Source organism: Pseudomonas sp. GV085 (genome assembly GCF_003050925.1).
GTDB lineage: Bacteria > Pseudomonadota > Gammaproteobacteria > Pseudomonadales > Pseudomonadaceae > Aquipseudomonas.
Genome location: NZ_QAOV01000005.1, coordinates 394,965 through 450,443, shown reverse-complemented (window position 1 = coordinate 450,443; position 55,479 = coordinate 394,965). Strand labels below are relative to the sequence as shown.

Genomic DNA, 55,479 nt, shown 5'->3' with positions numbered 1-55,479 from the left:
CTTGATTTTCGGTGCTAAACCTTGCAGATGACAATTTGAATTTTGTGGCGAGGGAGTCTGTTCCCCCACCACAAAAGAGCGTGTCCGGATCAGCGGGTACCGGTATGGCCGAAACCGCCAGTGCCGCGCTCGGTTTCAACAAACTCTTCAACCATTTCGAAGTGAGCCTGCACCACTGGCACCAGCACCAACTGTGCCAGGCGCTCGCCAACCGGCATGGTGAATTCGGTCTGGCCACGGTTCCAGCAGGAAACCATCAATGGGCCTTGGTAGTCGGAGTCGATCAGGCCGACCAGATTGCCCAGCACGATGCCGTGCTTATGGCCCATCCCCGAGCGCGGCAGAATCAGCGCCGCCAGGTTCGGGTCGCCGATATAGACCGACAGGCCCGTGGGGATCAGCACGGTTTCACCCGGCTTGATCACGGTGTCCTGTTCCAGCATGGCGCGCAGGTCGAGGCCGGCGGAGCCCGGTGTAGCGTATTGCGGCAGCGGGAATTCGGTACCGATGCGGGGGTCGAGGATCTTGGCTTGCAAAGCGTGCATGTAAATTAAACCTGGTTCAGACGTTCGGCTATAAAAGTGATCAGCTGGCGAGCAATCTTGCTCTTGCTGGTCTGGGCGAAGAGTGTGGCGTGTAGCTCGCGGTCGATGACGCTGCAGGCGTTTTCTTCGCTGTTGAAGCCAATGCTCGGGTTGGCGACGTCGTTGGCGACGATCAAATCGAGGTTCTTGTCTTTCAACTTGCGTGCAGCGTAATCGAGCAGGTGTTCGGTCTCGGCGGCGAAACCGACACTGAACGGGCGGTCGGGGCGGGTGGCGATGGTGGCCAGGATGTCCGGGTTGCGCACCATCTGTAGCAACAAGCCGTCGCCGTTCGTAGGATCTTTCTTGAGTTTCTGTGGGGCGACGACTTCCGGGCGGTAGTCCGCAACGGCTGCCGAGGCGATGAACAGGTCGCAAGGGATCGCGGCTTCGCAGGCAGCGAGCATGTCGCGGGCGCTGACCACGTCGATGCGGGTGACGCGATCCGGTGTCGGCAGGTGCACCGGGCCGGTAATCAGGGTTACGCGGGCGCCGGCCTCCACGGCAGCTTCGGCCAGGGCAAAGCCCATTTTCCCGGAGCTGTGGTTGGTGATGTAGCGCACCGGGTCGATGTTTTCCTGGGTCGGGCCGGCGGTGATCAATACGTGTTTACCGGTCAGGGCCTGACGCTGGAAGCAGTCGGCGGCGCACTGGGCCAGTTCAAGGGCTTCGAGCATGCGCCCCAGGCCCACGTCGCCGCAGGCCTGGCTGCCGGAGGCCGGACCAAAGACCTTGATGTCGCGACTTTCGAGGGTTTGCAGGTTGGCCTGGGTCGCCGGATCGCGCCACATCGCCTGGTTCATTGCTGGCGCAACGGCGACCACCGCGTCGGTGGCCAGCACCAGCGTGGTCAGCAGGTCGTCGGCAATGCCTTGGGCCAGACGGGCAATCAGGTCTGCCGTGGCGGGGGCGATCAGTACCAGGTCGGCCCATTTGGCCAGTTCGATGTGGCCCATGGCCGCTTCGGCCGCCGGGTCCAGCAGGTCCAGGTGGACCGGGTGCCCGGACAGGGCCTGCATGGTCAGCGGGGTGATGAACTCTGCGCCGCCACGGGTCATGACCACGCGCACTTCGGCGCCCTGATCGATCAGGCGGCGAACCAGGTCGGCGCTCTTGTAGGCAGCGATGCCGCCGCCGACGCCCAGAACAATGCGTTTCCGATACAGCCGCTGCATAGGCCTGCCTTTCAATTCGTTGGTGACATACGTGGCGAAACCCCCTCCCCAGGGTGAATTCGCCCGCAAAAAAGATGGGCTACGATATCACAGCGACCGCTACGGAACAGCGGTGCCCACAGACAGGGAGGTGCTATGAGTATTCGCGATTGGCCGGCGGCGGAACGGCCGCGGGAGAGGTTGCTTGAACAGGGCGCGGGAAGCCTTTCGGATGCCGAACTGCTGGCGATCTTTTTACGCACGGGCGTGGTGGGTAAAAGTGCAGTGGATTTGGCGCGACACCTGTTGAATCAGTTTGGCAGCCTGCGATTGCTGCTTGAGGCCGATCAGGAAACGTTCAGCAAGCAGTTGGGGCTTGGGCCGGCGAAATTTGCACAGTTGCAGGCTTCGCAAGAAATGAGCAGGCGCCATCTGGCCGAGCGTGCGCGCCAAAAATCGGCACTGGAGAATCCGCATGCGGTTCGCGAGTACCTGAAATCGATGTTGCGCCACGAGCCACACGAGGTGTTCGGTTGCCTGTTTCTCGACTCCAAGCATCAGGTGCTGACGTTTGAGACGTTGTTTCGCGGCTCCATCGACAACACCAGTGTTCATCCGCGAGAGGTGGTCAAACGCGCCTTGGCCAACAACGCAGCGGCATTGATCCTCTGCCACAACCATCCTTCGGGTAACACCGACCCCAGTCAGTCCGACCGGGTGCTGACCAAGCGCCTGCAAAAGGCGCTGGAGCTGATTGACGTGCGGGTGCTTGACCATTTCATCATCGGCGACGGCGATCCGTTGTCGATGGCGGAGTATGGGTGGATGTAGTGCATGGCCCCTGTAGGAGCGAGCTTGCTCGCGATGGTCGTGAACGATAACGCGGGTAGTCAGGCACCCTGCAGCGTTCTCGGGTTTATCGCGAGCAAGCTCGCTCCTACAGGGTTTTGTGTATAGCGGATTACTTGATGTTGACCTTGGAGTAGTCCTGCCGCCCAAACGGGCTGACCGAGTACCCCTCGACATCCTTGCGCGTCAGCGCGAAAGCAGTCGGGTGGGCCAGGGGCAGCCACAACGCCTGTTGCTGGATCTGCGCCTGCGCCTGTTCGTAGAGTTTGCTACGCACACCTTGCTCGCCAGTGGTCTTGCCGGCGCTGATCAGCTTGTCCAGATCCTGGTTGCAGTAACGGGCGAAGTTGGTCCCGGATTTGACCGCAGCGCAGGAAAACTGCGGCGTGAGGAAGTTGTCCGGGTCACCGTTGTCGCCAGCCCACCCCATGAACAGCAAGTCGTGTTCACCGGCCTTGGCGCGGCGGATCAACTCGCCCCATTCGATCACGCGTATTTCTGCCTGAATGCCTATTTCGGCCAGATCGGACTGCAGCAGTTGTGCACCTAGGCTCGGGTTGGGGTTGAGCAGGCTGCCGGAAGGGCGGGTCCAGATGGTGGTCTGGAAGCCTTCCTTGAGCCCGGCCTTGGCCATCAATACTTTGGCCTTTTCGATGTCGTGAGGGTAGCCCGGCAGGTTTTTCGCGTAGCTCCAGGTGTTGGGCGGGTACGGACCGTTGGCCGCCTCGGCAGTGTCCTCGAACACGGCTTTGACATAGCTGGCCTTGTCGAAGGCAAGGTTGATAGCCTGACGCACCTCTGGCTTGTCCAGCGGCGGGTGCTGGCTGTTGATGCCGACGAATGCGGTCATGAACGCGTCAGTCTTTTCGACTTTCAGGGTCGGCTCTTTCAGCGCTTCCTGTACGTCCAGAGGCTTGGGCGACAGGGCGATCTGGCATTCGTTACGGCGCAATTTCTGCAGGCGCACGTTGGCATCCGGCGTGATGGCGAAGATAAGCGGATCTACAGAGGGCTTGCCGCCGAAGTATTCGGGGTTGGCTTTGTAGCGAACCGAGGCGTCCTTCTGGAAGCGCGTGAATACGAACGGCCCCGTGCCGATCGGTTGGCTGTTGAGCTTCTCCGGTGTACCTGCCTTCATCAGTTTGTCGGCGTATTCGGCCGAATAGATCGAGGCGAAGCCCATGCTCAGGGTCGCCAGGAAGGTCGAATCCGGGTGGTCGAGGGTGAAGCGCACGGTCTGCGGATCGAGGGCGTCGATCTTCTTGATCAGTGCAGGCAACTGCATCGATTGCGCATGCGGGAAGCCGCTCTGGGCGACTTTGTGCCACTCATTGGCCGGATCGAGCATGCGGTCGAAGCTGAAAATCACGTCTTCGGCGCTCAGGTCACGCGTTGGGGTGAAGTACTCCGTTCGATGGAATTTCACCTGCGGGTGCAACTTGAAGACGTAGGTCAGGCCGTCGGTGCTGACTTCCCAGCTGTCGGCGAGGCTGGCGACCACTTTGCCACTGGCTGTGTCGAAGTCCACCAGGCGGTTCATCAGCACATCGGCCGAGGCGTTGGTGGTGGTCAGCGAGTTGTACTGCACCACGTCGAACCCTTCAGGGCTGGCCTCGGTGCAGACGCTCAGGGCGGCGGCAAAGGCCTGTGGGCTCAGCAGAAGCGGGGCGAGCAATAGCGGTAGGGCAGCGAGGCGCATGGTCGGCTTCCTTTACAGATCGAAGGCCCATCTGCAAGTGCAGTCTGGAAAAGGCTTACCCTAGTGGGCTCTTTTGTAAATGACTATCCCCTTTTTCATTTTAAGGGGACTATAGGCACCAGATTTTGCTGTGCAGCGGTTGAGCAAAACTCCAGGTTGGCTCGATGAACGACTCTCTGCGACGAGCGGTCGCCATCGACGATAGCCTTTATCCAAGGCGCTCGGAGCCAGGAAAACGGGGTTTTTGTGAATTCTACGCACACTGAATGTTGTTGCTCTCCAGTCTTTCTGGTATAAAGCAGCGCTCTTTTCTAGGGGCCCGGTTCCTTCACTGTAGGTGTAGCCGGTAAGACCTCTAAAGAAACGCGGCGCCTGGCGCCAAATGACTGAGAGATTAAGCGGCCAACCCATGCCGGGTTGGGCATGTGGTTTTAGAGGGCTGAGGCATGTCTAGAGTATGTCAAGTTACCGGTAAGGGTCCGGTGACTGGGAATAACATTTCCCACGCAAACAACAAAACCCGTCGTCGTTTCCTGCCGAACCTGCAGCATCACCGCTTCTGGGTTGAAGAAGAGAAACGTTTTGTGCGTCTGCGCGTATCTGCCAAAGGCATGCGTATCATCGACAAGCGTGGCATCACTGTCGTGCTGGCCGAACTTCGCCGCGATGGCAAGGTTTAAGGGAGCTAATCATGCGTGAATTGATTCGTTTGATTTCGAGCGCCGGTACTGGTCACTTCTACACTACCGACAAGAACAAGCGTACTACCCCGGACAAAATCGAGATCAAGAAATATGATCCGGTTGTTCGCAAGCACGTGATCTACAAAGAAGGCAAAATCAAGTAATTGATTTTACCCTCTTACAAAAAAGGCCCGTATCGCGAGATACGGGCCTTTTTTGTTACGCGGGAATCAAGTTGTTTCGTCAGTGCCGAAACGGATCAGCCGCAGTTGATGCTGACGATGATTCTGTCGGCGTTGGTATGCAGGTTGATGCGTTGTGGGCGCAGGTCCAAGCTCGAAGGGTACTTCGGTCCAGTGGCTCGCACTGGCGCGCCATTGGCCAGGGCGCGAACTTCTTCAAGCAGTTCCGGGGTGCATTCGCGGCCGATGGTGTATTGGGCGATGGCGAGATCGCATTGATCGGGTAAGACTGGCATGTTGCCTCCTTGCATGATTGTTGGTTGGGGTGCCTGCGTTGTCGGGTGGGCGCACGTCCTGTGCGTTACCGTCCCGACGATGAAATGCGTGGCACCTGTCAGCAAGTCTTACCCGGAGTCGCTGTCCCGGGCCAGCGGTAAAATGTCAGCGACTGTTTCGATGTGGGTTCAAGCCTTCTGTTCAAACGCCACGTAGATCTTGCGGCATGGCTCCAGCACTTCCCAGGTGCCTTTGAACCCGGCCGGAATGACGAAGCGGTCACCGGCACGCAAGGTCTTGGCGTTGCCGTCGCTGTCGCGCAGCACCGAAACACCCTGAACGATTTCGCAGTATTCGTGTTCGGTGAAGTTCACCGTCCACTGGCCGACGGCACCTTCCCACACACCGGCGTTCAACTGGCCACAAGGGCTATTGTAGTGGTTGTAAACCGCTTGCTCCGGGTCGCCCTTGAGCACTTTGGTCGGGTCCGGACGGTAGCGTTCGGCGGCGGTGGTAGCCTGGCTGAAGTCGACGACGTTCTGGATGTTCATTGTTGTTATCCCTCCGTGATTACGGCGCGTGTGGTTGGTCAGCCCAAAGTCTATGTTTATTAAAATGAACATCGCAAGGCCGTTTAATAGCGTTATGTCAAATATATTGAAACTTCATGGGTGGCTGGTTTAGGGTGGTGGATGCCTTGGGCCGATAAGCATGCTGGCCGGGCAGAATTCCTGACAGCGCCCGCGAAGAACGCGGGTGTCGTATCAATAAGAGGAGGACACTCGCATGACCACCCTGACCCGTGCCGACTGGGAGCAACGTGCCCGCGACCTGAAAATCGAAGGCCGCGCTTATATCAATGGCGAATACACCGACGCCGTCTCCGGCGAGACTTTCGAGTGCATCAGCCCGGTCGATGGCCGTCTGCTGGGCAAGATTGCCAGCTGTGACGCCGCCGACGCCCAGCGCGCCGTGGAAAACGCCCGCGCCACCTTCAATTCCGGTGTCTGGTCGCGCCTGGCGCCGACCAAACGCAAATCCACCATGATCCGTTTCGCCGGCCTGCTCAAGCAGCACGCCGAAGAGCTGGCCCTGCTTGAAACTCTGGACATGGGCAAGCCAATCAGCGATTCCCTGTACATCGACGTTCCCGGCGCGGCGCAAGCCCTGAGCTGGAGCGGCGAAGCCATCGACAAGATCTACGACGAAGTCGCTGCAACCCCGCACGATCAACTGGGCCTGGTGACCCGTGAGCCGGTTGGCGTGGTCGGCGCCATCGTGCCGTGGAACTTCCCGCTGATGATGGCGTGCTGGAAGCTGGGGCCTGCGCTGTCCACCGGTAACTCGGTGATCCTCAAGCCGTCGGAAAAATCGCCGCTGACGGCGATTCGCATCGCTGAACTGGCTGTCGAAGCCGGCATCCCGAAAGGCGTGCTGAACGTATTGCCGGGTTACGGTCACACCGTCGGCAAGGCCTTGGCCCTGCACAACGACGTCGACACCCTGGTGTTCACCGGTTCGACCAAGATCGCCAAGCAGCTGTTGATCTACTCCGGCGAGTCGAACATGAAGCGCGTCTGGCTCGAAGCGGGCGGCAAGAGCCCGAACATCGTGTTCGCCGATGCTCCGAACCTGCAAGACGCTGCCGAGGCGGCTGCCGGTGCCATCGCCTTTAACCAGGGCGAGGTTTGCACCGCCGGTTCGCGCCTGCTGGTGGAGCGTTCGATCAAGGATAAATTCCTGCCGCTGGTGATCGAAGCGCTGAAAACCTGGAAGCCGGGCAACCCGCTGGACCCGGCGACCAATGTTGGCGCGCTGGTCGATACCCAGCAGATGAACACCGTGCTGTCTTACATCGAGTCCGGTCATGGCGACGGCGCCAAGCTGGTGGCCGGTGGCAAGCGTACGCTCCAGGAAACCGGCGGCACTTACGTTGAGCCGACGATTTTCGACGGTGTGAGCAACGCGATGAAAATCGCCCGGGAAGAAATCTTCGGCCCGGTACTGTCGGTCATTGCATTCGACAGCGCCGAAGAAGCCATCGCGATCGCCAACGACACGCCGTACGGCCTGGCCGCTGCGGTCTGGACGGCCGACATTTCCAAGGCCCACCTCACTGCCCGCGCACTGCGTGCCGGTAGCGTGTGGGTCAACCAGTACGATGGCGGCGACATGACCGCTCCGTTCGGTGGCTTCAAGCAGTCCGGCAACGGTCGCGACAAGTCCCTGCATGCTTTCGACAAGTACACCGAGCTGAAGGCGACCTGGATCAAGTTGTAAGCCGTTAAGGGAGGCCTGTTTTTACAGCAGGCCTCCCGAACGACGCAGATCCCTTGTGGGAGCGAGCCTGCTCGCGATAGCGGTGTAACAGTCGACTTCAATGTTGAATGTTGTACCGCTATCGCGAGCAAGCTCGCTCCCACAGTGTTTTGTGTTGTAAATAAAAATATCCACAGGAGTGTGGAACATGCGTTGGGCGACTTATTTCGCCGTTTTGGCATCTGTCTTGAGTGTCGGCCTGGCCCTGGGTGTCAGCATGCCGCTGGTGTCGTTTCGTCTGGAGAGCTGGGGCTACGGCTCGTTTGCCATTGGTGTGATGGCGGCGATGCCGGCCATCGGCGTCCTGTTGGGGGCGAAAATCTCCAGCCATCTGGCGGCGCGATTCGGTACGGCCAACCTCATGCGTCTGTGCCTGTGGGCCGGGGCGGTCTCCATCGGTTTGCTGGCGCTGTTGCCGAGCTATCCGATCTGGTTGGTGCTGCGGCTGATGATCGGGGTGATCCTGACCCTCGTATTCATCATCGGTGAAAGCTGGATCAATCAACTGGTGGTCGAGCAATGGCGGGGGCGGCTGGTGGCGCTGTATGGCAGCAGCTACGCACTGAGTCAGCTGGCCGGGCCGGTGTTGCTGGGCTTGCTTGGCACTGAGCACGATTATGGTTTTTGGGTTGGCGTCGGTTTGCTGATGGCTGCTCCGTTTCTGCTGCTGGGGCGCAGTGGTGCGCCGAGCAGCGAGGCCAGCAGCGTGACCCTGCGTGATTTGCTTGAGTTCTGCCGTGGCCTGCCGGCGATTGCCTGGGCGGTGTCGTTGTTCGCCGCGTTCGAGGCGATGATTCTGACGCTGTTGCCGGTCTATTGCCTGCGCCAGGGCTTCACCACGGAGATCGCCCTGGCGATGGTCAGTACGGTGGTGGTTGGCGATGCGGTGCTGCAATTGCCGATTGGTGCGTTGGCCGATCGCTTGTCACGCCGGGCGTTGTTTACCGGCTGCGCAGTCGTCTTGCTGCTGTCGAGTCTGGCGATCCCAATGCTGATCGACACGCTGCTGATCTGGCCGCTGTGGGTGTTGTTCGGCGCCAGCGCTGGCGGGTTATTCACCTTGTCGTTGATCCTGATCGGCGAGCGTTATCGCGACGATGCGCTGGTGCGGGCTAACGCCCATATCGCCCAGCTGTGGGGGATTGGTTGTCTGGTCGGGCCGCTGTTGGCGGGCGCCGGCAGCCAGTGGATCAGCGGTCATGCGTTGCCGTTGCTGATGGCGGTGGGGGCCTTGGGGGTATTGATCGTGGTGTCGCGGCAAGGTGCGTTTGGTACCGCGCAACCGGCATAGCTCAAAAAATCTTTTGAGGGTTCTACAACATCCGCTCCAGCCCAACCGTGTTGCTCAGCCACGCATTGAATCTCCGCCACGAACTCCCTGGCTCCTTGGTCAGGGTGTGCATTTTTCCATCGTCTTCGGTGGTCCAGACGATCTGATCGTTTTCCAGTTCCACCTGATAACTCAGGGCCGGTGCCATGCCCTGCAACGCCAGTTCACGGACCCGTACGGCCAACTCCGGACTGTCCACCAGCACGCCGACTTCGGTGTTCCACAGCACCGAGCGCGGATCGAAATTGAACGAGCCGATAAAGGATTTCTGCTGGTCGAAGATCATCGCCTTGCTGTGCAGACTGGATTCAGAGCCGTAATAGGCGTTGCTGGAAAACAGATGCGACCCGCTACTGCTGCCGCCTCCCTCGCCCGGCTGGCGACGCAATTCGTACAGCTTCACGCCGTGCTCCAGCAGCGCCCTGCGATAGGGCGCGTAACCACCGTGTACTGCGGGTACGTCCGTGGCTTGCAGTGAATTGGTCAGCAAACTTACTGAAACGCCAGCGTCGGCGCGCCCGGTCAGGTACACCAGCCCCGGTTGGCCGGGAACGAAGTAGGCCGAGATCATGATCAGCTCTTTGCTGACGTTATTGAGTTCAGGTGCGAGTTGCGTGGTCAGCAGCAGCCGCGGATCGGGCTCGCCCTTGGCCAGTACCTTGCTCGGTGCGTCCCACAATGCCTGGCTCCAGGCCCAGATCAGTTCGCGGCGCCAGATGTCCAGGCGCGGGTGCGTGGTGAAGGTCATCAAGTGTTTGTACAGCGCGTGATTCTGTTTGCGTGTTTGCGCCAGGGACTCTTCCAGTCGGGCGCGAGTGTTTTCCAGGTCCTGGGGAGTAGGTTTGCTCGACAGGAATTCGTCGATCGGTTTACTCAGGGCGCTGTTCCAGTACTGGTCGAAACTGTGCCCGAGTTGCTCGGCGACCGGGCCGACACCGAGCATGTCGATGTCAGTGAAATTCATGTTGGGCTTGGCATCGTAATACTCGTCCCCCAGATTGCGTCCGCCGACGATGGCCATGCTGTTGTCCGCCAGCAACAGCTTGTTGTGCATGCGTCGATGTTGTTGCGACAGATTGAACAGCCGGCCCACGGTGCGCGTCACGTCGGTGCTGCGACCAAGATTCAGCGGATTGAACACGCGGATCTGGATTTTCGGGTGCGCGGCGAGAGTGGCGATGACGCGGTCCAGGCCGTCGCTGGCGGTGTCGTCGAGCAGTACCCGCACCCGCACGCCCCGGTCGGCGGCCTTTAGCAATTCTTCGATCAACATGCGCGTGCTGATGCCGTCGTGCACGATGTAGTACTGCAAGTCGAGGCTGCTTTGGGCGTTGCGGATCAGTTCGGCACGGGCGGTGAAGGCCTCGGTGCTGTCCGATAGCAGGCGAAAGCCCGATTGTCCGTTGTAGGGTGCGGCTTGCGCCTGGACCGAGCGGCCGAATGCGGAGTCTGAAGCCGGCAGCGCCTGGCTCGGCACACGCTGAACGTCGAAGCTGGAGCAACCGCCCAGGAACGCGGCGAGTAGCAGAAGAGCAAGCAGGGGCTGTCTGACTCTCACGTAGGATCGTTCCGTTTGGCGGCGCAGATAGGCATATGGACGCTGATTCCCGAATAAAAGTCAGTCGCTGAGCTGATCGGTTTCCGCCAGCAGTTTGATCGCTGTCGCACCGACCTTGCGCACCGCGTCTTCGATCTGCGGTGTTGGTTTGGCAGCGTAGTTCATGCGCAGGCAATTGCGGTACTTGCCCGAGGCGGAAAAAATACTGCCCACGGCAATCTGTACGCCTTGGTCGTGCAGTGCACGATTCAGTTTCAGGGTGTCGAAACCTTCCGGTAGTTCGACCCACAGCATGAAGCTGCCTTGTGGGCGACTGGCGCGGGTGCCGGTCGGGAAATAGCGGGTCACCCAGTCGATCATCATGTCGCGATTACGCTGGTATTGCGTGCGCATCCGCCGCAAATGCGGCTCGAAATGGCCGCCCTTGAGAAATTCGGCGATGGCAATCTGCGGCTGTGGCGCGGTGGATCCGGTGCTGATGTATTTCATGTGCAGCACCCGTTCCAGATAGCGACCGGGCGCGACCCAACCGATGCGCAGGCCCGGCGCCAGGGTCTTGGAAAACGAACTGCACAACAGGACACGACCGTCCTCGTCAAAGGATTTGATCGTGCGCGGGCGTGGATAGGTATAGGCCAGTTCGCCATACACATCGTCCTCGATGATCGCCACGTCAAACCGTTGTGCAAGCGTCAACAACGCGCGTTTGCGCGACTCCGGCATGATGTAGCCCAGCGGGTTGTTGCAGTTGGGGGTCAACTGTATGACCTTGATCGGCCACTGCTCCAGGGCCAGTTCCAGCGCTTCGAGGCTGATGCCGGTCAGCGGGTCGGTGGGGATTTCCAGGGCTTTCAGGCCCAGGCCCTTGAGGGTCTGCATCGCGCCGTGAAAGCTCGGCGAGTCCACCGCGACAATGTCGCCGGGTTCGCAAATCGCGCGAACGCTGGTGGACAGCGCTTCATGGCATCCAGTGGTGACCACCAGTTCGCTGGCGCTCAGTTGGCAGCCGGAATCGAGCATCAGGCGAGCGATCTGTTCGCGCAGCTCGAGGTTGCCGTGGATGTTGTCGTAATACAGGCCGGGCATGTCCTGCCGCCGGCTGATTCGCGCCAGGTCACGCAACAGAGGCTTCATGGTCGCACTGGTGATATCCGGCATGCCGCGGCCCAGTTGCACCACGTCTTTGCGCGGCACGGCGCGGATCAATTCCAGCACCTGATCCCATTGAGAGATGTCCACCGGGCGCTGGGCCGGGCGACCGACCGCCGGCAAATCCGGCAATTGGCGACTGGCAGGAACGAAGTACCCGGACTTGGGCCGTGGCATGGCCAGCCCGCTGTCTTCCAGCACCCGATAGGCCTGCTGCACCGTGCTCAGGCTGACGCCGTGCTCGACGCTCAGCGCCCGTACCGAAGGCAGTCGGTCACCGGGGCGATAGAAGCCCTGTTCGATACGCGTGCCGAGCAACTCGGCGAGGTTGACGTATAGGGTCATGGTGCAGCCTCGATGAGGGTGATTCGGATAACCGGTACAGATCGGGGAAAAAATCAGGATTCAGTGGCGGAATCGGCAAAGCTGTATGGAGTTAATACAGTGGCTTTGAATCTGTAATGCTTTTTGCCGCCCGCGCATCATGGAACCTCTGGCTACCCAAGTAAACAGGAGCATCCAAGATGAACGGTTTGAGCGATGTGCGGCTGACGTTACGCAGTCAGGAACTGGCGGCAGAGCAGAACAACGGCATGCGGGAGGCGGGCATGCGCAATGCCTTGTCCGGCCAGAGTCGTTGGGACCGGTTCTGGCGTCGGCTGCATACGCGCAAGGCGTTGCTGGCGCTGACGGCCGACCAGCTCAAGGATATCGGGCTGACGCGGGAGAGGGCGCAAGAGGAGGGGCTGAAGCCTTTCTGGCGCCTGTAAGATGAACTGCGCTCCCTACAGGCGAATGGAATTCAGCGAAGCTCTTTCAATCGATGCCACAACATCCCCAACGCCAGTAACGGCGAACGCAAATGCTTGCCGCCGGGGAAGGTGATATGCGGCACCTTGGCAAACAGATCGAAGCCGCCGCTGTGCTGGCCGCTGATAGCTTCGGCCAGTAGCTTGCCAGCCAGGTGCGTGGCATTCACGCCATGGCCGGAATAGGCCTGGGCGTAGTACACGTTCGGCTGGTCCTTGAGTCGTCCGATCTGCGGCAGGCGATTGGCGCCGATGCCGATCATGCCGCCCCATTGGTAATCGATCTTCACTGCGCTCAGCTGCGGAAAGACTTCGAGCATTTTCGGGCGCATGTACGCGGCGATGTCTTTCGGGTCGCGGCCCGAGTAATGGCAGGCGCCGCCAAACAGCAGGCGCCGGTCCGCCGAGAGCCGGTAGTAGTCCAGCGCCACCCGCTGGTCACAGACCGCCATGTTCTGCGGTAGCAGGGCGTGAGCCTGTTCTTCGCTCAGTGGTTCGGTGGCGATGATGTAGCTGCCGGCGGGCAGGATTTTGCCGCTGAGTTCCGGGTTGAGGTTATTGAGGTAGGCATTGCAACCCAGCACCAGGGTCTTGGCGCGCACCGAGCCCTCGGCGGCATGGACCTTGACCTCGGGGCCATAGTCGATGCGGGTCACGGCCGAGTGCTCGAACAGCCGGACCCCCAGTCGCTGTGCCGCTGCGGCTTCGCCCAGAGCCAGGTTCAGTGGATGCAGGTGCCCCGAACCCATGTCGATCAGGCCACCCACATAGCGCGTGGATCCGACAACGGTGTGCATCTCGTTGGCTTGCAGCAAACGGGTTTCGTAGCGGTAGCCGAGGCTGCGAAGTTCTTCGGCATCCTCGGCGAAGCCTTCAAGGTCACGGGGCTTGTTGGCGAGGTCGCAGTAACCCCAAGTCAGGTCGCAGGGGATCTGGAAGCGCTCGACCCGTTGCCGGACGATTTCCACGGCTTCCAGGCCCATGAGTTTCATCTGCCGCACGCCTTCGACGCCGATAATGTTGGTGAATTGATCGAGGCCGTGGCCGACGCCGCGAATCAACTGCCCGCCATTGCGTCCGCTGGCACCCCAACCAATTTTATGGGCTTCAAGCAACACCACGCTGAGGCCACGCTCGGCCAGCTCAAGCGCCGTGTTCAACCCCGAAAACCCGCCGCCCACCACACAGACATCGGCCAGCACTTCGCCTTTGAGCGCCGCAAGTTCGGGCTGCGGCAGGCTGCTGGCGGCGTAGTAGGAAGCGGTGTGGTTCAGAGCAGGCTGGTGAGCACGGGCATTCATGTGCGTGATCCTGGTTCTTGCGTTTAGAAAACTTGACGGAGCATAAGCCGGACCTTTCCGGGCGGGCAACATTGGTCGGCTAGTGCTGTCTGGATCGGAGCTTTTGCGGCAGAATCGCGCTCTATTCCGCTATCGGTCACCGCTTCAATGAGCTGCAACAGCCAGACAATCCGTACCCTGCGCCAGCAGATTCCCACATTCGAGTGCGTGCCCGGCTGCCATGACTGCTGCGGGCCGGTGACCACCTCGCCGGAAGAAATGTCTCGTCTGCCACGCAAGACCCGCGCCGAGCAGGATGCCGCCATGGAAGCGCTCAACTGTGTGCATCTGGGGCCGAATGGTTGCACCGTGTATGACGAGCGGCCGCTGATCTGCCGGTTGTTCGGCACCACCAAGACCTTGCCGTGCCCCAATGGGCGGGGGCCGGTGGAGCTGATTCATCCACGGGTGGAGAAACAGGTGTTTGAGTACATGGCATCGAACCGGCAGGTGTTGGTTTAAGAGAGACCGAGTCGCCTGTCTTCGCGAGCAGGCGCGCCGCCATCTTCAATCCGGAATCGGCAAGGTCAGGCTCTCTTTCACCTCTTCCATCACGATATAGCTCTTGGACTCGCGCACATGGGGCAGCTTGAGCAGGATGTCGCCCAGCAATTTGCGGTACGAGGCCATCTCGGAGATCCGCGCTTTCACCAGGTAGTCGAAATCCCCTGACACCAGATGGCACTCCAACACATGGGGCAATTTCAGCACCGCGCGTCGGAACTCTTCGAAAGTATCGCCGGATTTGTAGTCCAGGCTGATCTCGACGAACACCAGCAGACTACCCTTCAGGTGCTGCGGATTGAGCCTGGCGTTGTAGCCCATGATGATCCCTTCGCGCTCCAGACGCCGGACCCGCTCAGTACAGGGCGTGGTCGAGAGCCCGACCTTTTCTCCAAGCTCCGTAAAGGAAATCCGCCCGTCCGCTTGCAGGATCCGCAGGATGTTGCGGTCGATCTTGTCCAGCTCACGTTTGGTCTGAGTGTTGGTACGCATAGGGGATGCGCCTCCGTGAAAAGGGTTTTTGCCGAGAATTGTCGCCAAATATAGGCGCTTATATAGTGAAAAGCACTGGCAGATCTTTTTTACACTGCGCGCATCTAAAGCTCTGAATAACAAACGTCAGCGGTTAGCCGCGATGAGGGATATGAAAATGCGCGTCATGGTCTTGGGTAGCGGCGTCATCGGTACCACCAGTGCTTATTATCTGGCCCGTGCCGGGTTCGAAGTGGTGGTGGTCGACCGGCAGCCGGCTGCTGCCATGGAGACCAGTTTCGCCAACGCCGGGCAGGTCTCGCCGGGTTATGCCTCGCCGTGGGCCGCGCCGGGTGTGCCGCTCAAGGCCATCAAGTGGCTGTTGCAGCGCCATGCGCCGCTGGCGATCAAGGCCACTGCCGACATCGACCAGTACCTGTGGATGGCACAGATGCTGCGCAACTGCACCGCCAGCCGTTACGCGGTGAACAAGGAACGCATGGTTCGCCTGTCCGAGTACAGCCGTGACTGCCTCGATGAACTGCGTGCCGAAACCGGCATCGCCTACGAAGGCCGCAGCCTCGGTACTACCCAGTTGTTCCGCACTCAGGCCCAGCTCGACGGCGCGGCGAAAGACATCGCCGTGCTGAAAGAGTCCGGCGTGCCGTTCGAGCTGCTCGACCGCGACGGTATTGCCCGCGTCGAGCCGGCGCTGGCCAGCGTCACGGACATCCTCGCCGGTGCCCTGCGCCTGCCGAACGACCAGACTGGCGACTGCCAGATGTTCACCACCAAGCTTGCAGAAATGGCCGCAAACCTCGGTGTGCAATTCCGTTTCGACCAGGACATTCAGCGCCTCGACTTCGCCGGTGATCGCATCAACGGCGTGTGGATCGACGGCAAGCTGGAAACCGCCGACCGCTACGTGCTGGCCCTCGGCAGCTACTCGCCGCAACTGCTCAAGCCGCTGGGGATCAAGGCGCCGGTGTACCCGCTCAAGGGCTATTCCCTGACCGTGCCGATCACCAACCCGGCGATGGCCCCGACTTCGACCATTCTCGACGAGACCTACAAGGTCGCGATCACCCGTTTCGACAACCGCATCCGCGTCGGCGGCATGGCTGAAATTGCCGGTTTTGACCTGTCGCTGAACCCGCGCCGGCGCGAAACCCTGGAGATGATCGTCAACGACCTTTATCCTCAGGGCGGCAATCTGGCCGAGGCCAGCTTCTGGACCGGCCTGCGTCCGACCACTCCGGACGGCACGCCGATTGTCGGCGGAACAAAGTTCAAGAACCTGTTCCTGAACACTGGTCACGGCACGCTGGGTTGGACCATGGCCTGTGGCTCCGGTCGCTTGCTGGCTGACCTGATGGCGAAGAAAAAGCCACAGATCAGCGCCGAAGGCCTCGATATTTCCCGTTATGACAACAAAACCCAGGAGCCTGCAAAGCATGTCAGTCCAGCGCCAGCTCACCAATGAGCGCATGAGTCAGATCGTCACCCATAACGGCACGGTTTACCTGGCCGGACAGGTCGGCGATGACATGAACGCCGGGATTGAACAGCAGACCCGTGAAGCCCTCGCCAACATTGAGCGTTTGCTCGATCTGGCGGGCACCGACAAGCACAATCTGTTGTCGGTGACGATTTACCTGAAAGACATCGACGCGCATTTCGAAGGCATGAACGCGGTGTGGGACAAGTGGCTGCCAAAAGGCGTCGCCCCGGCTCGTGCCACGGTTGAATCGAAATTGTGCGAACCGCAAATTCTGGTCGAGCTGTCGGTTGTAGCCGCTCTGCCATAAGCTTTCAGACAGATCCCTCTCCCGGTGCTGCTGGCGGTTCACGCCGTCAGCCAGCGCCGGTTTTTCTTCCCGATAACCCGACCAGAAGTCTGCCGCCATGCGTCCTGCCCGTGCCCTGATCGACCTTCAAGCCCTGCGTCACAACTACCAAATCGCCCGTGAACTCACGGGGGCCAAAGCTCTCGCGGTGATCAAGGCCGATGCCTATGGCCATGGCGCGGTGCGTTGCGCCCAGGCGCTGGAAGCCGAGGCGGACGGGTTTGCCGTGGCCTGCATCGAAGAGGCGTTGGAGCTGCGGGCGGCGGGCATTCGTGCGCCGATCCTGCTACTGGAAGGTTTTTTCGAAGCCGACGAGCTGGCACTGATCGTCGAGCATGATTTCTGGTGCGTGGTGCATTCGCTGTGGCAACTCGAAGCCATCGAGAAAGCGGTGTTGAGCAAGCCGATCACGGTGTGGCTCAAGCTTGACTCGGGCATGCACCGGGTTGGCCTGCATCCGGCGGATTATCAGGCTGCCTATCAACGGCTGCTGGCCAGCGGCAAGGTCGCGAAAGTGGTGTTGATGAGCCACTTTGCGCGTGCCGATGAACTGCACGAGCAATCCAGCGCCGACCAGGTTGCGGTGTTCGAGGCCGCGCGCAATGGCCTGGACGCCGAGATCAGCCTGCGCAATTCGCCGGCGGTGCTCGGTTGGCCGCAGATTCCAAGCGATTGGGTGCGCCCGGGCATCATGCTCTATGGCGCCACGCCCTTCGAAGAAGCCAATGAAGTGGCTGCGCGCCTGCAACCGGTCATGACCCTGGAATCGAAAGTGATCAGCGTGCGTGAACTGCCGGCCGGCGAGCCCGTCGGTTACGGCGCCAGATTCATCACCCCCAAACCGATGCGCATTGGCGTCGTGGCCATGGGGTACGCCGATGGCTACCCGCGTTCGGCACCGACCGGCACGCCGGTGTTGGTGGCTGGTCAGCGTGGCCAGCTGATTGGCCGGGTATCGATGGACATGCTCTGCATCGACCTGACCGATGTGCCGCAGGCCGGCCTCGGTTCGACCGTCGAATTGTGGGGCAAAAACATCCTCGCCAGTGATGTGGCCATGGCTGCCGGCACGATTCCATACCAGATATTCTGCAACCTGCGCCGAGTGCCACTGCTCTATTCCGGGGCTTAGTGCCCGAAGCTCCAGACCGGAAGTCGCCTCGCTGAACAGGATTCAGGTCAAAGTGTTGTAAATACTGAACGCTGTCGCCATGATAACGCTCACTATTCCAACAATTTTGAATCCTGGAGGCGCAAGCTTTGGACGTCGGTGAACGACTGCAATCCATCCGTAGGCTCAAAGGCCTTTCCCAGCGTGAGCTCGCCAAACGGGCAGGGGTCACCAACAGCACGATTTCGATGATCGAAAAGAACAGCGTGAGCCCTTCGATCAGTTCGCTGCGCAAGGTGCTGGGCGGGATTCCCATGTCCATGGTCGAGTTCTTTTCCGAAGAAATCCTGCAGGAAAAACCGACTCAGATCGTCTACAAGGCCAACGAGCTGATCGATATTTCCGATGGCGCGGTGACCATGAAACTGGTCGGGCGTGCCCATCCGAGCCGGGCGATCGCATTCCTCAATGAAATCTATCCGCCAGGCGCCGACACCGGTGACGAGATGCTCACCCATGAGGGTGAGGAAACCGGCATCCTGGTCGAAGGAAGACTGGAACTGGTGGTCGGTCTCGAAACTTTTGTCCTCGAAGCCGGCGATAGCTACTACTTTGAAAGTACCAAGCCACACCGTTTCCGTAATCCGTTCGATGTGCCAGCGCGACTAATCAGCGCAGCCACGCCGGCGAACTTCTAAGAAAAGAGGCGTCCTGCCAGCATCGCAGAGGCGCCCGGGCTGTTTTTCCGTCGCGGCCTAAGACCCCTCCGACTTTGGGGTTGTTTCAGTGCGACGGGCTTACCGCTATACTTGCGCCCGCCTGCGAACCGTGGCCGTAGGCGTGACTAGCCACCATTGAGGGTGAACGCGTGAACCTAATTATGAAAATGCTGGCTGCACCAGCAACCGTACTGGCCCTATGGGCTGTCAGTGTCAGCGCTCAAGCTGCGACCAACGACGAAATCGCCAAACGCCTTGAGCCAGTCGGCCAGGTTTGTGTTCAGGGTAAAGAGTGCAAAGGGATGGAAGTGGCCACTGCCGCTGGCGGCGGTGGCGGTGCGAAAACCCCGGATGAAGTGATTGCAAAACATTGCAACGCTTGCCACGGTTCAGGCCTGTTGGGCGCACCGAAAATCGGTGATGCCGCCGCCTGGAAAGAACGTGCCGATCACCAGGGCGGCCTCGACGGCATCCTGGCCAAAGCCATTACCGGTATTAACTCGATGCCGCCTAAAGGCACCTGCGCCGATTGCTCCGACGCCGAGCTCAAAGGCGCCATCCAGAAGATGTCCGGCCTGAAATAAGCCTGGGTCTTGCTGCTGGAAAGCCGCTTTCGAGCGGCTTTTTTGTGCCTGCAATCTCGATAAACGCCGCTGATCCCTGTAGGAGCGAGCTTGCTCGCGATGGTCGCCAACGATAATGCGGCAAACCTGATACCCCGCGGCGTCTGTGAATCCTTCGCGAGCGAGCTCGCTCCTACAGGGCTGTTCATTGCGGCAAAGACCCGGCAAGCTCGGACCAACCCCAATCCATGGAACGTGAGGGAGGACCCGATGGTTCAGTTGTGCTCTATCGAACAGGCAGTCGATGACGTCTTGGCACGGTTGCCGGCGCATATCCACATGGGCCTGCCTCTGGGGTTGGGCAAACCCAATCACTTCGTCAACGCGCTGTATCGGCGAATCGCACAGTCACCCGAACGACGGCTGACGATCTACACCGCGTTGTGCCTGGGGCGCCCGCCCTTGGGCGATGGATTGCAAAAGCGCTTTCTCGAACCCTTTGTCGAACGGGTCTTCGGCGACTATCCGGAGCTGGAATTTCTCGCCGACCTGCGCCGCGATGGTCTGCCGGGCAACATCCACATCCAGCAGTTCTTCATGCAGCCTGGCAGCCTGCTCAACAGTGCCACGGCGCAACAGGATTACGTCAGCAGCAATTACAGCCATGCGGCGCGGGACATCAATGCCGCCGGGTTGAATCTGGTGGCGCAATTGGTGGCCAGCCATGCCGAGCATTCCGACCGCTTGAGCCTGAGCTGCAACCCGGACATCACCCTCGACCTGTTGCCGATGATCGCCAAGCGCCGCGCTACGGGAGAAACCATCCTGATGGTCGGGCAGGTGCACGACGATCTGCCCTACATGCCCGGCGATGCGGAACTCGGCATCGACACTTTTGACCTGTTGATCGATGAGAAGGACAACACCACACTGTTTTCCACGCCGAACATGCCGGTGGGGTGTCAGGACCACTTCATCGGCCTGCACGCCAGCACTCTGGTGCGTGACGGCGGCACCTTGCAGATTGGCATCGGTTCCATGGGTGATGCGCTGACGGCGGCGCTGCTGGTACGGCAAGCCGACAATGACGAATACAGGGCTTTGCTGGCAGACGTAGAGCTCAGCCATTGGGCACAACTGATCGAGCGCGAAGGCGGCATCGGCCCCTTCGCCAAAGGCCTGTATGGCTGCAGCGAAATGTTCGTCAACGGTTTGCTGGTGCTGGCGGATGCCGGGATCGTGCGGCGCAAGGTCTACCCGGACGTGGCGACCCAACAGCAGGCGAATGCCGGCACCCTCGACGAGGCGGCACAAACCGATGGTATCTCGGTGCACGGCGGTTTCTTCCTCGGTCCGCGCAGCTACTACGAACGCTTGCGCGAATTGCCGCAAAACAAGCGGCTCGAATTCAACATGACCCGCATCAGCTACATCAACGAGCTGTACGGCCAGGAAGAACTCAAACGCTTGCAGCGCCTCGATGCGAGGTTCATCAACACGGCCTTCACCGTGACGTTGCTGGGGGCCGCCGTGGCGGATCAGCTCGAAGACGGACGTGTGCTCAGCGGCGTAGGCGGGCAGTACAACTTCGTGGTTCAGGGCCATGCGCTGCAAGGCGCGCGATCGGTGTTGCTGCTGCGCAGCTGGCGCGAGTCCGGCGGCGAGGTCAGCTCGAACATCGTCTGGGAGTATGGTCACTGCACGATTCCCCGGCACTTGCGGGACATCGTGGTCACCGAATACGGCATCGCCGATCTTCGCGGCAAAACCGACGCGGCAGTGATCGAGGCCTTGCTCAATATCAGCGACTCGCGTTTTCAATCGGGATTGATCGAGCAGGCGCAGAAAGTCGGCAAATTGCCCAGGGACTTCCGTCTCGATCCGCGCTTTACCGATAACAGTCCGCAGCGTTTGCAGGCGATTCAGGCGCGGCATCCGCAGCTGTTTCCGGAGTATCCGCTGGGCTGCGATTTCACCGAGGTCGAGCGCGATCTGTTGCGGGCGCTGAACTGGCTCAAGAGCAAATTCAAGCTGAGCGAGGTGCTGGAGTTGGGCAAGGCAGCGTTGGATGCGCCGCAAGCCTCAACATTCCCCGAACACCTGGCGCGGATGCAGCTTACAAACCCGGAAGGCCTGAAAGAAGACCTGTTCCAACGCCTGCTACTCACCGGCCTGAAAGCCACTGCACGCGCTCCCTTGTAGGAGCTGGCTTGCCAGCGAAGGCGATGTGACAAACAACAAAGATGTTGGATGTGATGGCCTCTTCGCTGGCAAGCCAGCTCCTACAGGGGGATTGCGGTGTGGGGTTATTCGATGAAGGTCACAAGGCCGCCAGCCAGCGATTTCACCCGAGCCAGGGACTCTACGCGATAACCCTGCGAGTCCAGTTCCGCACGGCCACCCTGGAATGACTTCTCGATCACGATCCCCAAACCGGCAACGGTAGCGCCGGCCTGTTTGATGATCGAAATCAGCGCCTGGGACGCCTTACCGTTGGCCAGGAAGTCATCGATGATCAGCACGCGGTCGCTGCTGGTCAGGTGGCGCGGGGATATCGCGACGGTGCTTTCGGTCTGCTTGGTGAACGAGTACACGGTTGCCGACAACAGGTTTTCGGTCAGGGTCAGGGACTGGTGCTTGCGCGCGAAAATCACCGGCACGCCGAGGTTCAGGCCGGTCATGATCGCCGGCGCGATGCCCGAGGCTTCGATGGTGACGATCTTGGTGATGCCCGAATCCTTGAACAGCGTGGCGAATTCGTCGCCGATCAGCTTCATCAGGGCCGGGTCGATCTGGTGGTTCAGAAAGGCGTCGACTTTCAGGACCTGGTCGGAAAGCACGATGCCTTCTTCGCGAATTTTCTTGTGCAGGGCTTCCATGAAGCGGTCCTCTTTTGGCGCCTGTGCGCCGAAGGTCATGTAAAAGTGGTCAATTCTAGCGCTTTAACATCGCGCGTATATCCGCCAATGCGTTGTTGCCGCGCACGGCTTTGACTTCGGTCGGTGTGTCGTCGTTACCTTCCCAGGCCAGATCGTCCGGCGGCAGCTCATCGAGGAAACGGCTCGGCGCGCAATCGATGATCTCGCCGTACTGCTTGCGCTTGGCGGCGAAGGTGAAGGCCAGGGTCTGGCGCGCGCGGGTAATGCCCACGTAGGCCAGACGACGTTCTTCTTCGATGGTGTCAGCTTCGATGCTGGAGCGGTGCGGGAGGATTTCCTCTTCCATGCCCATGATGAACACGTAGGGGAATTCCAGGCCCTTGGAGGCATGCAAGGTCATCATCTGCACGCCTTCGGCGCCGTCTTCCTCTTCCTGCTGACGCTCCAGCATGTCGCGCAGCACGAGTTTGCCGATGGCGTCCTCGACGGTCATCTCGCCTTCTTCGTCTTTCTCCAGGGTGTTCTTCAACGCTTCGATCAGGAACCAGACGTTACCCATGCGGTAGTCGGCGGCCTTGTCGCTGGAGCTGTTGGTGCGCAGCCAGTTTTCATAGTCGATGTCCATGACCATGCTGCGCAGGGCCGAGATCGGGTCTTCGCCGGCGCACTGCTCGCGCACCCTGTCCATGAAGCGTTTGAAGCGCGACAGACGATCGGTGAAGCGCGAGTCCAGATGCTCGCCCAAACCCATTTCGTCGGTGGCGGCGTACATCGATATCTTGCGCTCGGTGGCGTAGTTGCCCAGCTTCTCCAGCGTGGTCGAGCCGATCTCGCGGCGCGGAACGTTGATCACCCGCAGGAAGGCGTTGTCGTCGTCCGGGTTCACGATCAGGCGGAAGTAGGCCATCAGGTCTTTTACTTCCTGACGTCCGAAAAAGCTGTTGCCGCCAGACAGGCGATACGGCACCTGATGATGCTGCAACTTCAGCTCGATCAGCTTGGCCTGGTAGTTGCCGCGATAGAGGATCGCGAAATCGCTGTACGGACGGTCGGTGCGCAAGTGCAGGCTGAGGATTTCCATGGCCACGCGCTCGGCCTCGGCGTCCTCGTTGCGGCAGCGGATCACGCGGATCTCGTCGCCGTGACCCATTTCACTCCATAGCTGCTTTTCGAACTCGTGGGGGTTGTTCGAAATCAGCACGTTGGCGCAACGCAGGATGCGGCTGGTGGAGCGGTAATTCTGCTCCAGCATCACCACTTTCAAGGACGGGTAATCTTCCTTGAGCAACATCAGGTTTTCCGGGCGGGCACCACGCCAGGCGTAGATCGACTGGTCGTCGTCACCTACTACGGTGAACTGGTTGCGTTTGCCGATGAGCATTTTCACCAGCAGGTACTGGCTGGCGTTGGTGTCCTGGTATTCATCGACCAGCAGGTAGCGCACCTTGTTCTGCCACTTTTCCAGGATGTCGGCGTGCTCTTCGAACAGCTTCACCGGCAGCAGGATCAGGTCGTCGAAGTCCACTGCGTTGAACGCCTTGAGCGTGCGCTGATAGTGGGTGTAGACGATGGCGGCAGTCTGCTCCTTGGGATTACGCGCGTTTTCCAGGGCCTGGGCCGGCAGGATCAGGTCGTTTTTCCAGGCGCCAATCATGTTCTTGATCTCGTCGACGCCGTCGTCGCCCGAGTATTCCTTCTGCATGATGTCGGTCATCAGGGCTTTGACGTCAGTCTCGTCGAAGATCGAGAAGCCCGGTTTGTAGCCCAGCCGCACGTGTTCCTTGCGGATGATGTTCAGGCCCAGGTTGTGGAACGTGCAGACCGTCAACCCACGACCTTCACCGGCACGCAGCAGAGTGCCAACCCGTTCCTTCATCTCGCGGGCAGCCTTGTTGGTAAAGGTCATGGCGACGATGTACTGGGCGCGAATGCCGCAGTTCTGGATCAGGTGCGCGATTTTGCGCGTGATCACGCTGGTCTTGCCGGAGCCGGCGCCGGCGAGCACCAAAAGAGGGCCGCCGACGTAGCTCACGGCTTCTTGCTGCCGGGGATTGAGTCGGGACATAGGTAAATTCAGGAGTCAGTCACAAAATGGGCCGGCATTTTAACAGGCTCAGCGAATTGTGCTGCTCTGTCCGACTTGTGACGTACCACGCTATCTGTAATTGCCGGTTTTGTTACTTTCACGCAGGATGCGTAATGAATTTGCGGCTAATGTTCGTAATTCCAGATGCAAAGGGCCCGATTTGATAACTGATGTCATTGTCATTAGTCATCGGAACGGCATAATGCCCGTCGCCTACATCTTTGCAGAGTCTAGGGAGCTAGCTTGTCTACGCCTGTCGAACCCTTGCGTTTGCTGCTACTGGCTGAAGAGCCAGCGTGGGCAGCGTTGTTGCGCGAGTGTCTGGCTCCTATGGGGAACTCGGCCGTGCTCATCAGTGCGCCGAGTTGGGAGTCGGTCAGCAGCCTGTTCGATGACAACCGCAGCGCGGTGTTATTGACCATCCCGCAACTTCAACCGGCGCCGGGCCGTTGCAGCCTGCCGACGGTGTTGCTGCTCGACCATGAGCCGCTGACCCCGCCCGACGGTGTGAGTGACTGGCTGGTGCGCGATATGCTCGATACCGGCATGTTGCGCCGCTGCCTGCGTCATGTGCGCGAGCGTGGCGTCCTGGAAAACACTCTGCAACGCCTGGCCGAGCAAGATCCGCTCACGGGTATCGCCAATCGCCAGGGCTTCCAGACCCTGCTGACCGCGCGGCTGGCGGAAAACGACGGGCGCGGCCTGGCCCTCGGTCATCTCGACCTCGACAACTTTCGTTATGCCAACGATGCCCTTGGCCATCAGGCCGGTGACCGTTTGATTCTGCAAGTGGTGGCGCGGCTCAAGAACCAGCTCGAGGCCGGCGATCAACTGGCACGCCTGGGCAGCGATGAATTCGCTTTGCTGATCGACACCCGTCGCGCTCCCCAGCGTGCCGAGTGGATGGCCGAACGCATCAGCGAAGCATTGGCCGAGCCTTATTGGGTCGACGGCGAAAGCCTGCTGATCGGTTCCAGCCTGGGCATAGCCTACGCCCGGGCCCAGACCGATGCGGATCCGCTGATGTGGCATGCACATATCGCCATGCAGCAGGCCAAAAGCACCCAGGGCTGCACCTTTCACATTTTCAACGAACGCATCAACCGCAATGCCCGCAGCATCGCCGACCTCGAAACCGAGCTGCGCCGGGCACTGCGCCGCGATGAGCTGGAGCTGCACTACCAGCCACGGCTGAACCTCGCAGACGGGCAAATCGTCGGCCTCGAAGCCCTGGTGCGCTGGCGCCATGCCGAGCGCGGCTTGCTAGCACCGAGCGAATTCGTTCCGCTGGCTGAGCAAAGCGGTCTGATCGTGCCGCTGGGCTACTGGGTGATTTCCCGGGCCTTGCGCGACATGCAGGCGCTGCTTGAGCTGGGTTTGCCGCCGTTGCACATGGCAATCAACCTGTCGTTCCGGCAGTTCCAGGACAGTCAGTTGCTTTCGACCCTGAGTCGCCTGATTGCCGAGCGTGGCGTCGAGGCGCAGTGGCTGGAATTCGAACTGACCGAAACCGCGGTGATGCGCCGCAGCGATCTGGTCAAGCAGACCATGGACGCTCTAGGGCGTCTCGGTGTGCGCTTCTCCCTCGACGACTTCGGCACCGGTTTCTCGTCCTTCGTGCACCTCAACAGCCTGCCGATCACCTTGCTGAAGATCGACAAGAGCTTTGTCGGCGGCATGGAACAGCGTGAGGAAAACCGCAAGCTGGTCCACGCGATGATCAACCTGGCGCACAACCTCAACCTTGAGGTGGTCGCCGAAGGTGTGGAAACGCCGGAGCAACTGGATCTGCTGCGCGGGTTTGAATGCGATCAAGTGCAGGGATATTTGATCAGCAAGCCATTGCCGTTGGCTGAGCTGGTGGAGTATCTGATGTTTGGCAGCAATCAGCAGTCGATGCTGGAAATCGTGAGTTAAAAACCCCACGACCCCCTGTAGGAGTGAGCCTGCTCGCGATGAGGCCAGGTCAGTCAACATTCATGTCGGCTGATAGTTCGCTATCGCGAGCAGGCTCACTCCTACAAGGGATATGAGTCTGTCTGAGCGACCTCGAAGCGCTGCTCTGACGTCGTGTCCCGCTTGATCATCCGCTTCATCTTCCATTCAAACCCCAGCGTCAGGCTCACCGCCGCGCACGCCAGCCCCAGCGCCAGGCCCCACCAGACACCCGTTGGCCCCCAGTCCAGGTGGAACGCCATCCACCACGCTGCCGGTGCGCCAATCAACCAATAGCAACCCAGGCCGACGAGGAAAGTGGTCTTGGCATCCTTGAGTCCGCGAATGCAGCCCATGGCAATGGTTTGCACGCCGTCGAACAGCTCGAACCAGGCGGCCACCGCCAACAGGCTCACGGCAAGGTTGATGACATCGCGAAACGCCGGGTCGTTGTGGTCGAGAAACAAACCGACCAACTGGTTTGGCAGCAACCAGAAGACCATGGCGAAACACAGCATCGCCGCCGCCCCGAACGCAATGCCGACTCGCCCGGCCAGCCGCGCCCCCAGCAGTTGCCCGGCGCCGTAGTGCTGGCCGATGCGCATGGTGATGGCATAAGAAATACCCGCCGGGACCATGAACGCCACCGAGACGATTTGCAGGGCGATCTGGTGCGCGCCCAGTTGTGTGCTGCCCATGGTGCCCATGCACAACGCGGCGAAGGCAAACAACCCGACTTCCACCGCGTAAGTGCCGCCAATCGGCAGGCCCAGGCGCCACAGTTCCTTCAGGTACTGGCGGTTCAGTCGCGACAGGCCCTGACGCAGCGGATAGGCCTCATAAGCCGGATGCCGCCGAATGTGCCACGCCAGCGCAAGTGCCATCAGGTTGGCGACAATAGCCGTGACCAGGCCAATGCCGACCAGCCCCAGTTTCGGCAGACCAAACATGCCGGTGATCAGCGCGTAATTGAGCACAAAGTTAGCCACCGTCCCGCCCAGGCTAATGACCATCACCGGCGTCGCACGGCCAATGGCGCTGGTGAACCCGCGCAGGGCCATGAAGCTCAGGTAGCCGGGCAGGGCGAACGGCAGGAAGATCAAAAACTGCCCGGCCATCTGGACGTTGCTTTCGGTCTGGCCGAACAGCAGCAGCACTGGTTTGAGGTTCCACAGCAGCAAACCGGCGGCCAGCGCCATCAGCCATGCCAGCCACAACCCGGCCTGGGTCAGCCGGGTAGCCCCGACAATATCGCCGGCACCCTGACGGATCGCCACCAGTGTGCCGACCGCCGCGATCACGCCGATGCAGAAGATCGACACGAACGAATAGGTCGCCGCACCGAGCCCACCACCGGCCAGCGCCTCGGGACTCAGGCGCGCCATCATCAGTGTGTCGGTGAGGACCATCAGCATGTGCGCCAACTGCGAGGCAATCAGCGGCCCCGCCAGCCGCAGAATGGCCCGGAGTTCAGTACGTGCTGGATGCTGCATGATCATCACGCTCGATTGTCAGAGAAAACAGGAAGCGTCGATTCTCGGCGCTCTGCGGGGTTTGCACAAAGGGATAAAAAGGATGGGTGGCATGATTAAAACTCATGTGAGAGAGTTTCCGATAAGTTGAAGCAATCGCGCTGTAGGAGCTTTCCTGATGTCCCGTCGTCTTCCTCCCTTGTATGCCCTTCGAGCATTCGAAGCGGCGGCACGGCATAGCTCGTTTACTCGCGCCGCCGAAGAACTGTCGATCACTCAAAGTGCAGTCAGCCGACACATTCGTACGCTCGAAGAGCATTTCGCCTGTCGGTTGTTTCATCGCAGCGGGCGCAACCTGCAACTGACCGAGTCGGCGCGGCTGATCCTGCCCGGCATACGCGAAGGCTTCACTGCCCTTGAGCGTGCCTGCAATACCTTGCGCGCCGAGGACGACATCCTGCGCATGAAAGCCCCGTCGACCCTGACCATGCGTTGGCTGTTGGCGCGGCTCAGTCGTTTCCGGCACCTGCGACCGGGGAACGAAGTGCAATTGACCAGCGCCTGGATGGACATCGATACGGTGGACTTCAACCACGAACCCTTTGACTGCGCTGTCATCCTCAGCAATGGGCATTTTCCACCGGACTGGGAGTCAACTTTCCTGTTCCCCGAAGAGCTGATTCCGGTGGGCGCGCCGAATCTTCTGAAGGATCAACCGTGGGACGTTGCGCGTCTGGCCAGTGCCGAGCTGTTGCATCCGACACCGGACCGCCGTGACTGGCGCAACTGGCTGGAGCGCATGGGCCTGACCGATCGAGTCTCGCTCAAGGGCGGGCAAGTGTTCGATACGCTGGAGCTGGGCATGATCGCTGCCGCTCGAGGTTACGGCGTGTCCATGGGCGATTTGCTGATGGTGGCGGAGGATGTTGCGCAGGGACGTCTGAGTTTGCCGTGGCCGACCGCCGTCGCCAGTGGTGAGAGTTATTACCTGGTCTGGCCGAAAACCCGCCCCGGCGGTGAGCGTTTGCGTCGCCTCAGCGATTTCCTGCAAGGCGAGGTCCGGGCCATGGAGTTACCGGATGTCGAGCGCCTGGGCTGAATTGATGGGGTCGACTCAAATCCCGTTTGTCCCACATCTGCGGGTCAATTGTCTTTCTTGGCATTTGCCACCGGTGTCTCGACTTTTCTGCTTGCTGAAACGTTTCTTCAGGTCTATAAAAATGGCACAACTCCAAGAAAGGCTATTGCCATGACCCCACTCAAACTCTTCGTTGCCCTCAGCGCACTGTCCGCTGCCTCCCAAGCCCTGGCCTGGGATTACGTCCTGCTCGACACCGACAAAGCCGCCCAGAACTGGCAAATCACCAGCCAGCAGCTCGGCGTAAAAACCGGCAAACCTTTCAGCGTGACCCTGCGCACCTTGCACGGCGGTCGGCAGGAAGGTGTCAGCATCGTCGACATCGATAACGGCACGATGAAACTTTCGGTAGTTCCAACTCGCGGCATGAACGTCCTGCAGGCCTCGGTCGGTAACGTGCGCATGGGTTGGGATTCGCCAGTCAAGGAAGTGGTCAATCCGTCCTTCATCGAGCTCAACGGCCGTGGTGGCCTGGGCTGGCTGGAAGGCTTCAATGAACTGGTCACCCGCTGCGGCTACGAATGGGTCGGCCACCCCGGCATCGACAATGGCGAACTGCTGACCCTGCACGGTCGCGCTGCCAATATCCCGGCCAACAAAGTCACCCTGCACATCGATGAAAAACCGCCGTATGCCATTAGCCTGCGCGGCGAGCTGAAAGAGCAGGCTTTCAAGAAAGTCGACTTCTCGGTCGCGACCGAACTGGTCACCGAGCCCGGCAGCGTAGCGTTCGCCCTCAACGACACCCTGACCAACAACGGCGACTATCCGAAGGAATACCAGGCGCTGTATCACAGCAACTTCAGCACCCCATTCCTGGAGCAGGGCGCCCGCTTCGCCGCGCCGGTGAAACAGGTGTCGCCGTTCAACGATAAAGCCAAAAGCGATTTGCCAGACTGGCAAACCTATCGCGCACCGACCAAGGACTACGACGAAACGGTTTACAACGTAGTGCCGTACGCCGATGCCAAGGGCGATACATTGACCGTCCTGCATAACAAGGCCGGCAGCCTGGGCGTCTCGGTCGGTTTCAACACTCAAACACTGCCAGTGTTCTCCCTGTGGAAAAACACCGATACCCAAGGGCAGGGCTATGTCACGGGGCTGGAGCCAGGCACGAGTTTTTCCTACAACCGCCGGTATCAGCGGCCACTGAACCTGGTGCCGACGATTGCGCCCAAGGAGCAGAAGCAGTTCCGTATCAGCTACAGCTTGCTGGCGGATAAGGCGGCTGTGGATAAGGCTTTGAAGCAGGTGAGCGAGATTCAAGGTGGGCGGGAGACTGAGGTGCGGCAGACACCGTTGGTTGACCTTACCAAGGGTTGATTTTCGCCATCTTTTCGAAAAGCCGCTTATTGGTCGAAAAAAACTTACAAATTTGAGCTACTGGCTTGTTGGCCGATATTGCAGCGCTTCGGCCAAGTGCTCGCGTCTGATCTCATCGACTTGTTCAAGGTCCGCAAGAGTGCGCGCTACTTTGAGCAGTCGATGGGCCGCTCGCAGTGACAAGGTCAGTCGTTCACACGCCGTCTCCAGCCAGGTTTCGTCTGTTGTGGATAACTTGCAGTGTCTGCGCAGGCTCGGCAAGTCGAGAAAGGCATTGGCACAGCCTTGGCGCTTTTGTTGCCGTTCTCGTGCATTGGCAACCAACTCGGCGGCGGTGGCAGTGTCGTCACCGGGTTTTAACGCAGGATTTAACGCCGTGGCTTCGCGAGCAACCGTCAGGTGCAGATCAATACGATCCAGCAGTGGCCCCGACAATTTGTTGCGATAGCGCTGAACCATGTCCGGTGTGCAGGAGCAACGGCCGCTCGGTTCACCAAGATATCCACAGGGGCAGGGATTCATCGCGGCGACCAGTTGAAAGCGCGCCGGGAAGCGTACGCGGTCCTTGGCGCGGGAAATCACGATGTGACCGGATTCGAGTGGCTCTCTCAGTACCTCCAGTACCTTGCGATCAAATTCCGGGAGTTCATCAAGGAACAGCACGCCATGGTGAGCGAGGGTGATTTCACCGGGTTGCGGTTTCGAACCGCCGCCCACCAGTGCCGGTCCTGAGGCGGAATGGTGTGGTTGTCGGAAGGGGCGCTGTGGCCAATGGCTCAGTGGCACACAACTGGCGACGGATTGAATCGCTGCGACTTCCAGTGCTTCGTTCTCGGCCAGGGGTGGCAGCAGCCCTGGCAATCGGCTCGCCAATAGCGTCTTGCCTGTGCCCGGTGGCCCGCTGAACAGCAGGTTATGTGCACCCGCTGCCGCAATCAGCAGTGCGCGTTTGGCTGCCATTTGCCCCTGAACTTCGTTCAAGTCGGGATAGGGTTTGCTGGCGTGGAGCAAACCATTGGAAACGTAAGGCTCGATGGGTGTGTGCCCATTGAAATGCGCCACTGCCTGCAGCAGATGGTCCACTGCGATGACCTTCAACCCCGACGCCAGGCAGGCCTCCTCGGCATTCGCCTGCGGCACCATCAACCAGCGCCTGGCCTTGCGCGCCGCCAATGCCGCCGGCAGCACCCCGCGGACCGGTCGCACTGCACCGGAAAGCGCCAGCTCCCCCAGGCACTCCACGTCATCCAGTGTCAGCGTCGGCACCTGTACGCTGGCCGAGAGAATCCCCAGGGCAATCGCCAGGTCGAACCGCCCGCCATCCTTGGGCAAATCCGCCGGGGCCAGATTCAAGGTGATGCGTCGCGCCGGAAATTGCAGCCCGGAATTGATGATCGCACTGCGCACCCGGTCCTTGCTTTCCTTCACTGCCGCCTCGGGCAGGCCGACCATGGTCAGCGATGGCAAACCATTGGCCAAGTGGACTTCAACGGTGACGGCTGGCGCCTCCACGCCGACCTGGGCGCGGCTGTGTACGATGGAGAGGGACATGGTCGTTCCTTGAGCTAAACGGGGGCCGCTTCCTGCGGGTTTTTGAAGGGTAGACGGGGATAGGGAATTGATGGAGTGGTTATGCGGGCAAACTTTCACGGGATATTACGGTTACGAACCAGGGCGCCACCGGCCAACCAACCACTTGGCTCAAGTTCTTTACCACACGCGAAGCCGACTTCAATAAAACGTCGTTGATTGGCCGATAAATTTCCAGCCAAACGACGTGCTTCCGCGTGAAACTCAGCAATTTGTAATAGCTTCGCCATTCGCTTTTTTGGGCTCATGCACACCTTATCTATCGAAGATCAAGGAAAGAAGCGTAGAGGAACGGGTGCGAGTCAATAAATCAGGCCGGAGCGCCGCTTTTTGTAGGACCCTGCCGAGAAAGATGAAGGACGTCTGTGAAAGAGCGTGGATGGTCTTGCCGGATGAAGGTTGCTGCTTATGATCTCGCTGAATGCAGCCTTGGGAGGCGTGAATGAACAGGAATGGGATGCGCCCGATTCATCCTGGCGAAATTCTCCGCGAGGAGTTTTTGAAGCCGCTGGGCGTTACAACCGATGCTCTGGCTCGCTCGTTGAACGAGCCGGAGGCGGAAATAAGCGATGTTGTGAATCGGCGGAGCGGTGTCAGTGTTGGTCTGGCGCAAAAGCTATCCATCAACCTGAACACCACGCCCGAGTTCTGGCTGAATCTGCAATCGACCTACGAGTTGCGCTCAGCCCAGATCGAGCGTGGTTGAACACTAAATATTCAAAGCGACTGCAAGACGAGTGAAGCCCGCTTCCACCACGGTTTTACCGGGCGTCTTGTCTGCTCCCGCTCTGTCATCATCTGCGGCACATCCTGCAACCGAATCCACGGCTGGTTGTTCCAGTGCAGCAGGCTCAACGACATTTCCGGCCAGTTCAGCAGGCTCAGAATCGGGCGTTCGGTTGTGGTTGGTAGCTGGGAATCTCTGAGGGCGGGGACGACTTCGTGGGTGAGCCATTCACGCAGGGCTCTGTATTCGGGGCAGTAGTGATAGACCAGCAAGGCGTAGACACCGGATTCGCTGATCAGCAGGGTGTTTTCGATGTGTCCGTGGAATAGGGTTTTAGCGGTTTGGTATTGGTCGGGGTCGAGTTTTCGGACTTGGCGGTCGTTGAGGTAGATGCGTAGCAGTCGCCCTAGGTCGCGGGCGCTGAACCAGGGTTGGTTTTGTATTAGGAGAGCGTGGAGGTGGAGTTTGTGGCGGGTGAAGACGTGAGGTATTAGATAATTTTTGTCCATCGAGCAGTACCCAAATTCGCATGAAGGAAACTGCCGCTGATCGTCGCCAAACGAAAAGGGTGGCAGCTGTGCGCGGGTTGGCGAACCGGTGCATGCGAAAACCGGCAGACCCGAAGGTCTCCCACGCCCAGCCGCCATAATTCGAGAAGGGAATAATGCCCAGTATCGAACGTGGTTGCGATGCGTCACATGCTATCCGGGTCGCCAAACCCAGTGCTGAATATTCAGCCGAGATGAGCTTAGGAACCGGGGCTTAGCGACGCAATCGGACGGCGGTGTGATGTTTGTAGGACGTTGCCGGGATTGTTGCGGGGCTGAAGATCAAAAGATCGCAGCCTTCGGCAGCTCCTACAGGTGAAGTGCAAGGTCGTTCCGACCTTCAATCGCGAGCAGGCTCGCTCCCACAGGGGGACTGCATTTCACATCAGAATTTATTCGGTCGGTGGATTGAGCTTCGCTTCCAGCTCGGCGACTTTCGCTTCAAGGCTCTCCAGCCGAGCCCGGGTGCGCGCCAACACAACCATCTGACTATCGAATTCTTCCCGGCTCACCAGGTCCAGTTTGCTGAAGCCGCTCTGCAGCAGCATTTTGAACTGGCTTTCTATTTCAGCTTTCGGCAGAGGCGTGTCGCCGCTGAAAAGGCGGGAGGCGGTGCCGGTGAGGGCGTCGAGGAAGTCTTTTGGCGCGAGCATGGGCAATGTCCTGGAAACAATGCCGGGCAGTGTATCACGCAGTGTCTATAGTCATTTGCGCGGGCAAGGGATGCACGCTTTTCGCGCATGGGGACGGACGGTGTCGCACCGTTGTTGTGCGTATCGCGTCGAGTGTTGTTGCGAAGTAGCAGTCATCTGCGGGTAAAGGCTTGAAAACGATAGTTTTTGTGGAGATGGCAAGCTTTCTGCTTAGACCCTGATGACCCATGCACTGATGCAGTCCCTGTGACGAACGCAGTGCGCCAAGCGAAGCGGGGGAGTGTTTCGTGAGGGGCGTCGGACGGGCAGGTAAGGGCCGACGATGCGTTACAAAGACAGGCACTGCGCTTAGACTTGAGTCGGGTTTGTTTTCCTGGGGCAAGTCCACCAATTCGGGAGAGAGTTTTCATGAAGCTAGTCACTGCCATCATCAAGCCGTTCAAGCTGGACGACGTACGCGAGTCGCTGTCCGAGATCGGCGTGCAGGGCATTACCGTCACTGAAGTCAAAGGCTTTGGTCGGCAGAAGGGTCACACCGAGCTGTATCGCGGCGCGGAATACGTGGTCGATTTCCTGCCCAAGGTGAAGATCGATGTGGCCATCGACGACAAGGATCTGGACCGGGTAATCGAGGCCATCACCAAGGCTGCCAACACCGGCAAGATCGGTGACGGCAAGATCTTCGTGGTCAATCTGGAACAGGCGATTCGCATCCGTACCGGCGAAACCGATACCGACGCTATCTAAGCCGCCACAAACCCAACGCCCCAGGAGAAAACAATATGACTCTGCGTAAATTCGCAGGGCTAGGAGCCCTGTTGTCCATCGTAATGCCCAGCCTTGCCTTGGCGGCAGACGAAGTGGCGGCACCCGTCCTCAACTCCGGCGATACCGCCTGGATGATGACCTCTACAGCCTTGGTGCTGTTCATGACCATTCCTGGCCTCGCGCTGTTCTACGGCGGCATGGTTCGGTCGAAAAACATTCTTTCCGTGATGATGCAGTGCTTCGCCATTACCGGTCTGATCAGCATCCTGTGGGTCATTTATGGCTACAGCATCGCGTTCGACACCACGGGCATGGAGCAGGGCGTCGTCAACTTCAACTCGTTCGTCGGCGGCATGGGCAAGGCATTCCTCGCCGGCATCACGCCAGCCAGCCTGACCGGGCCTGCGGCGCTGTTCCCTGAGGCGGTGTTCGTCACCTTCCAGATGACTTTCGCGATCATCACCCCGGCATTGATCGTCGGCGCTTTCGCCGAGCGGATGAAGTTCTCCGCGATGCTGGTTTTCATGGGCGTGTGGTTCACCCTGGTTTACGCGCCAATTGCGCACATGGTCTGGTCCGGTAACGGCGGCCTGTTGTGGGACTGGGGTGTTCTGGACTTCGCCGGTGGCACGGTGGTGCACATCAACGCCGGTGTGGCCGGTCTGGTTGCCTGCCTGGTGCTGGGCAAGCGTAAAGGTTTTCCGACCACGCCGATGGCGCCGCACAACCTCGGTTACACCTTGATGGGCGCGGCCATGCTGTGGGTCGGCTGGTTCGGTTTCAACGCCGGTTCCGCCGCTGCGGCCAACGGCACCGCCGGCATGGCAATGCTGGTGACGCAAATCGCTACCGCCGCTGCGGCGCTGGGCTGGATGTTTGCCGAGTGGGTCACCCACGGCAAACCTAGCGCACTGGGTATCGCTTCGGGCGTGGTTGCCGGTCTGGTGGCAATCACCCCGGCTGCTGGCACCGTTGGCCCGATGGGCGCGCTGGTGATCGGTCTGGCGGCTGGCGTGGTGTGCTTCTTCTGCGCGACAACCCTGAAACGCAAACTCGGCTACGACGACTCCCTGGATGCCTTCGGCGTACACGGTATTGGCGGTATCCTCGGCGCAATCCTGACTGGTGTGTTCGCTGCGCCGTCCCTGGGCGGCTTCGGCACCGTCACCGACATCGCCGCACAAGTGTGGATTCAGTGCAAAGGCGTGGGCTTCACGGTGATCTACACCGCGATCGCTACATTCATCATCCTCAAGGTGCTGGATGCGGTCATGGGCCTGCGCATCAGTGAAGAAGAAGAAGCGGTCGGCATCGATCTGGCGCTTCACAACGAACGCGGCTACAACTTGTAAGCAAGCGCATAAAAAACCTGCCCGGCTTGCCGGGCATTTTTTTGTCTGGAATTTGTCATTGAAAGCTGAGCTGAAAGGTTTTTTCCTACAGGTTTTGCGATGTTTGCACCGGGTGTTTTTGTGCGGTCGAAGGCTTACAGGATTGAAGGAGTATTAGGGCCTTTGTTTTTTCCCAGAGCGCGCTAGAATGCGCCCCGAACGTGCGGAGAACTGTATGTGGCAACAGACTCTGATTACCTTGCGGGCGAGGCCCCGGGGCTTTCATCTGGTAACGGACGAGTTACTCGCCGGCCTTCCTGAACTCAAGGCGTGTCGTGTCGGTCTGTTGCATTTGTGGCTGCAGCATACCTCGGCGTCGTTGACCATCAACGAGAACGCCGATCCGGCGGTACGTCGCGACTTCGAACGATTTTTCAATCGTCTGATCCCACAAGGAAAAGACGGCTATGAGCATAACGACGAAGGCCTGGACGACCTCCCGGCGCACTTCAAGGCCAGCGTGCTTGGCTGTCAGCTCAGTTTGCCGATTTCGGCAGGCCGGCTGGCGTTGGGGACCTGGCAAGGCGTTTACCTGGGCGAGCACCGTGATCATGGCGGTGCCCGTAAAGTCCTCGCCACCGTGCACGGTGAAGAGGCATAGCCGCTGGTCAGCAGCGGCTGTTGATTTTTTTCCGGCAGCCTTCGACAGAGGGCAAAGCTGGGCTATAACTAATCTGCTTTTCGCAAGTCATGAGGTAGAACATGAGCGACGATGATCTGGAAAACGACGACCTCGAAGTAGGCGACGACGAAACCGAAGAAGGTCTGGAAGCAGCGGCGGAAGACGTCGCTGAAGACGACGGCGGTGATGCGCCGGTTCCGACCGCCAAAGGCAAAGCCAAGGCAGCGGTATCGGTCGATGAACTACCGAGTGTCGAAGCCAAGAACAAGGAACGCGATGCTCTCGCGCGGGCCATGGAGGAGTTTTTGGCCAAGGGCGGCAAGGTGCAGGAAGTGGAGGCCAATGTGGTCGCCGATCCGCCCAAGAAGCCTGATAACAAGTACGGCAGCCGGCCTATCTGAGCCTGCTACCCGCTTGCTGGAAAAGCCCGCCGTCGCCGCGGGCTTTTTCATGCCTCATGGAAAAGCAAAAGATCGCAGCCTTCGGCAGCTCCTACAGGTATACGCAAATTTCTGTAGGAGCTGCCGAAGGTTGCGATCTTTGTGAAATCACCTCGAAACTAAAGGGTATTCCACCGCGCCAGCAATGCCGGCAAATCAGTCAGGCTGCGAATCTCCGCATCCGGCAAGCGATCGGCTTCCCAGACCTTGCCCGCCGGATTGAACCAGATCGCCCGCATTCCCGCCTGTTGCGCACCGGCAATGTCATCGCCCGGATGATCGCCAATGTGCACCGCCGTTTCAGCGGTCGCGCCACCGCGCTGCAAGGCCTCCTGGAACAGTCGCGCATCGGGTTTTGCGATGCCGATGTCTTCGGCACACAACGCAAACTTGAAGTAGTCCGCCAGCCCCAGCCGACGCACATCGGCATTGCCATTGGTGACCACGCCGAGGGCGTAATGGTTGGCGAGGATTTCCAGGGTCGGTTCGACCTCCGGAAACACATCGATCTGATGGCGAGCATGCAGAAACACTTCAAAACTCTTGTCCGCCAGATCCGACGCCTCGTCATGCCCGTAACCGGACTCTTCCAGCGCATGGAACAGCACCCGCCGACGCAGGGCGCTGATACGGTGCTTGAGGCTTGGCTCGTTGCTTAATATACGCTCGCGAATAGCCCACAGATGCTCCACCGGCACTGCCCCAAGGTTGGGCGCGTGCTCGGTCAGCCATTCACGCAAAACGGTTTCGGCGCTGGCGATCACGGGGGCGGTGTCCCACAGGGTGTCGTCGAGGTCGAAGGTGATCAATTGAATACTCATGAATCGTCGCCTTTCATGCGTTTGGCCCGTGGGTGGGCGCTGTCGTAGACCGCTGCAAGATGCTGGAAGTCCAGGTGGGTGTAGATCTGCGTGGTCTTGATGTCCGAGTGGCCGAGCAGTTCCTGCACCGCGCGCAGGTCCTGGGAGGACTCCAGTAAATGGCTGGCGAAGGAGTGCCGCAGCATGTGCGGATGCAGGTTTTGCCCCAATTCGCGTTCGCCGGCAGCCTTGACCCGCACCTGGATCGCCCGCGGACCGAGACGGCGACCTTGTTGGCTGACAAACACCGCATCGTCCGCCGGATTGGCCATGGCCCGCAATGGCAGCCACTGTTCCAAGGCTTCGCGGGCCTTTTTTCCTACCGGCAGCAGACGGGTCTTGCTGCCTTTGCCGAGTACCTGGACCATACCGTCAGCCAGGTCGAGCTGGTCGAGATTGAGCCCCGTCAGCTCCGACAGACGCAGCCCGGAGGAGTAGAACAACTCCAGAATCGCCTGGTCCCGACGTGCCAGAAAGTCATCTTCAACCCCGCCTTCAAGCAGTTGCAGGGCGCGGTCGGTGTCGAGGGTTTTCGGCAGGCGGCGTTCGCCTTTCGGCGGCGCAAGACCATTGGCCGGATCGTGGTCGCACAGACCTTCGCGGTTCAGGTAATGATAGAGCCCGCGAACGGCAGACAGCAATCGCGCCAGGCTGCGGGACGATTGGCCCTGGGCGTGCAAGCGGGCAATCAGGCTGCGCAGGCGCTGGATGTCCAGCGCCGCCCAGCTGCCGATGTTCTGTTTGACGCACCAGCCCAGCACTTTATCGAGGTCGCGGCGGTAGGCCGATAGCGTGTGCGGCGACACCTGCCGCTCACTGCGCAGGTGTTCGCAGTAAGCGTCCAGTTGCCGTTCCATGTTCAGCGTACCGAGCGCAGGGAGTTGTTGACCCGTGGCAGCACGCGACCCATGACTTCAGCGATGTAGCTCAGGAACAGGGTGCCCACCGAGCTTTTGTAGTGCTGCGGATCACGGCTGGCGATGGCCAGGATGCCGTGGATACCTTGGTGACTGATGACAACGACCGCGGTGGAGCCAATCTGCTTGCGCTGTTCTTCACCGAACAGGAAATCCAGTTCGTGCTCGCGCAGGCTGCCGCTGACGCTTTTGTCTTCCGAGAGCAGGCCGCCAATGGCCACTTGTGCTTCGACGTGGGTGACCCAGCGGCCGACCGGCATGGCGTTGTCGCCAAGCAGGATGAGGCTGACGAAGGGCACCTGGAACTCCTGACGCAGGCTGTCTTCGACGCACATCACCACGTCTTCCAGGCTGGCGGCATCCATCAACGCCAGGATCAGGCGACGGGTCTTGTCGAACAGCCGGTCGTTGTCCCGGGCCACGTCCATCAAATGCGACAGGCGATGACGCAGTTCAATGTTGCGGTCGCGCAGGATCGTCATCTGACGTTCCACCAGCGACACGGTATCGCCGCGTCGATGGGGAATACGCAGGGACGGGAGCAGTTCTTCGTGCTCGACGAAGAAGTCCGGATGAGCCTCCAGGTACGCGGCAACAGCCGCCGCCTCCAGGCTTTCGGACGGTGATTCGTCAGCTTGTCGTGCGGGTACCTGGGGCTTGTCGGTCATGGATTTCGCTCACTCAAAGACGCACTTGTCCTTCATATACGCGCACTGCCGGGCCGGTCATCATCACCGGTTGGCCAGGGCCTGCCCATTCGATGGACAAGCGCCCGCCAGGCAGATCGATCAATAGCGGCGAATCCATCCACCCCTGGCTGATCGCGGCCACTGCGGCGGCACAGGCGCCGGTTCCGCAGGCCTGGGTTTCCCCGGCTCCACGCTCCCAGACGCGCAACTGCGCGCGGCTCCGGTCGATGACCTGGAGAAAACCGACATTGACCCGTGCCGGGAAGCGCGGGTGATGTTCGATTTTCGGCCCCAGTTCATGCACCGGCGCATTGTTGATATCGCTGACCCGCAGCACGGCATGGGGGTTGCCCATGGACACGGCAGCCAGATCAACCGGGGTGCCGTCGACATCGACCTGATAACTCTTGGCCTGCTCCGGCGCATGGAACGGAATATCCGCAGGCACCAGGCGCGGGGCGCCCATGTTGACGCTGATCTGGCCGTCGTTTCGCACGTCCAGTTCGATGACGCCGCTTTTGGTCTCGACGCGGATCTGCCGTTTTGCGGTCAGGCGCTTGTCCAGTACGAAGCGAGCGAAGCAGCGCGCACCGTTACCGCACTGTTCCACTTCGGAACCGTCGGAGTTGAAGATCCGATAGCGGAAGTCCACGTCCGGGTTACTCGGCGCCTCGACGATCAGCAACTGGTCGAAACCGATGCCGGTGTGCCGGTCACCCCATTGTTTGGCGTGCTTGGGCAGAATATGTGCGTGCTGGCTGACCAGGTCGAGGACCATGAAGTCATTGCCCAGGCCGTGCATCTTGGTAAAACGCAGCAGCATGGTTTTACTCCGGCAGCAGGCTTTCGCCAGCAAACAACTCGGCTACCGTCTCACGGCGACGCACTTCAAATGCCTGATCACCGTCCACCAACACTTCAGCGGTACGGCCGCGGGTGTTGTAGTTGGAGCTCATGACAAACCCGTAGGCACCGGCCGAATGCACGGCCAGCAGGTCGCCTTCTTCCAGTGCAAGTTGACGATCCTTGGCCAGGAAGTCGCCGGTCTCGCAGATCGGGCCGACGATGTCGTAGGCACGAGCAGCAGAGGCGCGCGGGCGCACGGCAGTGACGTCCATCCAGGCTTGATACAGCGCCGGGCGGATCAGGTCGTTCATGGCGGCGTCGACGATGGCGAAGTCTTTGTGCTCGGTGTGCTTGAGGTACTCGACCTGGGTCAGCAGCACGCCAGCGTTGGCCACGATGAAGCGGCCCGGCTCGAACACCAGCGCCAGGTCACGACCGTCGAGACGCTCGCGCACGGCCTTGATGTAGTCGGCAGCCAGTGGCGGCTCCTCGTCCTTGTATCGCACGCCCAGGCCACCACCGAGATCGATGTGGCGCAGGTAGATGCCACAATCGCCGAGGCGGTCGACCAGGCCCAGCAGGCGGTCGAGAGCGTCGATGAACGGAGGCAGGGTGGTCAGTTGCGAGCCGATGTGGCAATCGACGCCGACCACTTCCAGGTTCGGCAGTTGCGCGGCACGTACGTACACGTCTTCGGCGTCGGCGATGGCGATGCCGAACTTGTTCTCTTTGAGACCGGTGGAAATGTACGGGTGGGTGCCGGCATCGACGTCCGGGTTCACGCGCAGCGAAATCGGCGCGCGAACGCCCAGTTCGGCGGCGACCACTTGCAGGCGTTCCAGCTCGTCGGTGGATTCGACGTTGAAGCAGTGCACGCCGACTTCCAGGGCGCGACGCATGTCGTCACGGGTCTTGCCGACACCGGAGAACACGATCTTGTCGGCGCTGCCGCCAGCGGCCAGTACGCGTTCCAGTTCGCCACGGGAGACGATGTCGAAACCTGCGCCCAGACGCGCCAGGACATTCAGTACGCCCAGGTTGGAGTTGGCCTTTACAGCAAAGCACACCAGGTGCGGCATGCCGGCCAGTGCATCGGCGTAAGCCAGGTATTGGGCTTCGATGTGTGCACGGGAGTAAACGTAGGTCGGTGTACCAAAGCGCTCGGCGATGGCAGACAGGGCAACACCTTCCGCGAACAGTTCACCGTCACGGTAGTTAAAAGCGTCCATGAGGTTCCCTTATTATTGGTAGACGTCGTGCTTGTGTGCTTTGGAAGCAGGCTGCTGCTGCGACGACTTGGCTTGCTCGACAGGGTCCTGGTCTTCATCGGGCAGGTACAGCGGGCCTTTTTGACCGCAGGCCGACACAAGACAGGCAACCGCGAGGAGCGCAGCAAGGGAAGAGATCAGGCGCTTCATGGCGAAATCCTTGAAAATGCATTAATTGCGCCGGAGTATACCGGCCACCCGGCAGCTTGCCTATGCAACGGACCGCCCGTCCGGCGGGGCTTGTCCCTCCTCCTCCCTTCAAGTCCTACCATACAAACGAGCCTGCTCGCGAAGGCGTCGTGTCAGTCGACATCAATGTTGAATGTCAGTCCGCATTCGCGAGCAGGCTCGCTCCCACAGATGGCCACTTGGTCGTTATCCTTTGCAATCGACAGGGCTCGGTCGTATCTTGCGGCGCTTGAGCCTGATCAGACACTTTTTGAGGTTGCCGTAATGAGTTTGTCCGAAGCGCGTTTCCATGACCTGGTCGATGCCACCCAGCAAACCCTGGAGGACATCTTTGACGACAGCGACCTGGACATCGACCTCGAAAGCTCGGCCGGTGTGCTGACCGTCAAGTTCGAAAACGGTAGCCAGTTGATCTTCAGTCGCCAGGAGCCGCTGCGTCAACTGTGGCTGGCAGCGGTTTCCGGCGGTTTCCACTTCGACTACGACGAAGAAAGCGAGCGCTGGATGTGCGACAAGAGTGAAGAGCAGTTGGGTGAAATGCTCGAGCGTATCGTCAAGCAACAGGCCAGTGTCGAGCTCGATTTCGAAGGCCTGTGAGATCGTGACCCAGCCTGCGCCTGTCCGTGCGCCCAAGCCGCTCTACAGCAATGTCAGCCCGGCAGTGCCGTCGCCGTGCAGCGGAGTTTGCCGGCTGGATGAGCAGAAAGTCTGTCTGGGCTGCTTCCGCCATGTCGAAGATATTCGTGAGTGGCGTTCGGCCGATGACGATCGTCGGCGCGTGATTTGCGCGCAGGCTTCGAATCGCAAGGCTGGCGCTCTGTAGGAGCTGCCGAAGGCTGCGATCTTTTGGCAGCTCTGAAGATTGCCGAAGAGCAAGATCAAAAGATCGCAGCCAGCGGCAGCTCCTACGCCGCCGTGTGGCGGCTTGTATATTTTTTGAGCTGTGATAGTGTCCAGAAACACCTCATCCCACCGAGGCTTGTGAAAACCCCGCCTTTTTCTGGCGGGGTTTTGCTTTTTTCGTGCAGAAGAAAGGAGTCTGCCCAGATCATGACCGCACCTTCCATCACCCTTACTCGTCTGGACGTCCAGCGTCTGGAGCGTCTGATCGATAGCCTGGACGAGACGCTGCCGGGCGTTATTGCGCTGCAAACCGAACTGGATCGCGCCGATACCGTGGTCGGCCACGATGAAGTGCCGGCGGATGTCGTGACGATGAATTCTCGTGTGCATTGCCGTGAAGAAGGCAGTGGCAAGGACTATCACCTGACACTGGTGTACCCCAAGGATGCGAACGCCGACGAAGGCAAGGTCTCGATCCTGGCGCCGGTGGGCAGCGCGCTGCTCGGCCTGAAGGTTGGCCAGCATATCGATTGGCCGGCTCCGGGCGGCAAGACCCTGAAACTGACGCTGCTGGAAGTCGAATCGCAGCCGGCCAATGGCGGCGCGTTCCCGGAGTGACTTCCCTCAGACCTGATCGAGCGCCTCATTCAATGCGTGCTCCAGGTCAGCCTTATAGCGCAGGTACAGATGGGTGGAACTCTGACCTTCGCCCAGCAGGCCTGACAGGTCGAGGTCTGTGATGTAGCAGCGGTAGCGTTCGGTCTCACGGCGCTGCCCGACGATTTCCCGGGCGACCACGCTGAACAGCTGGTCGCCATGCTCCAACTCGGAAAACTCCCGTTGATTGCAATACAGCGTGACCTGCACCTGACCCGGTGCGGCTTTGCCGATGATCGCCTGCACGTCGTAGAACGCCTTGTTCACCGGTGTCTGCGGTGCCGGCCGGGCTTCGATACGGCGCGCCCGGCCAGGGCCTGACGGCAGCAACTGGCAATACAGGGTGTCGAGGTTCAAGGGGCGGGCAGCATCCATTGGCAACAGGGTATCGCGACGGTACTGGATCGATTGCAGGAAACGCTGTAGCGGCACCAGCAGGCTTTGCTCGTCGTGCCAGGGCAGGCGTTGCTGCCACAGGGCATTGAGTTCATCGAGCACGTACAGATCGGCCTGATTTTCGTTGACCCGATAGAACACTTGTATGCAGTCCGGCTGGCCCGTCGGCAGGAACAGCGCGAGGTCGTGGTCTTCCAGTGCCTTCGGGTCCAGGTGCAACGGGCTGTAGCTGGCCATTTCCTCGCCCAGGTAATCGACCAGCGCCGGTAGAGTGGCCAGTGCGACGTGCTGGACCTGGCCCGGCACCAACTCCAGCACGTGGTAGTGCTGCTGGACCTGGATCAGGTAGCGATGATTGAGCCGGCTCAACAGCAGGTTCTGCGCGGTATCGAGGATTTCTTCCACTCGTTGGGCGATGAACTGCGCGCGGTTATGGCAGAAGCAACGTACCCGCAGCTTCGGCTGATGTGGCCCGGCCGGCAGGTTGTTGAGGTAATCGCGGATGCACTCGAGCAGGGCGTGGGGGCCGTCGTAGCGACCGACCAGCACTTCATTCCAGCTGTTGAGCGTGACCTGGTCCAGGGTCAGCACCAGGTTTTCCCGGACGCCGGCGTAGCTCAGGGAATCGGTGCGCTCGGTCGTCATCAGGATGTTCAGGTCGCGATGGTGCTTGAGCGGATCGATGCCGACATTCACCAGAATCAGCACTTCACTCGGCACGCTGGCGCGCAGCAGCGGTTCTTCGGCGACGGTGGGCAAGGGCAGGGCGATGGTCTGTTGCAGGCTGCCAAGCAAGTTGAACAGTTCGAATTCGCTCAAGTCGCTGGTACCGGGGTGCAGGGCCAGGCGGGTACTGCTGTCGATCACTCCGTTACGGTGACACCAGGTCAGCAGTTCCAGCAAGTGGCGGCTGCGTTTGATCGGCGCGAAATGTTCCCACTCCAGCGCCGTCAGGTTGCCGTTGTACAGGCGCCACTGGCTTTGCCCCGGTTCTTTCCTGTTCGGTGCGTGCACCAGCGTCAGGGTGTCTTCAGCCAGGTCCGGGGCGATACCGGGGTTGATGAGCTCGACTTTGCCGGCCTTGCGCTCGAACGCGGCGTACAGGCGACGGCCGAGGACACTCAGGTCGCGTTTGTTGATGCGGCTGACCGTTTGTTCGTGACGGGCAAACTGGGTGAGGAAGCGGTAGCTGTAGTTCAGCTCATTGACCAGCGCCCGCCGCTCGGAGCTGACCTGGCGGACTTTCCACTGACTGCGGCTATCGAGCAGGGCCAGTTGGCGCTGGTCCCAGTGCCATTCGCGGGCCAGGCGCTCGAGCAAAGAGCGTTGCCAGCTGTGGGTGCGGCTGCTGCCGGTGAGTTTGCGATTGACCTTCAGGTACAGCGCGCGACGCACCAGCTCCAGCCGTTCCGGTTCGTTGCGGGCGACCAGGTATTCCTCGATGCGCCGGTACACCACGACATACGGGTCCAGTTCGTCGAGGTCGAGCCGGTTGGCGAATACCGCTTGTTTGAAGCGCAGGCTCAGGCAATGAACCCTTGGGTGTTCACTGGCGTAAACCTCAGTCAGCAACAGCTTGAGTACCGACTTGTAGGGTGACTCGATGCCCTTGAACAACTGCCAGAGCCCGGCGCCGATAAATTCACCGGGCGGGATGAAGGCCAGATTGCCGAGGTCGAGGGTTTCATCGGTGCGGATGAAGCGTTTGGAGATCAAGGTATGGGTGTAGCGGTCGTAGCTCGACTCTTCGTAGACCGGCACCAGCCACCAGATCGGTGTACGTCCGGCCAGCCAGATCGCAGTGCGGTAAAACTCGTCCAGCAACAGGTAGTGCTGGGTGGTGCCACAATCTTCCGAACTCAGCTGGGTATCGCGCTCGCCCCGGACGAAACGGGTCGGGTCGATCAGAAAGAAGTGCGCCTCGGCACCCTGGCTGGCGGCCCAGATTTCCAGCAACTGGCATTTTTTGTGCAGTTCGGCGAGTTCGTTCTCGGTCAGGTCCGGCCCATGGCAGACCCACACATCCATGTCGCTCTGGTCGGCCTGAGCCAGGGTGCCGAGGCTGCCCATCAGGAACAGTCCGTGAATCGGCCGGGGCGGGTTGCTGCCGTGGCGCGGTTTGTAGGAAAACGATCGGGTCAGGCGCTGGGCTTCAGCGAGGACATTGGCATCCGGTTCGAAATTCGACAGCCCGGCCGGCGTACTGCCGCATACGTAGCCGGGCAACAGCGGATGGTTCACGTGGAAAAACAACGGCAGCAAGGTCAGGACCCCTTGCTGGCGGGTCGACAACCCTTCCATGGCACGAGCCATGCGTCCTTCGTTGAGTTTCAGAAAGCGTGCGCGCAACTGGCTGAGAACCTTGCGGTCGATTCCCTCGTCCAGATCGGGGCGGATTTCATGGTTGCGGGTCATTTCAGCTCAAACCGGCTCGCAGGGCTCGGACGTGGGGCTCTTCGGATGAGGGGCAGTTTAGCGCCTTGAGGCGAGGGCCTTTAAGCGGATTTTTTTCTGGCGTCAGATTTCTATCGGATGGAGACAGAAATCAGGGGAGTGTGCCCGCGGAAATCCCTGGATCGGGGTCTCCGTGGGCGATGCGGCAGAATTCAGGCTGTTACTTCGGCGTTAAGAATGGTCAGCACGGATTGCACATTTTGCGCGGCGTCACGACCCAGGCTGGTCAGGTAACCGCCATCAGGCTGGTCGGTCAGTTCTTTTTCAAAGAGGCGTTTGGCGGCGGCAATGTGTTTCGGGGCAGCGGTCTGATGAATTTTCAGGCCTTCCTGGGAACTGTCCAGGTTGAAGAGTGCGAGGACTTCCAGTTCGGCAACCAACTCAGGGGTAAGCGACATAAGGACTCCAGACTTTCTAGGAATTGGACGACAGCGCCCCTAAGGTGAACCCGCTTGTCCGGCATGTCCAGTGCCCGCGACAGGGTTTTTTTCTCTGTAGGAGCGAGCTTGCTCGCGAAGGTCGTCAACGATGACGCTGGAAACCTGATACCCCGTGGCGCTCTCGGGTTTTTCGCGAGCAATCGAGCGTCGACCGGCTGCTCCTACAGGGAGGGCGTGGGCTTACTGCTTTTCCGGCGGCAACTCAGGCAATGCGCGCAGCGCGGCTTCGTACCATTGGGTGTCGAACGGGCGGTCTTCTTCGAGGATCGCGTCGATTTCTACCGCCAGAACGTGAGCCATCAAGTTGAGGATTTCTTCCCGCTCGTAACCCACCAGTGTCAGCTTGTTGAACGTCGCCTTGGCCGCTGGCGGGTTGTCGCTTTCGATCTGGTTTTCGATGGCCTGGATCAGGGTGCTTTCGGCGAACTCTTCTTCGTCGTTGTCGATATCGTTCAGCTCGCTCATGGCAGGCTCCTCAGGGAAAGGTGGTCAGTTTACCTGCATTTATCTGCATGATGCTGCTGGCAGGAACGCCTTGAGCGTTCTATAAACAGACACCGCCCACCCCACACGGCTTGGAGGCTTTGTGATTTTTAAACTTTATGGATTTTGTGTCAGCAACTACTACAACATGGTCAAACTGGCGTTGCTGGAAAAAGGCCTGCCGTTCGAGGAGGTCATGTTCGTCCCGACCCAGACCCCGGAGTCATTGGCGATCAGCCCGCGGGGCAAGGTTCCGGTGCTGGGTGTCGAGCAGGGCTACATCAACGAAACCAGTGTGATTCTCGAGTACATCGAACAAGCCCAAAAGGGCAAGCCGCTGCTGCCGAATGAGCCGTTCGAGCGCGCGCAGGTGCTGGCGTTGGCCAAGGAAATCGAGCTTTACATCGAACTGCCGGCGCGTGCCTGCTTCCCGGAGGCATTTTTTGGCATGACGGTGCCGGAGGCGATTAAGGAAAAGAGCAAGGCTGAGTTGCTACAGGGGTTTGCCTCCCTGGCAAGGCACGGCAAATTCGCCCCTTATGTGGCGGGTGACAGTCTGAGTGTGGCTGATCTGTATTTCTTGTACGGCGTGCCACTGGCCTGTGCCGTGGCACAGAAGCTGTTCGATATTGATCTGCTGGCTGAGATGCCGGCAGCCAGGGCGCTGTTGGAGCGTCTGGAGCAGAATCCGCATGTGCAGCGGATCGCAAAGGACAAGGACGTGGCGATGCCCGCGTTTCTGGAGATGATCGCGTCCAAAAAGTAGGTTTTGTAGTGTTTTGAAGTCAGTCATCGCGAGCAGGCTCGCTCCCACATAAGATCGTGTTCATACACCGAGCCCTGTGGGAGCGAGCCTGCTCGCGAAGCTTTTAGCGGCTGGCGAGCAACGCCTGACCGCGAACCACGGCAGCCTTCACCTGCGCCGGCGCGGTACCGCCGATGTGGTTACGGGCATTGACCGAGCCTTCGAGGGTCAGCACGGCGAACACGTCCTGATCGATCTGGTCGCTGAACTTGCGCAGCTCTTCCAGGCTCATTTCCGCCAGGTCCTTGCCGCTGTCCACACCGTACTTCACGGCATGACCGACGATTTCGTGGCAGTCACGGAATGGCAGGCCGCGACGCACCAGATAGTCGGCCAGGTCGGTGGCGGTGGAGAACCCGCGCAGCGCCGCTTCGCGCATCATCGCGTGCTTGGGCTTGATCGCCGGCACCATGTCGGCAAAGGCCCGCAGCGAGTCGCGCAGGGTGTCGGCGGCGTCGAACAGCGGTTCCTTGTCTTCCTGGTTGTCCTTGTTGTAGGCCAGAGGCTGGCCTTTCATCAGGGTCAGCAGGCCCATCAGCGCACCGAATACGCGCCCGGTCTTGCCACGCACGAGCTCCGGCACGTCCGGGTTTTTCTTTTGCGGCATGATCGAGCTGCCAGTGCAGAAACGGTCGGGCAGATCGATGAACTGGAACTGTGCGCTGGTCCACAGCACCAGCTCTTCGGAGAAGCGCGACAGGTGCATCATCGCGATGCTGGCGGCCGAACAGAATTCGATGGCGAAATCGCGATCGGAGACGTTATCCAGCGAATTGCCGCCAACCGCGTCGAAACCCAGCAGTTGGGCGGTGTACTCGCGATCAATCGGGTAGGTGGTGCCGGCCAGTGCGGCGCTGCCCAGCGGCATGCGGTTGGTGCGCTTGCGGCAGTCGACCAGGCGTTCGTAGTCGCGGCTGAGCATCTCGAACCAGGCCAGCATGTGGTGCCCGAACGTCACTGGCTGTGCAGTCTGCAGGTGGGTGAACCCCGGCATGATGCTGGCGGCTTCGCGCTCGGCCTGCTCCAGCAGGCCTTTTTGCAGGCGGGTGATTTCGGCCAGGATCAGGTCGATCTCGTCACGCAGCCACAGACGGATGTCGGTGGCGACCTGATCGTTACGGCTGCGACCGGTGTGCAGTTTTTTACCGGTCACGCCGATGCGGTCGGTCAGCCGCGCCTCGATGTTCATGTGGACGTCTTCAAGGTCGATGCGCCAGTCGAACTGGCCGGCCTCGATTTCACCCTGGATGGTCTTCAGGCCATCGATGATGCTGTCGCGCTCGGCATCGGTCAGCACGCCGACCTTGGCCAGCATGGTGGCGTGGGCAATCGAGCCCATGATGTCGTGGCGATACAGGCGCTGGTCGAAGGTGACGGAGGCGGTGAAGCGGGCGACGAAGGCGTCGACGGGTTCACTGAAGCGGCCGCCCCAGGACTGATTGGTCTTGTCAGTGCTCATGAATTCGCTCGTATCGGCTTGAAGTAGGAAGGCGTGGAACGCTGGCGCGGATAATAACAGGGTTGCCAATCCTGTCGCTGACGCTGGTCGACAGGTTTTTTTGGGGATGAGTGCAGGCTTGGGTAAGCCTCGCACATTTTTGCGGAAGGATATTTTCCAATTGAGCTGTATCGTCCCGGCAACCGTCTACAGTTGGACAGTAGGATCAGCGCACTTTTCGTTGCAGCCGCTGATTATAAAAAGAGAGGGGTGTTCAGATTGCGTAACAGCAAACCCTGTGGCGATGTATCGCCAATGCGGGCCTGGGCCGCCAATCGCCCGGCAGATGAAAATTTAGCCGCCGGACCAACGGCACTTTTTGACGCTCGCGCTAGTCTTAGCGTGGATCGCGGTGACGGACGTCACTTCACCTGTCTACGCTATCCTTGTGCGAGACTCACGCAGGAATCCAGCGCAATATGAATGTCCTGATCGTTGATGACGAACCCTTGGCCCGCGAGCGCCTGAGCCGAATGGTTGGCGAACTCGAGGGATACAGTGTCATGGAGCCTAGTGCCACGAATGGCGAAGAGGCGTTGGCACTGATCGACAGCCACAAACCGGATATCGTGCTGCTTGATATCCGCATGCCCGGCCTCGATGGCCTGCAAGTGGCTGCGCGATTGTGCGAGCGTGAAACCCCTCCCGCCGTGGTGTTCTGCGCCGGGCCCGATGAATTTACCGTGGAAGCCTTACAGGCCAGCGCCGTAGGCTATCTGGTGAAACCTGTGAGAACTGAACAATTACATGACGCATTAAAGAGAGCCGAGCGCCCCAATCGTTCCCAGCTCGCCGCCCTGACCCGTCCTGCTGCCGAAAGCGGCAGCGGCCCGCGTAGCCATATCAGCGCCCGGACCCGTAAAGGGATTGAGCTGATTCCGCTGGATCAGGTGGTGTACTTCATTGCCGACCACAAATACGTGACCTTGCGCCACGAAGGCGGCGAAGTGCTGCTCGATGAGCCGCTCAAGGCCCTCGAGGACGAATTCGGTGACCGCTTCGTGCGCATCCATCGCAATGCACTGGTCGCCCGCGAGCGTATCGAGCGACTGCAGCGCACCCCCTTGGGACATTTTCAGCTGTTTCTCAAAGGTCTCAACGGTGATGCGCTGATCGTCAGTCGACGCCATGTGGCTGGCGTGCGCAAAATGATGCAACAGCTTTAAACAGCTGTTTGCAGGCGAATTTCACACCCGATTGCCGGACATCCGGGGCCAGGGAGGCCGAGTAGTATCTGATACAAGTCAAAGTGAATTTGGCTGAGATGTTATTATCCGCCGTATCTATTCAGTACGGATTGATCCATGTCCTCTCGTCAGATCCGCATCGCCACCCGCAAAAGCGCTCTCGCCCTGTGGCAGGCCGAATACGTCAAAGCCCGTCTTGAAGCGGCGCATCCGGGCCTGCTGGTCACTCTCGTCCCCATGGTCAGTCGTGGTGACAAGCTGCTTGACTCACCGCTGTCGAAAATCGGTGGCAAGGGCCTGTTCGTCAAGGAACTCGAAACCGCGTTGCTGGACAATGAAGCCGACATCGCCGTGCACTCCATGAAGGACGTGCCGATGGACTTCCCCGAAGACCTTGGCCTGTTCTGCATCTGCGAGCGGGAAGACCCGCGCGATGCGTTCGTTTCCAACACCTATGCCAGCCTGGATGAGTTGCCCCAGGGCAGCATCGTCGGCACCTCCAGCCTGCGCCGCCAGGCTCAATTGCTGACCCGTCGCCCGGACCTGGAAATCCGTTTCCTGCGCGGCAACGTCAATACGCGCCTGGCCAAGCTCGATGCCGGCGAATACGACGCCATCATCCTCGCCTCTGCCGGCCTGATACGCCTGGGATTTGAAGATCGCATCACCTCGGCCATCAGTGTCGACGACAGCCTTCCAGCCGGTGGTCAGGGCGCGGTGGGTATCGAATGCCGCAGCGCCGACCGTGAAATCCATGCTCTGCTGGCGCCCCTGCATCATCAGGACACCGCCACCCGCGTGACCGCCGAACGTTCTCTCAACAAGCACCTCAATGGCGGCTGCCAGGTGCCGATTGCCTGCTACGCCGTACTGGAAGGTGAGCAGCTGTGGTTGCGCGGTCTGGTGGGCGATCCAAAGGGTGGTCTGCTGCTCAGCGCAGAGGCCCGCGCTCCTCGCGGCGATGCCGAAGCGCTGGGGGTGCAGGTGGCCGAAGACCTTCTCAGCCAGGGTGCCGACGCCATTCTCAAAGCGGTCTATGGCGAGGCTGGTCACGAGTGATCGGCTGGCGCTTGCTGCTGACGCGTCCCGCCGATGAGTCGGCGGCGCTGAGCAGTCTTTTGGCTGAGCAGGGGATATTCAGTAACAGTCTGCCGCTTTTGGACATCATGCCGATTGCGGTCACTGACACAATGCGCCAGGTGATTCTGGCGCTGGATCAGTTCTGCGCGGTCATTGTGATCAGCAAGCCGGCCGCCCGGATCGGCGTCGATCTGCTCGAGCGGTATTGGCCAACGCCGCCCGGTGTGAAGTGGTTCAGCGTCGGCGCGGCGACTGCGCAGATCCTCGAGAATCACGGATTGGACGTGAGCTTCCCGGCAGAAGGCGATGACAGTGAAGCCTTGCTCGAATTATCCCGACTACGCGAGGCAATCGCACATCCCGATGCACGAGTGTTGATCCTGCGCGGGGAGGGCGGGCGCGAGTTGCTGGCGGAGCGTTTGCGTGAGCTTGGTGCTAGTGTCGAGTATCTGGAACTGTACCGCCGGGCATTGCCGATTTACCCGCCGACAGCGCTGCCGGAACGGATCCAGGCGGAACGCCTGAACGGGCTGGTGGTCAGCAGTGGACAAGGTTTTGAGCACCTGCATCAATTGGCCGGCGACGCCTGGCCGCAGTTGGCGCAGTTGCCGTTGTTTGTACCAAGCCCCAGGGTTGCCGAGCTGGCGCGTGCCGCCGGGGCCAAAACAGTTGTGGATTGTCGCGGCGCGAGTGCCGCGGCCTTGCTGACGGCGTTACGGGAGCATCCCGTACCCGTTTTCTAATGCAAAGGATGGATACGTGAGCGAAACAGCCTTGCCTAAAGATGACTCGCGACGGGTGCTCGATGCACCTGTTGATGCTCCTGTTGATGAAATGCCGACGCCACCGCCGCCACCTGCTGCCGGGCAGCGTCGAGGCAATGGTCTGGCAATCATTGCGCTGCTGTTGGGTGCGGCCGGTGTCGCGGTGGGCGGTTGGGGTGTCTGGCAGGTGCGTCACCTGCAAGCCAATAATCAGCAGCAACTGAGCCAGATGCAGGCGCTGAATGACCAGACGCAAAACCTCAAGCTCAATGAGGAGCGCCTGAGTGCACGCCTGGCGCAATTACCTCCCGCCGATGAACTGGAAGCACGTAGCCGTCTGGTGATTCAGTTGCAAGGTGATCAGCAGCGGTTGAACCAGCGCCTGGAAACCATACTCGGCGCCAGTCGCAAGGACTGGCGTCTGGCCGAGGCCGAGCATCTGCTGCGTCTGGCCAGCCTGCGACTGTCTGCCTTGCAGGACATCAGCAGCGCCCAGGCACTGGTTCAGGGTGCCGACGAGATTCTGCGCGAGCAGAACGACCCGGGCGCCTTTGCCGCTCGCGAGCAGGTGGCCAGGACCCTGATTGCCTTGCGCAGTACCGAGCAACCGGATCGCACCGGGCTGTTTCTGCGTCTGGGCGCGTTGCGCGATCAAGTGGCCAGTCTCACCGAGCTGGCGCCGGAGTACAAGGACCGTGGGGATTCGTTGCTGGGCCTGACCGCCGATGGCGACGGTGCCAGTCGCTGGGCGCAATGGTGGGATCAGATTTCGCGCTACATCCGTATCGACTTCAATGCTGACAAAAACGTTCGTCCATTGCTGGCCGGCCAGAGCCTGAGTCAGGTACGCCTGGCCCTGAGCCTGGCGCTGGAGCAAGCGCAGTGGGCCGCACTCAATGGCCAGGCGGCGGTTTACTCCCAAGTGCTGGACGAAGCGCGGGACATCCTCAAGGGCAACTTCAACCCGGACAATGCACAAAGCAAAGTGATGCTTGAGCAGGTGGCCGAGTTGAGCAAGCAACCTGTCACCGTAGTCACGCCAGATATGACCGGCACCCTGAGCGCGGTGCAGGGGTATCTGGAACGGCGCAACGTCAACGCCGAGGATTCGGTCAAGCCAATGGCCAGGCCTGCCGCGAACGCCGCGCCGGAGGCTACGCCATGAGACGCCTCTATGTGATCGTGTTCCTCGTGATCGCCGCTGCCGCTGCGCTCGGGCTGGCAATTGCCGAACACTCCGGCTATGTGCTGATTGCCTACAAGACCTTCCGCTATGAGTCGAGCCTGTGGGCTACCTTGGCGCTGGTGGCTGTGCTCTGGCTGGTGATCTGGGGCATCAGGTCGCTGGTCGAGCTGGTGATGGCTTCCAGTGGCGTGGTCAATCCGTGGTCGCGGCGTAACCGCAGTCGTCGGGTGCAGGTGGCGATCGAGCACGGTCAACTGGACCTGGCCGAGGGTCGCTGGGCCAGTGCCCAACGTCACTTGCATCGGGCCGCCGAAGCCGAGCGCCAGCCGCTGCTTTACTACCTCGGTGCGGCCCGTGCCGCGAACGAACAAGGCCATTACGAAGAAAGCGACAACTTGCTGGAGCGCGCCCTGGAGCGTCAGCCTCAGGCCGAGTTGGCAATCGCCTTGAACCACGCCCAGTTGCAGACCGATCGCGGTGATACCGAAGGCGCCCTCACCACCCTGCAAGCGATGCGTGAACGCCATCCTCATAACGCACAGACCCTGCGCCAGTTGCAGCGCCTGCTTCAGCAGCGAGGTGACTGGTCGGCATTGATTCGCCTGCTGCCAGAGCTGCGCAAAGACAAAATCCTGCCGGCGGCCGAGCTCGCCGAGCTGGAGCGTCGGGCCTGGGGGGCGAACCTGTCCCTGGCAGCGCAACGGGAAGAAGACGGAACGGTGGGGCAGCAATCGCTTGAACGTGCCTGGCAACAACTGACCTCGGCACAGCGTCAGGAGCCGCAACTGGTGCTCGCGTATGCCGAACAACTGCGGCAATTGGGGGCTCAGGTCGAGGCCGAAGAAGTGCTGCGTACTGCCCTAAAACGCAGCTACGACAGTCATCTGGCACGACTCTACGGACTGGTTCGCGGCAATGATCCGGCCCGCCAGTTGCAGACCGCCGAAGGCTGGCTCAAGGACCATCCGGCCGATCCTGGCCTGCTACTGACACTGGGTCGTCTATGTCTGCAAAACAGTTTGTGGGGCAAGGCCCGGGACTATCTGGAAAGCAGCCTGCGTGTACAACGCAATCCGGAAGCCTGTGCGGAACTGGCACGCTTGCTGGCGCAGATGGGCGATACCGAACGCAGCAACCAGCTGTTTCAGGAAGGCCTGGGGTTATTGGATGAACGCTTGCTCGCGGCCCCTCTGCCAGTGCCAGTCCGCGCTTGACTCGTTCGCTGGCGCCAGGTTTCGGCGTCTGAGCGATGACCTGCGGCGAAGGAGTGATCGCCCTCGCTGCAGTGCGATGATCAGTTGAAATTCAGTTGCCGCATCTCGTCGCAGGAAAAATCCTACAGAGGACTACATTTTATCCTCTCGCCTGCGTCGGGATTTCCCTACACTCGTGCTGAAGTCTCTGTGGGCACTTGCCTTGTAAGGCTGTCGCGCTTTCCTCTACCGTAATGGTCTGTCACTACTTTTACGGAAAAGCCATGTCTTTGGCCTGCTCACGCTCCTTGTTTTTCATGGCTTTCATTGCGGGCGCTCTGGCGATGGGCGTTTCCTACTACCTGGAATATGCAGTCGGCCTGCGGCCTTGTGGATTGTGTCTGTTGCAACGGTTTTGCATGGCGCTCTTTGCCGGTGTCTGCCTGTTGGCTTCGGTCCATGGCCCCGGTCGCATCGGAAACGTTCTGTATTGGCTGCTCAGTCTTTGTTGCAGCCTCGCCGGCACTGTCACGGCGTGGCGACAGGTCCTGCTGCAAAGCATTCCGATGGAACAGGCAGCGGCGTGCTCGACCGATCTGGCGGACGTGTTGGCCAGTTCTCCGTGGCTATCCGTCGTACAGCAAATGTTCAAGGGCGCTGCCGATTGTGTGGAAATTTCCTGGACACTGTTCGATCTGAGTCTCACCGAGTGGAGCCTGCTGTTCTTCGTCGCGATGATGATTCTGGCCGTTTACCAGTCGTTGCGACTGGTCTGGACCCGCTATCAGCGACCACTCAGCGGCGAGTCGTCGCACCGGGCCTTTGCGGGCGATTAAACACTTGTATGAACTTTATCGCCTGCGTACCTTGAAGCCAGTGTCGCGCGGGCATAATCTGGCCCGCACGTGTCATTGGAATTATGTTGCTCGATGACGCTCTGCCTGAAATCGCCCCCGACGTAACAAGAGGGCGACGGGCATTGAGCAGCTGACCCACAAGGGA

General features: G+C 60.1%; 57 protein-coding genes. 31 read left to right on the top strand and 26 right to left on the bottom strand.

Translation table 11 applies throughout. From position 1 onward, the window contains the following. Positions 1-89 precede the first annotated feature (89 nt). A complete protein-coding gene (dut, locus tag C8K63_RS13955; protein WP_007975171.1) occupies positions 90-545 on the bottom strand; it encodes a dUTP diphosphatase in 456 nt (151 codons plus the stop codon). 5 nt (positions 546-550) lie between these two features. Beyond that, the gene (gene coaBC, locus C8K63_RS13950; protein ID WP_102700099.1) at positions 551-1,759 is read right to left on the bottom strand and encodes a bifunctional phosphopantothenoylcysteine decarboxylase/phosphopantothenate--cysteine ligase CoaBC; all 1,209 of its coding nucleotides are present in this window, start codon (positions 1,757-1,759) and stop codon (positions 551-553) included. A 135-nt stretch (positions 1,760-1,894) separates the two neighbouring features. Between coaBC and radC the strand changes: the two genes are divergently transcribed. Next, positions 1,895-2,569, top strand: coding sequence for a DNA repair protein RadC (gene radC / locus C8K63_RS13945; protein ID WP_108217234.1), 675 nt, complete (start codon positions 1,895-1,897; stop codon positions 2,567-2,569). 130 nt (positions 2,570-2,699) lie between these two features. Here the strand turns inward: radC and C8K63_RS13940 are convergent, their stop codons facing one another. Continuing rightward, a complete protein-coding gene (locus tag C8K63_RS13940) occupies positions 2,700-4,286 on the bottom strand; it encodes an ABC transporter substrate-binding protein (protein ID WP_108217233.1) in 1,587 nt (528 codons plus the stop codon). A gap of 446 nt (positions 4,287-4,732) precedes the next feature. Between C8K63_RS13940 and rpmB the strand changes: the two genes are divergently transcribed. After that, positions 4,733-4,966, top strand: coding sequence for a 50S ribosomal protein L28 (gene rpmB, locus C8K63_RS13935; RefSeq protein WP_007975166.1), 234 nt, complete (start codon positions 4,733-4,735; stop codon positions 4,964-4,966). An 11-nt stretch (positions 4,967-4,977) separates the two neighbouring features. Next, complete coding sequence (gene rpmG, locus C8K63_RS13930; RefSeq protein ID WP_003177274.1) at positions 4,978-5,133, top strand: 50S ribosomal protein L33; 156 nt, start codon at positions 4,978-4,980, stop codon at positions 5,131-5,133. Between the two features lie 95 nt (positions 5,134-5,228). Here the strand turns inward: rpmG and C8K63_RS13925 are convergent, their stop codons facing one another. Both C8K63_RS13925 and C8K63_RS13920 read right to left on the bottom strand, forming a co-directional pair. Further along, positions 5,229-5,447 carry a peptidase inhibitor gene (locus tag C8K63_RS13925; protein ID WP_108217232.1) on the bottom strand — a complete coding sequence of 73 codons (219 nt, stop codon included), beginning with the start codon at positions 5,445-5,447 and terminating at the stop codon, positions 5,229-5,231. Between the two features lie 168 nt (positions 5,448-5,615). After that, positions 5,616-5,978: a cupin domain-containing protein gene (locus tag C8K63_RS13920; protein WP_108217231.1), complete on the bottom strand. Its 363-nt coding sequence runs from the start codon at positions 5,976-5,978 to the stop codon at positions 5,616-5,618. Positions 5,979-6,213: 235 nt separating this feature from the next. Here C8K63_RS13920 and C8K63_RS13915 point away from each other — a divergent pair, with 235 nt between their 5' ends. Together C8K63_RS13915 and C8K63_RS13910 are read left to right on the top strand one after the other, a co-directional pair. Next, entirely contained in the window at positions 6,214-7,707 is a 1,494-nt protein-coding gene (locus tag C8K63_RS13915; RefSeq protein ID WP_108217230.1) for an aldehyde dehydrogenase, read from the top strand. Between the two features lie 187 nt (positions 7,708-7,894). Then, a complete protein-coding gene (locus C8K63_RS13910; protein ID WP_108217229.1) occupies positions 7,895-9,037 on the top strand; it encodes an MFS transporter in 1,143 nt (380 codons plus the stop codon). Between the two features lie 22 nt (positions 9,038-9,059). Here the strand turns inward: C8K63_RS13910 and C8K63_RS13905 are convergent, their stop codons facing one another. Continuing rightward, the gene (locus tag C8K63_RS13905) at positions 9,060-10,634 is read right to left on the bottom strand and encodes a phospholipase D family protein (RefSeq protein WP_108217228.1); all 1,575 of its coding nucleotides are present in this window, start codon (positions 10,632-10,634) and stop codon (positions 9,060-9,062) included. Positions 10,635-10,694: 60 nt separating this feature from the next. Then, positions 10,695-12,128 carry a PLP-dependent aminotransferase family protein gene (locus C8K63_RS13900; RefSeq protein ID WP_108217227.1) on the bottom strand — a complete coding sequence of 478 codons (1,434 nt, stop codon included), beginning with the start codon at positions 12,126-12,128 and terminating at the stop codon, positions 10,695-10,697. A gap of 179 nt (positions 12,129-12,307) precedes the next feature. On the opposite strand from C8K63_RS13900, the gene C8K63_RS13895 reads away from it, so the two are divergent. Next, on the top strand, positions 12,308-12,553 hold the full coding sequence (locus C8K63_RS13895; protein ID WP_108217226.1) for a DUF1127 domain-containing protein: 246 nt from the start codon (positions 12,308-12,310) through the stop codon (positions 12,551-12,553). A gap of 32 nt (positions 12,554-12,585) precedes the next feature. Here the strand turns inward: C8K63_RS13895 and C8K63_RS13890 are convergent, their stop codons facing one another. Next, entirely contained in the window at positions 12,586-13,893 is a 1,308-nt protein-coding gene (locus tag C8K63_RS13890) for an FAD-binding oxidoreductase (RefSeq protein ID WP_108217225.1), read from the bottom strand. Positions 13,894-14,040: 147 nt separating this feature from the next. Here C8K63_RS13890 and C8K63_RS13885 point away from each other — a divergent pair, with 147 nt between their 5' ends. Next, entirely contained in the window at positions 14,041-14,394 is a 354-nt protein-coding gene (locus tag C8K63_RS13885) for a YkgJ family cysteine cluster protein (RefSeq protein WP_108217224.1), read from the top strand. A gap of 45 nt (positions 14,395-14,439) precedes the next feature. On the opposite strand, the gene C8K63_RS13880 is transcribed toward C8K63_RS13885, so the two are convergent. Next, complete coding sequence (locus tag C8K63_RS13880; RefSeq protein WP_007975155.1) at positions 14,440-14,928, bottom strand: Lrp/AsnC ligand binding domain-containing protein; 489 nt, start codon at positions 14,926-14,928, stop codon at positions 14,440-14,442. A gap of 157 nt (positions 14,929-15,085) precedes the next feature. On the opposite strand from C8K63_RS13880, the gene dadA reads away from it, so the two are divergent. From dadA to C8K63_RS13850, 6 genes are all read left to right on the top strand, one after another. Continuing rightward, the gene (gene dadA, locus C8K63_RS13875; protein WP_108217257.1) at positions 15,086-16,390 is read left to right on the top strand and encodes a D-amino acid dehydrogenase; all 1,305 of its coding nucleotides are present in this window, start codon (positions 15,086-15,088) and stop codon (positions 16,388-16,390) included. Continuing rightward, entirely contained in the window at positions 16,362-16,715 is a 354-nt protein-coding gene (locus C8K63_RS13870; RefSeq protein ID WP_108217223.1) for a RidA family protein, read from the top strand. The genes dadA and C8K63_RS13870 overlap by 29 nt, the downstream gene beginning before the upstream one ends. 97 nt (positions 16,716-16,812) lie before the next feature. Beyond that, a complete protein-coding gene (gene alr, locus C8K63_RS13865) occupies positions 16,813-17,886 on the top strand; it encodes an alanine racemase (RefSeq protein ID WP_108217222.1) in 1,074 nt (357 codons plus the stop codon). 128 nt (positions 17,887-18,014) lie between these two features. Continuing rightward, entirely contained in the window at positions 18,015-18,563 is a 549-nt protein-coding gene (locus C8K63_RS13860; RefSeq protein ID WP_108217221.1) for a cupin domain-containing protein, read from the top strand. 182 nt (positions 18,564-18,745) lie between these two features. Continuing rightward, positions 18,746-19,168: a cytochrome c5 family protein gene (locus C8K63_RS13855; RefSeq protein WP_108217220.1), complete on the top strand. Its 423-nt coding sequence runs from the start codon at positions 18,746-18,748 to the stop codon at positions 19,166-19,168. A 249-nt stretch (positions 19,169-19,417) separates the two neighbouring features. Next, complete coding sequence (locus tag C8K63_RS13850; protein WP_108217219.1) at positions 19,418-21,349, top strand: acetyl-CoA hydrolase/transferase C-terminal domain-containing protein; 1,932 nt, start codon at positions 19,418-19,420, stop codon at positions 21,347-21,349. Between the two features lie 104 nt (positions 21,350-21,453). On the opposite strand, the gene C8K63_RS13845 is transcribed toward C8K63_RS13850, so the two are convergent. Further along, positions 21,454-22,026: a xanthine phosphoribosyltransferase gene (locus C8K63_RS13845; RefSeq protein ID WP_108217256.1), complete on the bottom strand. Its 573-nt coding sequence runs from the start codon at positions 22,024-22,026 to the stop codon at positions 21,454-21,456. 55 nt (positions 22,027-22,081) lie between these two features. Then, positions 22,082-24,091, bottom strand: coding sequence for a DNA helicase Rep (gene rep / locus C8K63_RS13840; RefSeq protein WP_108217218.1), 2,010 nt, complete (start codon positions 24,089-24,091; stop codon positions 22,082-22,084). A 264-nt stretch (positions 24,092-24,355) separates the two neighbouring features. Here rep and C8K63_RS13835 point away from each other — a divergent pair, with 264 nt between their 5' ends. After that, entirely contained in the window at positions 24,356-26,029 is a 1,674-nt protein-coding gene (locus tag C8K63_RS13835; protein WP_108217217.1) for a bifunctional diguanylate cyclase/phosphodiesterase, read from the top strand. Between the two features lie 101 nt (positions 26,030-26,130). Here C8K63_RS13835 and C8K63_RS13830 read toward each other — a convergent pair whose 3' ends face one another. After that, positions 26,131-27,540, bottom strand: a complete 1,410-nt coding sequence (locus C8K63_RS13830) for a NorM family multidrug efflux MATE transporter (protein ID WP_108217216.1) — start codon at positions 27,538-27,540, stop codon at positions 26,131-26,133. A gap of 157 nt (positions 27,541-27,697) precedes the next feature. Between C8K63_RS13830 and C8K63_RS13825 the strand changes: the two genes are divergently transcribed. Together C8K63_RS13825 and C8K63_RS13820 are read left to right on the top strand one after the other, a co-directional pair. Then, complete coding sequence (locus C8K63_RS13825) at positions 27,698-28,618, top strand: LysR substrate-binding domain-containing protein (RefSeq protein WP_108217215.1); 921 nt, start codon at positions 27,698-27,700, stop codon at positions 28,616-28,618. 150 nt (positions 28,619-28,768) lie between these two features. Continuing rightward, positions 28,769-29,983: an aldose 1-epimerase family protein gene (locus C8K63_RS13820; protein ID WP_108217214.1), complete on the top strand. Its 1,215-nt coding sequence runs from the start codon at positions 28,769-28,771 to the stop codon at positions 29,981-29,983. A gap of 57 nt (positions 29,984-30,040) precedes the next feature. On the opposite strand, the gene C8K63_RS13815 is transcribed toward C8K63_RS13820, so the two are convergent. Together C8K63_RS13815 and C8K63_RS13810 are read right to left on the bottom strand one after the other, a co-directional pair. Beyond that, positions 30,041-31,534: a YifB family Mg chelatase-like AAA ATPase gene (locus tag C8K63_RS13815; RefSeq protein ID WP_108217213.1), complete on the bottom strand. Its 1,494-nt coding sequence runs from the start codon at positions 31,532-31,534 to the stop codon at positions 30,041-30,043. A gap of 95 nt (positions 31,535-31,629) precedes the next feature. After that, complete coding sequence (locus C8K63_RS13810; RefSeq protein WP_108217212.1) at positions 31,630-31,821, bottom strand: hypothetical protein; 192 nt, start codon at positions 31,819-31,821, stop codon at positions 31,630-31,632. 194 nt (positions 31,822-32,015) lie between these two features. On the opposite strand from C8K63_RS13810, the gene C8K63_RS13805 reads away from it, so the two are divergent. Continuing rightward, positions 32,016-32,279: a HigA family addiction module antitoxin gene (locus C8K63_RS13805; protein WP_108217211.1), complete on the top strand. Its 264-nt coding sequence runs from the start codon at positions 32,016-32,018 to the stop codon at positions 32,277-32,279. An 11-nt stretch (positions 32,280-32,290) separates the two neighbouring features. On the opposite strand, the gene C8K63_RS13800 is transcribed toward C8K63_RS13805, so the two are convergent. Both C8K63_RS13800 and C8K63_RS13795 read right to left on the bottom strand, forming a co-directional pair. Beyond that, positions 32,291-32,809: a Bro-N domain-containing protein gene (locus tag C8K63_RS13800; protein ID WP_108217210.1), complete on the bottom strand. Its 519-nt coding sequence runs from the start codon at positions 32,807-32,809 to the stop codon at positions 32,291-32,293. Positions 32,810-33,240: 431 nt separating this feature from the next. After that, positions 33,241-33,501 carry an accessory factor UbiK family protein gene (locus tag C8K63_RS13795; protein WP_046038993.1) on the bottom strand — a complete coding sequence of 87 codons (261 nt, stop codon included), beginning with the start codon at positions 33,499-33,501 and terminating at the stop codon, positions 33,241-33,243. Between the two features lie 408 nt (positions 33,502-33,909). On the opposite strand from C8K63_RS13795, the gene glnK reads away from it, so the two are divergent. The 4 genes from glnK (at position 33,910) to sutA (ending at position 36,683) form a co-directional block, all read left to right on the top strand. Continuing rightward, positions 33,910-34,248 (top strand): P-II family nitrogen regulator, encoded by a 339-nt coding sequence (gene glnK / locus C8K63_RS13790; protein WP_002555808.1) that lies wholly within the window; start codon positions 33,910-33,912, stop codon positions 34,246-34,248. 35 nt (positions 34,249-34,283) lie between these two features. Beyond that, entirely contained in the window at positions 34,284-35,621 is a 1,338-nt protein-coding gene (locus C8K63_RS13785; RefSeq protein WP_108217209.1) for an ammonium transporter, read from the top strand. A gap of 214 nt (positions 35,622-35,835) precedes the next feature. Beyond that, positions 35,836-36,261 carry a secondary thiamine-phosphate synthase enzyme YjbQ gene (locus tag C8K63_RS13780; RefSeq protein WP_108217208.1) on the top strand — a complete coding sequence of 142 codons (426 nt, stop codon included), beginning with the start codon at positions 35,836-35,838 and terminating at the stop codon, positions 36,259-36,261. 101 nt (positions 36,262-36,362) lie between these two features. After that, positions 36,363-36,683, top strand: coding sequence for a transcriptional regulator SutA (gene sutA / locus C8K63_RS13775; RefSeq protein ID WP_108217207.1), 321 nt, complete (start codon positions 36,363-36,365; stop codon positions 36,681-36,683). A gap of 158 nt (positions 36,684-36,841) precedes the next feature. On the opposite strand, the gene C8K63_RS13770 is transcribed toward sutA, so the two are convergent. Genes C8K63_RS13770 through C8K63_RS13745 form a run of 6 tightly spaced genes read right to left on the bottom strand, consistent with a single transcriptional unit; the run spans position 36,842 to position 41,452 of the window. Beyond that, entirely contained in the window at positions 36,842-37,543 is a 702-nt protein-coding gene (locus C8K63_RS13770) for an HAD family hydrolase (RefSeq protein ID WP_108217206.1), read from the bottom strand. Continuing rightward, positions 37,540-38,439 (bottom strand): tyrosine recombinase XerC, encoded by a 900-nt coding sequence (xerC, locus tag C8K63_RS13765; protein ID WP_008015515.1) that lies wholly within the window; start codon positions 38,437-38,439, stop codon positions 37,540-37,542. Before xerC ends, C8K63_RS13770 begins: the two co-directional genes overlap by 4 nt. Before the next feature lie 2 nt (positions 38,440-38,441). After that, on the bottom strand, positions 38,442-39,167 hold the full coding sequence (locus tag C8K63_RS13760) for a DUF484 family protein (RefSeq protein ID WP_108217205.1): 726 nt from the start codon (positions 39,165-39,167) through the stop codon (positions 38,442-38,444). Positions 39,168-39,180: 13 nt separating this feature from the next. Continuing rightward, positions 39,181-40,011, bottom strand: coding sequence for a diaminopimelate epimerase (gene dapF, locus C8K63_RS13755; RefSeq protein WP_108217204.1), 831 nt, complete (start codon positions 40,009-40,011; stop codon positions 39,181-39,183). A gap of 4 nt (positions 40,012-40,015) precedes the next feature. Next, complete coding sequence (gene lysA / locus C8K63_RS13750; protein ID WP_108217203.1) at positions 40,016-41,263, bottom strand: diaminopimelate decarboxylase; 1,248 nt, start codon at positions 41,261-41,263, stop codon at positions 40,016-40,018. Between the two features lie 12 nt (positions 41,264-41,275). Continuing rightward, the gene (locus C8K63_RS13745; protein WP_007980804.1) at positions 41,276-41,452 is read right to left on the bottom strand and encodes a lipoprotein; all 177 of its coding nucleotides are present in this window, start codon (positions 41,450-41,452) and stop codon (positions 41,276-41,278) included. Between the two features lie 303 nt (positions 41,453-41,755). Here C8K63_RS13745 and cyaY point away from each other — a divergent pair, with 303 nt between their 5' ends. The 3 genes from cyaY (at position 41,756) to rnk (ending at position 42,952) form a co-directional block, all read left to right on the top strand. Continuing rightward, complete coding sequence (gene cyaY / locus C8K63_RS13740; RefSeq protein ID WP_108217202.1) at positions 41,756-42,088, top strand: iron donor protein CyaY; 333 nt, start codon at positions 41,756-41,758, stop codon at positions 42,086-42,088. Between the two features lie 4 nt (positions 42,089-42,092). Continuing rightward, positions 42,093-42,314 (top strand): DUF1289 domain-containing protein, encoded by a 222-nt coding sequence (locus C8K63_RS13735; protein ID WP_108217201.1) that lies wholly within the window; start codon positions 42,093-42,095, stop codon positions 42,312-42,314. Between the two features lie 227 nt (positions 42,315-42,541). After that, positions 42,542-42,952 (top strand): nucleoside diphosphate kinase regulator, encoded by a 411-nt coding sequence (rnk, locus tag C8K63_RS13730; protein WP_007992229.1) that lies wholly within the window; start codon positions 42,542-42,544, stop codon positions 42,950-42,952. A 6-nt stretch (positions 42,953-42,958) separates the two neighbouring features. Here the strand turns inward: rnk and C8K63_RS13725 are convergent, their stop codons facing one another. From C8K63_RS13725 to C8K63_RS13715, 3 genes are all read right to left on the bottom strand, one after another. Then, a complete protein-coding gene (locus tag C8K63_RS13725) occupies positions 42,959-45,802 on the bottom strand; it encodes a class I adenylate cyclase (protein ID WP_108217200.1) in 2,844 nt (947 codons plus the stop codon). Between the two features lie 191 nt (positions 45,803-45,993). Next, positions 45,994-46,239, bottom strand: a complete 246-nt coding sequence (locus C8K63_RS13720; protein WP_007980796.1) for a TIGR02647 family protein — start codon at positions 46,237-46,239, stop codon at positions 45,994-45,996. A gap of 222 nt (positions 46,240-46,461) precedes the next feature. Continuing rightward, positions 46,462-46,746 carry a hypothetical protein gene (locus tag C8K63_RS13715; RefSeq protein ID WP_108217199.1) on the bottom strand — a complete coding sequence of 95 codons (285 nt, stop codon included), beginning with the start codon at positions 46,744-46,746 and terminating at the stop codon, positions 46,462-46,464. Positions 46,747-46,870: 124 nt separating this feature from the next. On the opposite strand from C8K63_RS13715, the gene C8K63_RS13710 reads away from it, so the two are divergent. Further along, positions 46,871-47,530, top strand: a complete 660-nt coding sequence (locus tag C8K63_RS13710; protein ID WP_108217255.1) for a glutathione S-transferase — start codon at positions 46,871-46,873, stop codon at positions 47,528-47,530. Between the two features lie 103 nt (positions 47,531-47,633). On the opposite strand, the gene argH is transcribed toward C8K63_RS13710, so the two are convergent. Continuing rightward, entirely contained in the window at positions 47,634-49,028 is a 1,395-nt protein-coding gene (gene argH, locus C8K63_RS13705; RefSeq protein WP_007992239.1) for an argininosuccinate lyase, read from the bottom strand. 458 nt (positions 49,029-49,486) lie between these two features. Between argH and C8K63_RS13700 the strand changes: the two genes are divergently transcribed. The 6 genes from C8K63_RS13700 to C8K63_RS13675 all read left to right on the top strand — a co-directional run bounded on the left by C8K63_RS13700 (position 49,487) and on the right by C8K63_RS13675 (position 55,313). Beyond that, the gene (locus tag C8K63_RS13700; RefSeq protein ID WP_108217198.1) at positions 49,487-50,233 is read left to right on the top strand and encodes a LytTR family DNA-binding domain-containing protein; all 747 of its coding nucleotides are present in this window, start codon (positions 49,487-49,489) and stop codon (positions 50,231-50,233) included. Between the two features lie 138 nt (positions 50,234-50,371). Further along, positions 50,372-51,313, top strand: coding sequence for a hydroxymethylbilane synthase (gene hemC, locus C8K63_RS13695; RefSeq protein WP_108217197.1), 942 nt, complete (start codon positions 50,372-50,374; stop codon positions 51,311-51,313). Further along, positions 51,310-52,077, top strand: a complete 768-nt coding sequence (locus C8K63_RS13690) for a uroporphyrinogen-III synthase (RefSeq protein WP_108217196.1) — start codon at positions 51,310-51,312, stop codon at positions 52,075-52,077. Before hemC ends, C8K63_RS13690 begins: the two co-directional genes overlap by 4 nt. A gap of 16 nt (positions 52,078-52,093) precedes the next feature. Then, complete coding sequence (locus tag C8K63_RS13685; protein WP_108217195.1) at positions 52,094-53,263, top strand: uroporphyrinogen-III C-methyltransferase; 1,170 nt, start codon at positions 52,094-52,096, stop codon at positions 53,261-53,263. Next, positions 53,260-54,498, top strand: a complete 1,239-nt coding sequence (locus tag C8K63_RS13680) for a heme biosynthesis protein HemY (protein WP_108217194.1) — start codon at positions 53,260-53,262, stop codon at positions 54,496-54,498. The genes C8K63_RS13685 and C8K63_RS13680 overlap by 4 nt, the downstream gene beginning before the upstream one ends. A gap of 263 nt (positions 54,499-54,761) precedes the next feature. Continuing rightward, on the top strand, positions 54,762-55,313 hold the full coding sequence (locus C8K63_RS13675; RefSeq protein ID WP_108217193.1) for a disulfide bond formation protein B: 552 nt from the start codon (positions 54,762-54,764) through the stop codon (positions 55,311-55,313). The last annotated feature ends 166 nt before the right edge of the window (positions 55,314-55,479 follow it).

Coding starts and splice junctions, on each gene's coding strand:
- C8K63_RS13880 (WP_007975155.1), bottom strand. CDS start 14,928: ATGCGTACCAACACTCAGACCAAACGTGAGCTGGACAAGATCGACCGC.
- C8K63_RS13870 (WP_108217223.1), top strand. CDS start 16,362: ATGTCAGTCCAGCGCCAGCTCACCAATGAGCGCATGAGTCAGATCGTC.
- C8K63_RS13810 (WP_108217212.1), bottom strand. CDS start 31,821: ATGAGCCCAAAAAAGCGAATGGCGAAGCTATTACAAATTGCTGAGTTT.
- coaBC (WP_102700099.1), bottom strand. CDS start 1,759: ATGCAGCGGCTGTATCGGAAACGCATTGTTCTGGGCGTCGGCGGCGGC.
- C8K63_RS13720 (WP_007980796.1), bottom strand. CDS start 46,239: ATGTCGCTTACCCCTGAGTTGGTTGCCGAACTGGAAGTCCTCGCACTC.
- cyaY (WP_108217202.1), top strand. CDS start 41,756: ATGAGTTTGTCCGAAGCGCGTTTCCATGACCTGGTCGATGCCACCCAG.
- C8K63_RS13915 (WP_108217230.1), top strand. CDS start 6,214: ATGACCACCCTGACCCGTGCCGACTGGGAGCAACGTGCCCGCGACCTG.
- C8K63_RS13805 (WP_108217211.1), top strand. CDS start 32,016: ATGAACAGGAATGGGATGCGCCCGATTCATCCTGGCGAAATTCTCCGC.
- C8K63_RS13715 (WP_108217199.1), bottom strand. CDS start 46,746: ATGAGCGAGCTGAACGATATCGACAACGACGAAGAAGAGTTCGCCGAA.
- C8K63_RS13855 (WP_108217220.1), top strand. CDS start 18,746: ATGAAAATGCTGGCTGCACCAGCAACCGTACTGGCCCTATGGGCTGTC.
- C8K63_RS13820 (WP_108217214.1), top strand. CDS start 28,769: ATGACCCCACTCAAACTCTTCGTTGCCCTCAGCGCACTGTCCGCTGCC.
- C8K63_RS13725 (WP_108217200.1), bottom strand. CDS start 45,802: ATGACCCGCAACCATGAAATCCGCCCCGATCTGGACGAGGGAATCGAC.
- alr (WP_108217222.1), top strand. CDS start 16,813: ATGCGTCCTGCCCGTGCCCTGATCGACCTTCAAGCCCTGCGTCACAAC.
- C8K63_RS13780 (WP_108217208.1), top strand. CDS start 35,836: ATGTGGCAACAGACTCTGATTACCTTGCGGGCGAGGCCCCGGGGCTTT.
- dut (WP_007975171.1), bottom strand. CDS start 545: ATGCACGCTTTGCAAGCCAAGATCCTCGACCCCCGCATCGGTACCGAA.
- C8K63_RS13900 (WP_108217227.1), bottom strand. CDS start 12,128: ATGACCCTATACGTCAACCTCGCCGAGTTGCTCGGCACGCGTATCGAA.
- rnk (WP_007992229.1), top strand. CDS start 42,542: ATGACCGCACCTTCCATCACCCTTACTCGTCTGGACGTCCAGCGTCTG.
- rpmB (WP_007975166.1), top strand. CDS start 4,733: ATGTCTAGAGTATGTCAAGTTACCGGTAAGGGTCCGGTGACTGGGAAT.
- radC (WP_108217234.1), top strand. CDS start 1,895: ATGAGTATTCGCGATTGGCCGGCGGCGGAACGGCCGCGGGAGAGGTTG.
- C8K63_RS13700 (WP_108217198.1), top strand. CDS start 49,487: ATGAATGTCCTGATCGTTGATGACGAACCCTTGGCCCGCGAGCGCCTG.
- hemC (WP_108217197.1), top strand. CDS start 50,372: ATGTCCTCTCGTCAGATCCGCATCGCCACCCGCAAAAGCGCTCTCGCC.
- C8K63_RS13910 (WP_108217229.1), top strand. CDS start 7,895: ATGCGTTGGGCGACTTATTTCGCCGTTTTGGCATCTGTCTTGAGTGTC.
- C8K63_RS13890 (WP_108217225.1), bottom strand. CDS start 13,893: ATGAATGCCCGTGCTCACCAGCCTGCTCTGAACCACACCGCTTCCTAC.
- C8K63_RS13760 (WP_108217205.1), bottom strand. CDS start 39,167: ATGACCGACAAGCCCCAGGTACCCGCACGACAAGCTGACGAATCACCG.
- argH (WP_007992239.1), bottom strand. CDS start 49,028: ATGAGCACTGACAAGACCAATCAGTCCTGGGGCGGCCGCTTCAGTGAA.
- C8K63_RS13825 (WP_108217215.1), top strand. CDS start 27,698: ATGTCCCGTCGTCTTCCTCCCTTGTATGCCCTTCGAGCATTCGAAGCG.
- C8K63_RS13800 (WP_108217210.1), bottom strand. CDS start 32,809: ATGGACAAAAATTATCTAATACCTCACGTCTTCACCCGCCACAAACTC.
- C8K63_RS13845 (WP_108217256.1), bottom strand. CDS start 22,026: ATGGAAGCCCTGCACAAGAAAATTCGCGAAGAAGGCATCGTGCTTTCC.
- C8K63_RS13785 (WP_108217209.1), top strand. CDS start 34,284: ATGACTCTGCGTAAATTCGCAGGGCTAGGAGCCCTGTTGTCCATCGTA.
- C8K63_RS13795 (WP_046038993.1), bottom strand. CDS start 33,501: ATGCTCGCGCCAAAAGACTTCCTCGACGCCCTCACCGGCACCGCCTCC.
- glnK (WP_002555808.1), top strand. CDS start 33,910: ATGAAGCTAGTCACTGCCATCATCAAGCCGTTCAAGCTGGACGACGTA.
- C8K63_RS13850 (WP_108217219.1), top strand. CDS start 19,418: ATGGTTCAGTTGTGCTCTATCGAACAGGCAGTCGATGACGTCTTGGCA.
- C8K63_RS13745 (WP_007980804.1), bottom strand. CDS start 41,452: ATGAAGCGCCTGATCTCTTCCCTTGCTGCGCTCCTCGCGGTTGCCTGT.
- C8K63_RS13830 (WP_108217216.1), bottom strand. CDS start 27,540: ATGCAGCATCCAGCACGTACTGAACTCCGGGCCATTCTGCGGCTGGCG.
- C8K63_RS13920 (WP_108217231.1), bottom strand. CDS start 5,978: ATGAACATCCAGAACGTCGTCGACTTCAGCCAGGCTACCACCGCCGCC.
- C8K63_RS13815 (WP_108217213.1), bottom strand. CDS start 31,534: ATGTCCCTCTCCATCGTACACAGCCGCGCCCAGGTCGGCGTGGAGGCG.
- dadA (WP_108217257.1), top strand. CDS start 15,086: ATGCGCGTCATGGTCTTGGGTAGCGGCGTCATCGGTACCACCAGTGCT.
- C8K63_RS13895 (WP_108217226.1), top strand. CDS start 12,308: ATGAACGGTTTGAGCGATGTGCGGCTGACGTTACGCAGTCAGGAACTG.
- C8K63_RS13675 (WP_108217193.1), top strand. CDS start 54,762: ATGTCTTTGGCCTGCTCACGCTCCTTGTTTTTCATGGCTTTCATTGCG.
- xerC (WP_008015515.1), bottom strand. CDS start 38,439: ATGGAACGGCAACTGGACGCTTACTGCGAACACCTGCGCAGTGAGCGG.
- dapF (WP_108217204.1), bottom strand. CDS start 40,011: ATGCTGCTGCGTTTTACCAAGATGCACGGCCTGGGCAATGACTTCATG.
- rep (WP_108217218.1), bottom strand. CDS start 24,091: ATGTCCCGACTCAATCCCCGGCAGCAAGAAGCCGTGAGCTACGTCGGC.
- C8K63_RS13925 (WP_108217232.1), bottom strand. CDS start 5,447: ATGCCAGTCTTACCCGATCAATGCGATCTCGCCATCGCCCAATACACC.
- C8K63_RS13885 (WP_108217224.1), top strand. CDS start 14,041: ATGAGCTGCAACAGCCAGACAATCCGTACCCTGCGCCAGCAGATTCCC.
- C8K63_RS13680 (WP_108217194.1), top strand. CDS start 53,260: ATGAGACGCCTCTATGTGATCGTGTTCCTCGTGATCGCCGCTGCCGCT.
- C8K63_RS13940 (WP_108217233.1), bottom strand. CDS start 4,286: ATGCGCCTCGCTGCCCTACCGCTATTGCTCGCCCCGCTTCTGCTGAGC.
- C8K63_RS13770 (WP_108217206.1), bottom strand. CDS start 37,543: ATGAGTATTCAATTGATCACCTTCGACCTCGACGACACCCTGTGGGAC.
- lysA (WP_108217203.1), bottom strand. CDS start 41,263: ATGGACGCTTTTAACTACCGTGACGGTGAACTGTTCGCGGAAGGTGTT.
- rpmG (WP_003177274.1), top strand. CDS start 4,978: ATGCGTGAATTGATTCGTTTGATTTCGAGCGCCGGTACTGGTCACTTC.
- sutA (WP_108217207.1), top strand. CDS start 36,363: ATGAGCGACGATGATCTGGAAAACGACGACCTCGAAGTAGGCGACGAC.